Here is a 57,671-nt window from a genome sequence, read left to right as displayed (position 1 = left end):
AGAAATGTACGAAGACATCTTTGCTGCCATCAGCTGGAGTAATAAAACCAAAACCTTTACCCTCATCGAACCATTTTACTGTACCAGTCATTGTATTAGACATAGAATTTCCTTTAATTTATTTAATTTGCCATAAGGCATATGCGGTTTGTTTTGTATTTTTACTTATGGGTATTAATTAGAAGGAATTCACAATGAAGAGGTATCGAGGATAACGCTAAACGGGAACAACTTTAAACTTACTAACATAAATAGGTCTGTACTTCCAAACCAGTGACGCTATTAAGCCATAGAAAAATTCAGATAGCAAACTTTATTTTTTAGCGGTAAATCAGCTTAAGTAGACCTATAAAAAATACAACCCCGTTATACTCACGAGGTTTTCAATAGATAAGAGCTATAACATCAAAACCATTATTAACACAATATATTGTGTTTTGTAATTACACAAGACTGTAAATATGGTGTTTTCTAATTATTTTATCCATGTCTAATTTTATGTTATCAACCGATAGACATCCCTCAATAAATCCTTCCGCTGTCTGCAATCGCTTAGCCACTTCATTATGAGAAATACCGAGTTTTGAAGCCATTGAACGCAAAGGATAATTCTTCACATAGTACATAATAACCAACTGAAACAAGTAACTATTATTTACCTTTAAATGTAATACCGCTTTATTGATTTTTAAGCCATCATCATCTGAACATTGCTCTCGGCCTCGTCTTGAACTTGGAATTAATCCTTTAAAACCTGCGGCGATTGATGAGTAATCGATACTATTCCCCTCATTAGCTGACCACGCTCCCCAACGTGATAAAACTTCCTGCATATCTCTCATACACGCATTCTCCAAACCATTTTTGCCTTATTTATTACTATTGATTAATCATTTACACGTTCATCTCTCTTTCTCGTTTTAATTGCCTCACCTTCTCTCTGTATTTATCGCGTATCTGGATATAATCTTCGCGTCGCCAATGCGGAAGCTCATGAGGTCCTCGTAACCAATCAACTAATTCTTGACCAAATTTTTCGATAAGTTTTTCCTCATATTTTTGACTTACACTGGCATTTTTATGAGTAAATCGCCCAGCTCCACCATTACATGATTTACATTGCTTATATGCATTACGTTCATCAAATCTCAGCTCAGGGTGTGAACCCACAGATAAAAAATGACCACAATCCCACTGTCCTCCATGTAAATCAGGGGGATTAATTTCACCACAACTAATACAGGGCTCATCATGATCTCTGAGTCTGATATATTGATTAAACGCAGTTTGAGCTTGTTTGATAAAATATGAGGTAGGTTTTACTGCTAATTTGCGGGCTTTGAGTTTGTTTCTTGCTTTGATTTCCTTTTCTCTTTGTGCCTTTTTGAGTTTTACTAACGCTTTTTCTTTTTCCTTATTCCTTCGTTTTATTGCCAGTTCTGCGCCGTGTTCTGGGCAACACCACCAAATATTACTGTATTTGGGGTGAAACCATTCTCTACATATTTTACAGCGCCGTCGCCTTAGCGACTTCATTATGTTTTCCTTTGATTTATCCATCAGCAATTATTCCTCTTGATTTCTTTTCAAACTCATATATTCAGAATTGCTAGGAATGATGATCGGAATTCCCTTCTCAATGCACCATTGTTCATGTTTCTCCATCATGTAAAGCATCCTTGCTTTATCCATCTTGCTGGTTTTTTCACGCTCACCGTTTTCATTGCGCCCTAACCAATGTCCAACAAAATATTCATGAGTTTCCTCATTAGTGATGGGCTTTGATAAAACGATTTCACCGACACCATTTTTAATATCGATAACAACGCCACGCGCACGTAACCACTCGCCTGTGGTTTTCATCCACATACGCCATGTTTTATTCATTGGTATGGTTCTTAAATCACGCCACTCGGTGATTTTGATGCGATAGCGTTTACCTGTTGTCACGATTTCGGAGAGCACTTTGAAAATACTGTTGAGATTGGACTTATGGAGACAGATATCATCTGTCACTTGACCTCCTTTTTACTTTTATGAGTTAAAACGATTTTTCACAATATCTTTTGGGTTCCTTTTTCGGTTGAGCGCGATATGCAGCCATATATTGATCAACTGGCGTAATACTCAATCCTTGTTGATCAACATACACGGTGCCTGTTTTACCGTGTCGATTGAGCCTTAAAATCATTTCGGTCAGCGTTTCATCCGCATTATCGTGGTACACCGCATCACGATAAATGCCTAACCAATAATCACAATCTTGCTCGATTTGTCCTGTGTCTCTTGAATCACTTGGCACGGGACGTTTATCAGCCCTGTTTTCCAATCCTCGATTCAGTTGTACAAGCAACACAACCACCGTATTGAGCTCTTTTGCCAATATTTTTAGCCCCTTAGTGATTTCACCATAGGCAATATCATTGCGGTCAGCTTTTCCCGCCTGCATCAGAGTGAGGTAATCGACACCAATAAACCCAATATCACCGACTTTGCGTTTGATTTTCCGACTTTCAGAGCGAATATGCTGTAAGGACATGCCTGGTGTATCATCCACCCAAATATAGGGCTCATCTTTAAGGCGACCGATGGCACTGCAAAGCCTATCCCATTCATGCTCTTCTAACTTTTGGTAAAATTTATCTGAATTAATCTGGGTTTGTTGGGCTAGTGTCCGTTCAACAAGCTGTTTGTCTGTCATTTCCATGCTGAACAGCAATACAGGCTTACCTTGTTGTGAGACATTCTTTGCCATTTCAGTGAGAACGGTTGTTTTCCCCATCTTAGGGCGAGCACCAATCACGAACAGTGAGCCTATGACAATCTGTTTTGGGCTTAATAGACGGTCAAAATCTTTAAATCCCGTTTTTAATCCTCGATGTTTCTCTGGGTTATCTTGTCGGTCACAAATGTCGGTAAAAACATCATCCAACACATCATCAATTCGGCGTAGCCCTGTTTTTTTTCCCATTTTTCCAAACGACGTAGCTTCATCAAGCAAGCGTTGTGCTTGTTCAATTTTATCTGTAAAACCTAACTCACTTGGCGCCATCATGAGTTTTTGAATTTCAACCGTCTTTTCGATAACAAAACGCTGTGCGGAACACTCTCGGATTTTTTTCGCATAAGCCATAATGTTAGCAATACTCGGTGTTTCTCTTGCCATCTCAGCAAGATAGGCAAAACCACCTGATTGATTAATTCGGCCTTTTGACTCCAGACAATCCGTCACCGTCATGATGTCTATTGGCATACGTTGGGTATACATTTCTCGCAGGGTGAGATAAATAATTTGATGGTGTCGGGCATAAAAATCTTCAGGTTTTAGCAGTGAAAAAATTGATTGCGCATTATCACTTTGCGGGTCAAGCAGGAGTCCTCCAATAACATTTTGTTCCGCCATTAAATTATTCGGAACTTGGTTCATCACAGTGCTCCTTCCCTTGTTTTGAGTACCGTTTCAGGTCTGAGTAAATAATCAAAATTCGCTCGCCAACCCCGATTATTTTCGCCGAAATACCAAGCACTCGCCGTTTCCATAAAATAATCAAAATAATTTTTAGCTGATTCAACTGTGGGTTCTTTGAGCTCTTTCAGGAATTTGGATATTGCTCGTTTGCGTTTGTCATTCAGTGATTCGGCATTGGGTAATCTATCCCCTGCCGATTCGTTGAAGGCTTGCATAATTTCCTGATAAGGAATTTTAGTTTGTCGATTAACCGAAATCTGCTTTGCAGGTTTCGAGTCGTCAGACGATAGTTTTTTAAGGTTAATTGACTGGTTAAAAGACTGACTGGTTCTGGGTAAAAATTTTTGACTACCCCCTAGTCCAACTGTTTGACTACCGTGGTCAAATTCTTTGACTACCTCTGGTACAGAATTTTGACTAGGTGGTACTGTATTTTGACTACCGTCATCAAGAGATTTAGCCTCCAAATCCAGAATATATAAATTGGAAGTATGCCCCTTATCAGTTTTTCGCGTAACTTTACGAACAAGCCCTTTTTTACATAAACTTTTAATGTGGTTTATCGCACTTTGACGGCTAATTTCGCAATGACGTGCAATAGTTTCATAAGAAGGAAAGCACTCACCTTTATCATTGGCATTATCGGCAAGTTTAAGTAGCACCATTTTTTGTGCTGTACTCCCCACCTGTAACTGCATGGCTTTTGCCATTAGAAGCATACTCATTTTCGCTCTCCTAATAACTTATCCCGATGTGCTTTCCTTAATTTTGCGTCTTTCAGTGCTTCCTTTAAACGCTGACAACCCAGTGGGGTTATTTCTTGTAATAGCCTATTTCTCATGATGTTTTTATGCTCATCACAGCCATTAAATTCATGATTTATTCTTTGTCTCATGGTATAATTTCTCCATTCCAAAGCTGTATCAAAAAAGGGAAACCGAAATTTCCCCTTGTGATAAAAACTGGATATTGATACAGTATATTTGTACGTTAAATGGTGAATTCCATTGAACAACACGCCTCGTTTGTTGCCGCAACCGAGGCGTTTTCTTTTATTTTCATTTGAGAAAGTTCACCCATTTGTTTCCACAAAAATCGGTACTCTTCTTCTGAGATTTTTCGTTCTCCTTCCATCACAAAATCAATAATTCCCGATGCGACAAGCGTTTCGCATATTTCAGGATATTTTTCAGTTCGACGTAGGATTGTTGAATCATGGACACCTAACGTTCTAGCCACGGCAGACTGAGTTTTATTTCTCAATGCTTGTAATGCTGAAGCTATTAGGTGATTAGAGATAAATTGATTGAATTGTTTGCGTGTATTTGCGCATTCCATTGTTTAAAGTCCTTATGAGTTAACTAAGGGACAATAATGATCCGTGGCTCATTCCGTATGAGTTGATATTGGGGGAAGAGTTGTCGCTTTATCAGCGACTCCGTAGCAGTCAAAAACTGCGATTGTTAAAGAGCGGGTAGTGTTTACTTTTTAGTTCTTGGGAATGGTTTTATTTCAATTGCTTTAATACCATTCTCTGTGTGCGATAAAATAATGTTTCTTCCATCTCTTAACGCTTTACTTATAGCGCCTTGAGTAACCCCTATCGCTTTGGCCGTCTTATCTTGACCATACTCTTTTACATAATCTCTTAGAGCTAATTCGTTCATATTCTTCTCCTTTGAATGCATTAACCAATTATTATGTTCGGTAATAAAAAAGTCAATACTTGCGGTATTTTCAAAATATAACTATTGGTAATAAAATATCGACATGAGCAAAAAAAAACCATTATCAGAAGAGCAGTTAGCTGACGCTAGCAGGCTAAAATCAATTTATTCCGCTAAGCGTAAAGAGCTAGGAATAAACCAAGAGGACATAGCTGAAAAGCTAGGTGTCAATCAAAGTGCTGTAAGCCATTATCTAAATGGGATAAATCCACTAAATCCTAAAGCAGTGGCTACATTTGCAAAAATACTACAAGTGTCAGTAAATGAAATAAGCCCATCCATATCAAAACAAATAATGTCATTAGCCAAATCAATGGATGATGATATTGAATATATTGGTGAAATGCCTTCAGGATTGGTACAAGTACGTGGTGAAGCATTTCTAGGTGTCGATGGTGCTGTTGATATGATCGAAGCCCATAGCGGATGGTTAAAAATATACAGTGATGATGTGGATGCATACGGGCTTAAAGTTAAAGGCGATAGTATGTGGCCCCGCATTCAGTCAGGTGAATATGTTGTTGTTGAACCTAACACCACCGTAAAAACAGGTGATGAAGTGTTTGTGCGCACTATTGATGGCCATAACATGATCAAAATATTTAATAAAACTAGAGATGGTGACTATCAATTCACCAGCATCAACAACTCACATAAACCAATAACGCTATCACCAACTCAAGTGGATACGATACATTATGTTGCTGCAATCGTTAAACCAATAAAATATATCGATATTTATGAAAAGGTGGGTAAAAAACTTTTCTAGCGATTTGATAATTTGTTTTAGGGCATGAATATTGTAGATTAGTAAATTAATCTAATGATATATCGTGACTGTGGTAATTCCTTAATCATTAATAATCTAACTTTTTATTATACAGGTAGGATGAAAAATGGCAGAAGAAAACCCGAAAAAACAAAATAAAAAAGCAAAATCAAGAAAGGTACGACTGAGAGCATTTAAAATAGAGAACAAAGAATTATCTTCAAACAAAAGTCCAGCAAAAGGTTTAATTTTAGAAAAACTAGAAAATACTATTAAAGTAAAAGATAGATGTATGCTGTTAAACTCAGAAGATCCAAGTCAAGAACAGGATCTAATTTCTTGTTACGAGATATCAACAAAAAGCAATTCAGTTTTTTGCACTATGCTTAGAATAACGCCAAGTAACGAATTAGAGCAAATTCCAGACAAACTTTTTGAGAAAAAAGATTTCACACTAGATGAATTAGAAAGTTCAAAAATTGACTCTCTAGTTGTATGTAAAAACCATTTTTATTTTTGTATAAATGATAAATATTTAATAACAAATTTACCACTAAGAACAACTATTGCATCTCTTCAAACTTACATATGTTGGCTGACAAAAAATGAGTTATTAGAATTTACACCTATGATAGATATTCAAAATCAAACGCAATTAAAGGATTTAAGTGCAATATCAGTAAAAGACTCTGAGCCAATTAAATTAGGAGATCCTCTCAGCTCAAATGATACAACTGAAGAAAAAAAACATACGGTTACAGTTGTCGAAGAAAAAAGTAAAAAAATAAGGCTTGACCATATAGTCATGCATGCAATAAAAGCGTCATTATCAAAATCATCTAGTCTTAAAGAACTCATGGACAACAAAATTGTATCTGCCGAACTATTAATAAAATTTTCTAAACCCAGAAAAATGACAGATGAAGATTATGCCAATATATTAGGTGCAACATTAAAACCTGTAAGTGACTTAGATAATGTTACTTTCAAAAGAAAAGACGGAAAAACCGAGATCAAAGGAAAAGACCTACTAAAAACAAAATTTGTTGACATTGAGCTTACTGATACTGGTAAACTAAATGAACAAATGCTTTTTCAGGAGATGAGTCGCTACCTCATAGATATAGAACGTGAAAATCCAAATATTTAGCTGTATTACAATGTTGATATTAACCATAACCTGTTCAACTTTCATTGAATGGCAACCGGATAGTTTTTTAATATCAACACTGTATTCAGTTTGCGGGATTATGTTCTCTATTGGTCTCGGTCTTATTGTCACTTTTAATATGTCAGGGGTAAGGAACACTTCATATATATCTGCAATAAGAACCGAGCTCAGAGAAGTAAGAAATTCTTTCTTAAGATATTTTACTCTATCTACACTATGCTTAATATTAAGCCAATACACAAAAGATGAAGTATACATTTTTGATACTAAATGGTTTTCAATTACCATTTTTCCATCGTTAATACTGTTTTTCTTAATACTCTATTCAATATTCTTCTTCATTGTTAATTTTTTAAATGTTCAAAAATTGAACAATGATATATTTGATACTATAAATAACGAGAATAAATAATTCTATCCCTCTATTTAAAGATTGTTATGTCCTTTCATTTCTAAAAAGTGATCAGTATTCTAATTTCAGATTTTTTTGAAAATAATCTCACTTAAAAATCAACAATATTACCGCAAATGCAATTAATTATTACCGCAGGTATTGACAACATAAATTACCGTTTGTAATATAAACTATATCAACGGAACACAGCACGTTGATGTTCTTTAACAACGATGGTGGCGAGCTGTGTATTAGCTACCAGAACGGCGACGCTGATAAAGCGTCAACCTTCTCAGAAGGTTTTCGGATTGGTGTTTCATTATTTTATCACCAATCACTAAAGCCAACTGTTTGGAGGATATATGGCAACTATAAAAGTGAAGAAATCACGCAAACCAGACTTTTTACGTGGTAACTCTGCAAATAGACGTCATGCCAGACGGAAAGTCGAAGCCATTGCAATTAGAGATATTGAGATGCAACTAGACTCAATATTTCAACTAGAAACTAAAAAATTAAACCGCGTTGAAAAGACACTATCGCTAAGCCACATTCCTGTGACTAGAAATATTGAACCTAATTATCAACCATCACCTAACAACTGCTGTTTACCAGATGTATTAATATTTTCAGGAGTTAAAACAAAACAACCGAGCAGTGAGTTCGGTGTTACGGCTAGATAGGGGAAAATAACGAAAAAGAAATTGAACCCTACTCCAATAATGATAACTTCGACTCAAATACAGTAGCAAGAGCCATACTAAATACAACTCTCGCAGCATTAGATACTTAACGTTTTTTTGTAAAAAAACTAACCGGAGGCGGAATTTCTTTTTCGTACTGCTTTTTAGCAACGTCTAAACACTCAGGATAAAGCGCTTCAATTTCAGACATCAATTGTTCTGGTGTTTTAATGGACTCTTGTTTTACTGCCAACGCCAGCGCCATATCAAAAGCAACTCGTTTAACAGGGTTGTCATCAGAGATAACTCTATTGCTCATTAATTCAATCCTTTTAATTATGTTGGGGTGATTGAATTATACACAGATTTCTTATGTTGGGGAATGTAAGAACCACCTCGCCTGACGGGTTAAAAGCAGGCACAGTTAAATAATTACCGTTTATAAGATGGGTTGCAATAACTTTACCAATAGGAAATAAATCATGACTCAACAAGATACTTCTATCGTTATTAACGTCAAATTAACTTTAAATCACATTGAAAATAAAACATCGAGTAGAAGTAAACACTCAAATAAATGCTTCAGATGACATTCCTGAATTAGCTATATTGTTAAGTGACTTCTCAGATAATTTGATTGGAGAAAATGCGATAAAAACGGCATTAAAAAAAGCCGTTTTAAATACCTTAGTAAACAAAGTTAAACATTAATAAAAATATTTCCCTCTCGTCTAAATCTTTTTTCGCCAACACCAGAATATCAATCATTACCACTATCACTTAATTAGTGAGGATTTTGCACATCCAGAGGTAAACATGAACATTGATAAATACACACTTTGTTTAGCCCAAAGCCAAGCAGGGATCGCCCATTTTCTCAAAGATGAACATGGATGGAATAAGGCCAATCAGACATTAAAACAGGCTTATGGCATAAAACAGCAATACAACGCAAAGGTATGCAAAGAAATTAATATCCCAATGAATAGGCTCTATGGATAGAGGTAATTTTTTGTGAATAATTTTAATAATCAAATATACCCAAATGATAAATACCCTCGACTAAGTTCACCTACTCCGAAAAGGAATTTAAAAGAAGCTCTCGCTCATGCAATAGCGATTATTGAAGGAGAAATACCTAACAATTCGCATAGCATAGCTGAACAGCGACTCGCTATGACGCTTTGGTATATGAATTTAGATGCATCCAAGAATCACCCTCCTCTTCCTGAGCATATTCAAGCCCAACGAGATTCAAAAAGGACATATACGCCTAGTAATAAATTTGAAGTCGATTACTACGGAAGTGATCGCCGTCAAGGTCAATATTTAGGGGATTAATATGACTGCTGTATACAAAGCTATTAGTAATGTTGCTAGAGAAATGGCTGAAACGGGCATTAAAAAAGGAAGTGTAAATCAACAACAAGGATTTATGTTCAGAGGAATTGACGCTGTATATAATGCCCTCGCTCCTGCTCTAGTTAAGCATGGATTGCTTATTCTTCCACGGATCATCGAACGTACCGTCACGGAAAGACAAACACAAAGAGGTGGCTTGTTATTCTATGTCGTAGTGAAAGCTGAGTTTGAATTTGTTTCTGTTGAAGACGGAAGTAAACACACGGTTGTGACTTATGGTGAAGCGATGGATAGCGGAGACAAAGCCACAAACAAAGCCATGTCTATTGCATATAAATACGCAGCTTTCCAAACATTTTGTATACCAACCGAAGAAACAGCAATCGATGCTGATGCAGAAGTCCACAATGTAGCACCGAGAACACCAGATCAAATATTGAAAGATTTTACTAATTCAGCAATGGCTATTACAGATCTCAATATTTTGAAAAAAGAATTTGGTGAAACATGGAAGTTACTCAGGAAAACGCCTGAACAATCAAAAGCAAAGGAAGTATATAACATCAGAAAATCAGAATTGGAGGCGATGTAATGGCAAGTAAAGGTGTAAACAAAGTCTTATTGATAGGACATCTAGGTCAAGATCCTGAAATGCGTTACCTCCCAAATGGCGATGCAGTTACTAATATTACATTAGCCACCAGCGATTCATGGAAAGATAAACAATCAGGTGAAACCAAGGAACATGTCGAATGGCATAGAGTTGTGATATTTGGAAAGCTCGCCGAAATTGCTGGCGAATATCTGCGTAAAGGTTCACAAGTCTATATCGAAGGTCAATTACAAACACGTAAATGGCAAGATCAAAATGGACAAGACAGATACAGCACGGAAGTTGTAGTGAATATTAATGGCTCAATGCAAATGTTAGGTAACAACAATCAGGCAGGTAACCAAAAGTCACAACCATCACCTCATCAACACGGATGGAGCCCTCAACAATCTCCTAAACATAATGACCCCCCAATGGACTTTGATGATGATATTCCTTTTGCGCCGATTGGATTACCTTATCCTCGTATCGCTATTCATATTATTTAAAATACTGCTTAACGAATTACGCTAATTAATATTTATTTAAACTGAGTATAAATAACGTGGAGAGAAAATATGTCAAGAATGGTGACTCTTGAAGCGTGGGCAAGGTTGGAATTTGGAGATGCCTCTCCTTGCATGACGGTATTACAAAAATACGCAAAGAATAACCTTATTGCACCACCTGCAATGAAAGTTGGCCGCAAGTGGATGGTTGATAGAGAAGCTCGTTATGTGGGCTATCTGTCTCTCCCTCAAATTCCTACTAAATCAACGGAACGACTTAAGAGGATAATTACAGATGGCTGCCCGACCACGAACCCATAAAATTATCATCCCTAATCTATATCGAAAGCTAGATAAACGTAACGGCAAAATTTATTGGCAATATAAACATCCCTTCACAGGTAAATTTCATAGCTTAGGTACCGACGAGCAAGAAGCGAGAGAAACCGCCATTCAGGCCAATACAATTATTGCTGAACAACATACTCGACAGTTATTAAGTATTAATGAACGGTTATCAAAAATTAAGACAAACAAGTCTGAAATATCTGTCGATATATGGATAGATAAATATTTAGATATTCAAAAAGAAAGATTAGATATCGGTGAATTAAAAATTAATTCTTATCGACAAAAAATGAAGCCTATTAATTTATTCCGTCAGTATTGTGGTACGAAAATATTAAAAGAGATAACCGCATTAGATATTGCTGAAATAATAGATTCCGTCAAAGTATTAGGACATTCAAGAATGGCGCAGGTCGTTCGCATGGTGCTTATTGATGTATTTAAAGAAGCTCAACATGCTGGCTATGTTCCGCCTGGTTACAATCCCGCGAAAGCAACTAAACAACCACGGAACAGAGTGAAAAGAGAACGCATGACATTGGAAGAATGGCGCGCTATTTATCAGCAAGCTAAGAACCACCCTCCTTACCTGCAATGTGGCATGTTATTAGCCTTAACCACAGGTCAGCGGATCGGTGATATCTGTAAAATGAAATTCTCTGATATTTGGGATGACATGTTACATGTACAGCAAGAAAAAACGGGCAGTAAGTTAGCCATCCCTCTCTCGCTTAAATGTGAGGCTATCAACCTCTCATTAAGGGAGGTTGTTGCTCAATGTCGTGATGCTGTTGTAAGTAAATATCTCGTGCATTATCGGCATACCACCGCACAAGCGAAACGAGGTGAACAAGTCACGCCAAATACGTTAACCACAACATTTAAAAAAGCACGAGATAAATGTGGGTTAACTTGGGAAAAAGGCACAGCACCTACTTTCCATGAACAACGTTCTTTATCAGAACGACTTTATCGTGAGCAAGGAATTAATACACAAAAATTATTGGGGCATAAAACACAAAATATGACTGATAAATACCACGACGATAGAGGCAAAGAATGGCAAGTTATTGCTGTTTAATTGAACAGTTTTGGGGAAGAGTTTTGGGGATATTTTGGGGAAGAATTTTATAGTACAAAAAATAAACGGGAACTAATAAGCTCCCGTTAACTATTTATCAAATCAACAATTACATATGTTTGATAATCGCGTCACCAAACTCGCTACATTTCAGCAATTTAGCGCCTTCTAACTGACGTTCGAAATCATAAGTGACGGTCTTAGCGGCAATCGCGCCTTCCATACCTTTAATGATTAAGTCAGCGGCTTCTGTCCAACCCATGTGGCGTAACATCATTTCTGCGGAAAGAATGATCGAACCTGGGTTAACTTTGTCTTGGCCTGCATATTTTGGTGCTGTGCCGTGTGTTGCTTCAAACAATGCACACTCATCACCAATATTTGCACCTGGTGCGATACCAATACCACCTACTTGAGCTGCTAATGCATCAGAAATATAGTCGCCATTTAGGTTCATACATGCGATAACATCATACTCTGCTGGGCGTAACAGAATTTGTTGTAAAAATGCGTCAGCGATAACGTCTTTAACGATAATCTCTTTACCTGATTTTGGATTCTTGATTTTGACCCAAGGACCGCCATCTAATAATTCACCACCGAACTCCTCGCGAGCTAACTCATAACCCCAGTCTTTAAAGGCACCTTCGGTAAATTTCATAATATTACCTTTGTGTACCAATGTGACTGAATCGCGATCATTATCAATAGCATATTCAATTGCTGCACGAACTAAACGCTTAGTACCTTCTTCTGAACAAGGCTTAATACCAATACCGCAATCTTGTGGGAAGCGGATTTTAGTAACACCCATTTCAGTTTGCAGGAATTTAATCACTTTATCTGCTTCTGCTGAGCCCGCTTTCCACTCAATACCAGCATAAATATCTTCTGAGTTTTCACGGAAGATAACCATATCGGTTAGTTCTGGCTGTTTAACAGGGCTTGGAGTGCCTTTGTAATAACGTACTGGGCGTAGGCAAATATAGAGGTCAAGTTGTTGGCGTAATGCAACATTTAATGAACGGATACCACCGCCAACTGGCGTAGTAAGAGGACCTTTAATAGAAACTCGATATTCACGGATAAGATCTAAGGTTTCTTCTGGTAACCAAACATCTTTACCATATACCTGCGTTGATTTTTCACCGGTGTAGACTTCCATCCACTCAATCTTACGTTCTTTGCCGTAAGCTTTCTCAACTGCTGCATCAACAACTTTTAACATTGCTGGCGTAACATCGATACCGATACCATCCCCTTCGATATAAGGGATAATCGGATTATTTGGAACAACAAGCTTACCTTTAGCATCTAGTGTAATTTTAGCGCCATTAGCCGGAACAACTACTTTGCTTTCCATTTACCTCTCCTTTCATGTAAGCGCACGCTTTGTTAATTTTTTGTAAGAGACCTGTCAATACTACTTGATTATTCAGCTAACGCCAATCGCTTCTCTTTTAAGGTATAATCAATCTCCCATTTTTTACAAAAATTAACTATGGCAAATCAACTTAAAAATAGCGCTAAATCGAGAAAACATCACACGCCACTCGCACAAAGAAAGCCAGTGCGCCCAAGAGGTGAGCGTAAAGTCGTTATCTTCAACAAGCCCTTCGATGTTCTTGTGCAATTTACAGACGAAAATGGCAGAAAAACACTAAAAGATTTTATTCCTATTCGTGATATTTATGCGGCAGGACGTTTAGATAGAGATAGTGAAGGACTTTTAGTCTTAACAAATGATGGGAAGCTACAAGCACAATTAACACAACCGGGTAAAAAAACAGGAAAAATCTACTATGCTCAGGTTGAAGGCATTCCAAGTGCTGCCTCATTACAACAATTTAGAAATGGATTAGAGCTTAAAGATGGCAAAACATTACCTGCACAAGTCGAAATAGTTGAACAACCCGAATGGCTATGGGAGAGAAATCCGCCTATTAGAGAACGTCAAACTATCCCGACAACTTGGTTAAAAATAACGTTATTTGAAGGTAAAAACCGTCAAGTGAGACGAATGACGGCGCATATCGGTTATCCAACATTGCGTTTGATCCGCTTTAGTATGGGAAATATTACATTGGATAATTTATTACCCGGTGAATGGAAGGAGATTGATTTTGTTTAAACCTAATGTGACTGTCGCATGTATCGTTCATGCAAAAAATAAGTTTCTCGTTGTTGAAGAAACGGTCAATGGAAAAGCGACGTGGAATCAACCCGCTGGACACCTTGAAGCCAATGAAACACTTATTCAGGCGGTTCAACGTGAATTATGGGAAGAAACAGGGTTAACACTTCCTGTTCAACATTTTCTAAAATTACACCAATGGATTGCGCCTGATAAAACACCTTTTCTACGTTTTCTTTTTCTTATTGAAGCGCAAGAGCAATATGAAACTCATCCTCATGATAGTGATATTGATTGTTGTCACTGGGTCAGTGCCGATGAAATTATTCATAGCCAACAATTACGTTCACCTTTAGTCAGAGAAAGCCTGCTATGTTATCAACAAGGTGAACGTTATCCCCTATCTCTATTAAGCAGTTTTGGTGTTCCTTTTAATTAAATAATATTAAAGAAAAAACAAAGCATCAAAAACAGAGTAAGACATGATGCACCTGTGTCAGTGATATGGTAAAGTATGGCGCTTATTTTTCCGCAGTGAGATCCAATCATGTCAGATAACAGCCAAAAAAAAGTCATCGTAGGAATGTCCGGTGGCGTAGATTCATCCGTCTCAGCCTATCTTCTTAAGGAACAGGGATATCAGGTCGTTGGTCTGTTTATGAAGAACTGGGAAGAAGACGACGATACAGAATATTGCTCAGCATCTACCGATCTTGCCGATGCGCAAGCTGTGTGCGATAAACTTGGCATTGAGCTTTATACCATCAATTTTGCCGCTGAATATTGGGATAATGTTTTCGAACATTTTTTATCTGAATATAAAGCAGGTCGTACCCCTAACCCCGATATTCTTTGCAATAAAGAAATAAAATTTAAAGCATTTTTAGAATATGCAGCGGAAGATTTGGGTGCTGACTATATCGCAACAGGTCACTATGTTCGTCGTCGTGATGTTGATGGCAAAAGCCAATTGCTTCGCGGTGTTGATAACAACAAAGACCAAAGCTACTTTTTATATACGTTAAGTCACGAGCAAATTGCACAAAGCCTTTTCCCTGTGGGTGAAATGGAAAAACCTGAAGTGAGAAAAATTGCTGAAAAACTTGATTTAGCGACAGCAAAGAAAAAAGACTCAACAGGTATTTGTTTTATTGGTGAACGTAAATTTACCGATTTCTTATCGCGTTATTTGCCTGCTAAACCTGGTCCTATCATCACGGTTGATGGAGAAACCATTGGTGAACACCAAGGGTTGATGTATCACACATTAGGTCAACGTAAAGGGTTAGGTATTGGTGGAACGAAAGACGGTGGCGATGACCCTTGGTATGTTGTTGATAAAGATGTTGAAAACAATATTCTTATCGTTGCTCAAGGTCATGAACACCCAAGATTGATGTCTGTAGGTTTGATTGCTCAACAATTACATTGGGTATCAAGGGAACCTATTACTGAGGCTTTCCGCTGTACTGTTAAAACACGATATCGCCAACCTGATATTGCGTGTACAGTAACACCATTAGGTGAAGACAAAATTGAAGTCCGCTTTGATTATCCTGTTGCAGCAGTTACCCCGGGACAATCAGCCGTCTTTTATCAAGACGAAGTCTGTTTAGGTGGCGGTATTATTGAAACCCGTATTCAGGAGTAGACGTGGCTAAAGATTTTCGTGATATAACACTTGCATTGGCAGGCATCTGCCAAGCAAGTCGTCTTGTTCAACAAGTTGCTTACCAAGGTAATGCGAACGAGAATGATGTTGAAGTGATGGTTAACAGTGTTTTTAACCTCAATCCGACTTCAACACTTGATGTTTATGGTAATCAAATCAGTCACCTAAAATTAGGCTTTCAAACATTGAAAGCCATTCATCAAGCGGTAAGAAGAGAAAAGTTAACGCTTGAGTTAATGACTTACCAGCAAGGTTTAATCAACCTAGAGCGTATTATCAGCAGAAATGATAATTACAGCTCACATTTATCGCAAAAAATTTCTCAATTAGAGCGTCAAAAAAGTTATTTTGAACCCATGTCCGAAGGTGTATTTAATGCCCTTGCTGGCGTTTATGTTGATGCAGTTAGCCCTGTTGGCCCTCGCATTCAGGTTCATGGCTCGATTGATCTATTAAATACCCCTATTATTCAAGCTAAAGTTAGAGCGTTATTACTGACTGGCATTCGAAGTGCTGTGCTCTGGCGTCAAGTCGGTGGTCGTCGTTTTGATTTTTTACTGCATCAAAAGGCTATCCTACGACAAGCTGATGATTTTCTCGCTCAATGTTAATACTTTAAATTCAACCTGGGAGTTGCCAACAATGGAATTATCTTCGCTGACAGCGATTTCACCGATTGACGGTCGTTACGGAAGTAAAACCTCGTCGTTACGTTCTATTTTTAGTGAATTCGGTCTTCTGAAATTCCGTGTACAGGTAGAAGTTCGCTGGCTACAAAAGCTGGCATCTTGCGCCGACATTAAAGAAGTTCCAGCCTTTGAAAAAAACGCAAACGATTACCTTGATGCGATTGTTGCTAACTTCAATGAAGAAGATGCAGCACGTATTAAAACTATCGAACGTACCACTAACCATGATGTAAAAGCCGTAGAATATTTCTTAAAAGAAAAAGTGGCGACTATCCCTGCTTTACATCAGGTTTCTGAATTTATTCACTTCGCTTGTACTTCTGAAGACATTAATAACCTGTCTCATGCCATTATGCTGGAAACAGCACGCCAAGAGATCTTACTGCCTGCATGGCGTGAAATTATTGATACCATTAGCAAAATGGCTCAAGAATACCGTGATTTGCCATTACTTTCTCGCACACATGGTCAACCAGCAACACCATCTACAATTGGCAAAGAGTTTGCTAACGTTGCCTACCGTATGGAGCGCCAATATCGTCAACTAACACAAGTTGAGATCTTAGGTAAAATCAATGGTGCAGTAGGTAACTACAATGCACACTTAGCTGCATATCCTGAAGTAAACTGGCATCAATTTAGTGAAGAATTTGTAACTTCATTGGGTATTACATGGAACCCATACACAACTCAAATTGAACCACACGATTATATTGCGGAGCTTTTTGATTGCATTAGTCGCTTCAACACTATCTTGATCGATTTCGACCGCGATATTTGGGGTTACGTAGCACTGAACCACTTCAAGCAAAAAACAATTGCAGGTGAAATTGGTTCATCAACCATGCCTCATAAAGTGAATCCAATTGACTTTGAAAACTCTGAAGGCAACTTAGGGTTAGCAAATGCAGTAATGGGACACCTTTCTAGCAAGCTACCCGTTTCACGTTGGCAACGTGACTTAACAGACTCAACGGTACTGCGTAATTTAGGTGTTGGGATGGGTTATGCGCTGATTGCTTATCAATCAACCATGAAAGGTCTTAATAAACTTGAAGTGAATGAAAACCACCTTCGTGAAGAATTAGACTGTAACTGGGAAGTATTAGCCGAACCCATTCAGACTGTAATGCGTCGTTATGGCATTGAAAAACCTTACGAAAAGCTAAAAGAGCTTACTCGCGGCAAACGAATCACTGAACAAGATATGGCAGTTTTCATTGATGGTTTAGAACTACCAGAAGATGAAAAAACGCGCTTAAAAGCAATGAAACCTGAAAGCTATATTGGTTTTGCCACTCAACTTGTTGATAAATTAAACTAATTTATCTTTCTAAAAAGGCAGATAATCTCTGCCTTTTTTTATATCAAAAAATTAGAAAACTCTCTGTAACTTAAACACTTTACCCGCTACGGTATTTTTTAAGTGATAGATTGACTATGATAACAATATATTTTTTATCTTATAGGATGACATTCATTTCCTATATTTATTTTACAACAGTGAATTTTTGCTGATTGTACTCAAGGTGGAATATGCGGATCTTAATTATTGAAGATAATATTTTACTTCGCCATCACTTATCTGTGCAATTTCGTGACGCAGGACATCAGGTTGATGCAGCAGAAGATGCCAAAGAAGCAGATAATTTTATTGCAGAAGGTACACCTGATGTTGCCATTGTGGACTTAGGATTGCCAGATGAAGATGGCATTAGCCTTATTCGCAGATGGCGGGAGAATAATATTACCCTGCCAATAATGGTATTAACTGCGCGCGAAAGTTGGCAAGAAAAAGTTTCAGCGTTAAATGCGGGCGCTGATGATTATGTGACAAAACCCTTTCATTTTGAGGAAATTGTCGCACGTATTCAGGCATTAATGCGAAGAAACATGGGAATTGCGTCACAAACACTCGTCATTGAACCTTTTGAGTTGGATTTGTCACGTAAAGAGTTCATGATTTCAGGAGAACAAATTAAGTTAACTGCATTTGAATATACGATTTTAGAAACATTAATGCGCAATCAAAACAAAGTCGTTAGCAAAGATGCATTAATGCGCCAGCTATATCCTGATGCTGAACTCAAAGAAAGCCATACTATTGATGTACTTATGGGACGACTACGTAAAAAAATCTTAGAAAAATATCCTGATGATGTGGTGGTTACCGTACGTGGACAAGGCTATCGTTTCGATATGAAACCTTAATATGCAAAAAAAACAGCGCTCCCCATTCTCATTACGAACACGCTTTTTACTTGCTACCAGTGCCATTATTTTGGCACTCACACTCTCATATGGGTTAGTGGCAATTGTTGGTTCGATTGTGAGTATAGATAAAACCACATTTATGCTAATGCGTAGCCAAAGCAATCTTTATTACAGCTTAGCGCAGTGGAATAAGGGAAAGCTGAACATTGAATTTCCAACTAATCTCAATAACAACAATACCTCGCTGGTGATCATTTTTGATGATAAAGGCGGTGTATTGTGGATGCCTCCCGATCTCCCCAAAGCCATTCCCGATAGCATTAAACATAAATGGCGTCATGAAGAAGGCTTATTTGAGATCTCAGTTGATATCAAAACAACACGGTTAATGTTAAAGCAGTTACCGCAATATCGTGTTTATCTCAAACGTCTTGAGGAATACTCTAGTAATGAGTTTTTGACTCACTCAGTTGTGATTAATCATTATCCTGCGGCTGACAATATGCCTTATATGGCGATCGCGGTTATCGATCCTATTCCTCAGCGTATGCAAAAAGTCAGTCAAGTTTGGGATTGGTTCTTATATATCATTCTTGCAAATCTATTTTTGGTTATACCCTTAATTTGGTTAGCTGCACATTGGAGTTTAAGACCGATAAAACAAGTTATTGAACAAATTAGTGCATTAGAAAAAGGGACTCGCAATGATTTGGATGAAAACCCGCCAACCGAGCTAAAAGGCTTAGTCCGAAATTTAAATGTGTTATTGCGTAATGAACGCAGTCGTTATAGTAAATATCGCACAAGTTTATCTGATCTTACCCACAGCCTAAAAACACCACTTGCCGTGTTGCAATCAACATTACGCTCTTTACGTTCGGGCAAACAGATGACGATAGAGCAAGCTGAACCTATCATGCTCGATCAAATAGAACGAATTTCGCAACAAGTCGGCTATTATCTGCACCGAGCATCCATCCATGGTGATCACGATATTACCACGCGAAAACTTCATTCACTGTCAGGACTGCTAGATAATCTTTGTAGTGCATTGAGTAAAGTTTATCAGTCAAAAGGGGTTGATTTAACACTCAATGTTTCACCTGAAATCATGTGGTTAGGTGAGAAAAATGATTTTATGGAAGTGATGGGTAATATTCTTGATAACGCCTGTAAATACTGCTTAGAATTTGTTGAAATCAATGTTAGCAATAATGAAAGTAGTGTAATGATTATTGTTGATGATGACGGCCCAGGCGTCAGCCCTGAAAAAAGAGAGGCCATTTTCCAACGAGGAACAAGAGCAGATACTCTGCGTCCTGGGCAAGGCTTAGGATTATCTATCGCGGTAGATATTATTGAACAATACAGTGGTGAAATTACTATTACTGATAGCCCGTTAGGAGGCGCTCGTATCACTGTGACATTTGCTGAGCAACAACTCACTACAGAACGCGAATAACCCTTATTTATAAAAAAACCTCTCTTTTTAAAGTTATCGCCAAATATACGGCGTTATGTATGATATCCGTTCAGTTGTTATCGAGTTACTCGCTATTACTCACATTGCTCAAAGGAATGTTTAGCAGGAAATTAGAATTCATTATACTATGGCTTCAGGCTTCCCGAATTCAGGATATACACAATGGACTATAAACTTAATTTAGATTGGCAATCATTCCTCGAAAGCCATTGGCAAAAACGCCCTTTATTAATTAAAAACGGCTTCTCTCGTTTTGTTGATCCTTTATCTCCTGACGAACTTGCTGGTCTTGCAATGGAAGATGAAGTAGATAGCCGTCTTGTTAGCTGTCAAGACGGACAATGGGGAGTCAAACACGGGCCTTTCGAGCACTTTGAAGGACTTGGTGATAAAGATTGGTCTTTACTTGTACAAGCCGTCGATCACTGGCATTTTCCTAGTGCGGCATTAATGAAGCCATTTCGTGTGTTACCCGATTGGCGCATTGATGATTTAATGATCTCTTATTCTGTTCCCGGTGGTGGTGTAGGCCCACATCTTGATCAATATGATGTCTTTATTATTCAGGGACAAGGTCGTCGTCGTTGGCGTGTGGGTGAAAAAATCCCAATGAAACAACACTGCCCTCACCCTGATCTGCTTCAAGTTGATCCTTTTGAAGCAATTATTGATGAAGAATTAGAACCGGGTGATATTCTTTATATCCCACCTGGATTCCCACATGAAGGATATGCGATTGAAGAATCGCTAAACTACTCTGTTGGTTTCAGATCACCTAATGCTCGTGAACTTTTCAGTGGTTTCGCTGACTATGTGTTAGCAAATGATTTAGGCAGCTATCGTTATAGCGATCCTGATCTAACTCCGCGTGAAAACCCAGCATTAGTGCAACATCAAGAGTTAAATAAACTTCATGACATGATGGAAGATCTACTTGCTCAACCAGAAGTATTCCGTCATTGGTTTGGTGAGTTTATTTCTCAATCTCGTCATGAGCTTGATCTTGCAGTGCCAGAACCTTTATACGAAAACGCAGAAATTCATGATTTGCTGCAACAAGGTGAACAACTTCACCGCTTAAATGGTCTTCGTGCGCTACGTGTTGGTGATAGCTGTTTTGTTAATGGCGAGTTGATAGATACTGATTATATCGAAGCTGCTGATGCGCTTTGTCAATATGATTATATTGATAAACAACACTTAGGTGATGCATTAACCGATCCCAAATTTGTACGTTTATTAACACACTTGGTAAACCAAGGTTATTGGTATTTTGAAGATTAATTATCAATGATAATTTATAAAGCCCTGACATATTATTGCAGGGCTTTTTTATTACTAGAAATATTAAAATAAGTCTTATTTTAAAATCTAACGAATTAAATAAATTATCGACTCTTTTAAAAGTACTCTTGTATTACGAAAGAAAAAAGGAATCACAACAAAAAATGTACTTTGTAAGAAAAAAAGTAATAATGTATGTTTGCTATTTGTCACATAAAGAGAAAATGAGATTAAATAAGTGATTAGAAAATAACTAAAAATAATAATAAATGATTGTTGCTCAGATTTTTTAATCACTTTCTTTTTATGAGAGCTTAGTTGCTCTTCTATTACAGGTTTTAATAATTTTCCTGTTATGGTTTCCATTCAATATCCTTATATTATATTTATTTCTCTTTAATTATAAGGGAAATTCAGGAAACTCAATTTATCAAAGAGTTATTAATATTAAGCCTATATTAAAAGCTTAATAATAAACAATATGTTAGCCCATTATTATAAAATCACTCTATTTCTAATTAAGTAAATTTTTTCATTAATATCTCGTTTATTTTTCAGCCGTTTCTCCTATTTTATTTGATCAATTGCCCCTAAGATAAAATTAGATTTTTACTTCTTTTTTCGACAATGGAGTCGTCTATGAAAAAATTTATTGTTTTAATCGCTGCTTTTATTTTACCGACCGTGGTATTTGCAAAAACAGTAGAAACAGCAAATATGAAGGCACCACCAGCACAAACGGATATCATTTTTGTGTTAGATAAAAGTGGCTCAATGCAAGGGTATGAAAAAGATACTATTGGTGGATTTAATACTATTTTAGCAGAAAATAAAAATCGCCCTGAAAAAGTCTATATCACCACTATTTTATTTGATAGTCAGGCTAAAAAGTTACATAACCGTATTGATATTAATAAGATAGAGAATTTAACGACTAACGATTATTTTGCATCGGGTAATACCGCACTGTTAGATGCTGTGGGAAATGCGATCACTGAAGGAAATAAACCAAATTCACCCTATAAGAATGTCATGATGGTGATCATCACCGATGGCGAAGAAAATAGTAGCCGTGAATATTCGCTAGAAAAAGTAAAATCATTAATTAATTCAGCAGAAAAAGAGAAAGGTTGGGAATTTATCTTTTTAGGTGCCAACATTGATGCAATAAGTGCGGCTGAAAGTATTGGCATTAAATCATCCAACTCAACTCAATATATCCAAGATGCTAAAGGCTATGAAAATGCCTATGAGTCTGTTAATAAAGCCGTTCAATCTAAAATTGAAGGAAAAGAGTTAAATCAAGATTGGAAATCTTCTGTTGAACAAGATTACGAAAAACGTAAATAAACAAACTTAATATATTCTTTTTACTAAAAAAATAATAGCCGATATTTCGGCTATTATTTTTCATTTCGAAGCTCAATAAGCGATTAGCTAACTACTTTAGCCTTTTCTCTTTCAGCCGTTATTTCAGCAATGCGCATAATGACACTCACCGCCGCTTCCATGCCTTCTAAAGAGATAAATTCATGCTTACCATGGAAATTATAACCGCCTGTGAAAATATTAGGGCAAGGTAATCCACGGTAAGAAAGTTGAGCACCGTCTGTACCACCACGAATAGGCTTGATATTTGGCTCAATATCACAATCAATCATGGCTTGTTTGGCTATTTCAATGATGTGAGGGAATTGAACAACTTTATCATGCATATTGTAATAGCTATCATCAATCGTTAGCTCAATATAACAATCAGGATGCAGGCCTTTACCCACTCTCTCTGCAATCGCAATCATATTCTGTTTGCGTTTTTCAAATAAGTTACGATTAAAATCACGGATAATATAATGCATTTCCGCTCTTTCTACCGAGCCTTTGATACTTTGCAGATGGTAAAAACCTTCATAACCATCGGTATTTTCTGGTGTTTCGTCAACAGGTAATTCTTGATGAATACGTGTTGCTAATCCTAATGCATTAACCATCACCCCTTTTGCACTGCCTGGGTGAACATTGTTACCTACAATTTTGATATTCACGGATGCGGCATTGAAGTTTTCATATTCCAGTTCGCCAACACCACCACCATCAACGGTATAAGCCCAGCTTGCACCGAATGCTTTTAAGTCTACATAATGCGCGCCACGCCCGATTTCTTCATCAGGAGTGAAAGCAATGCGAATATCCCCATGAGGTCGATTCGTTTCTTTTAAGCGCACCATCGCAGTAATAATTTCAGCAATACCTGCTTTGTCGTCCGCACCCAGTAATGTTTTGCCATCAGTAGTAATTAATGTCTTACCAATCATTGAATGTAAGATTGGGAACATAACTGGCGATAACACTTCATCACCAATACCTAAAGCAATATCACCACCACGATAATCTTCAAGCACTTGTGGTTTTACATGTTTTCCTGAAAAGTCAGGAGATGTATCAAGATGCGAAATAAAGCCAATAACTGGCACTGGCCAAGATACATTGGATGGTAAACTTGCCATTACACATCCCTTGTCACTGAGCATTACATCGGAAAAGCCCAGTTTTTTTAATTCTTGAGCCAATGCCTTGGCAAGTTTTAATTGTCCATCACTGCTTGGTGACATTTTTGAAGATGGTTTTGATTGTGTATCAAAATTAATATATTCAAAAAAACGTTCTAATAATTTATCCATTTTGCCCCCTAAGATCTCTCTAAGAACAATAATAGGGAACTCTATAAAATAATTATTGCGTCAAATCAGCTTTAGGATCATTAATTAATTCAAACAATTTATGAACATATTCATCAACTACCTGACTTGCAGGGCCATAATGTTTCTCTTCAAACTGGCTTTCAACCAAACTGGGTTCAAGATTTAACTCAACAGTATGAGCGCCTGTTAATCGAGCTTCATGGACAAAACCAGCTGCTGGGTAAACATTTCCAGATGTACCGATAGAGATAAAAATATCAGCCTCAGCCAAAGCGCGATAAATCTCTTCCATACCAATTGGCATTTCACCAAACCAGACAATATGTGGGCGTAGTGGCGATGGGAATTGGCAGCAATGACAACGATCGGTTGTTTCTAAGTCCCCTTTCCACTCAAATACTTGACGAGATTGAGGGCAACGCACTTTTAGCAATTCACCATGCATATGCAAAATATGTTTACTACCTGCTTTTTCATGCAGATTATCAATATTTTGCGTAACGAGTAAAAAATTGTCTTTACCTAAACGTTGCTCTAGTTTCGCTAATGCATAATGCGCTTCATTAGGTTGAATAGAAGGTTGTTGCAATTGGCGACGACGTTCATTGTAAAACTGCTGAACCAATTGGGGATTGCGTTGATAACCTTCAGGTGTTGCAACATCTTCAACGCGATGTTCTTCCCACAATCCATCTTCTGATCGGAATGTTTTAATTCCTGATTCAGCAGAAATGCCAGCCCCTGTTAATACGACAACTTTGGGTAAATTCATTTCATGTTCCGTTTTATGGGTGAGATGAAAATAACGACAACGTGAATGCTGCCTACGTAAATTTTTGATCTTACGAAACTTCCTAAGCCGACGATGACGAAGTTTAAGTTTCATCATTACAATCCTTGGTTTTCAAATTTAAATATCGCGTTTCTTATCTTCACTAGTTTAAGCGTTTTTTCTTCTTTGTATGTCAATAAACTTATTGTCCACTTAAAATTCTTGCAGGATCTAGTTTAGTGGCTCGACGTGCAGGATACCAACTTGCAATCAGGCTTAAGATCACAGTGGTAATAAATACAGAGAAAACGTCAATTAAATGAACTTCTGAAGGTAGAAAGTCGACGAAATAAACATCGCCTGACAACACACTGTGTCCCGTTAATGATTCAATAACAGACACTAATGGCGTTAAATTATAAGCAACCAATACACCAAATATCACACCAGCGACACAACCAATCATGCCTGATAATAAACCGTACCATAAAAAGATATTACGAATATGGCTATCTCGTGCACCTAACGTTCGTAAAATAGCAATATCACTACTTTTATCTCTTACCGCCATAATCAGCGTTGAGACAATATTAAAACAAGCAACACCAATCACTAAGATCATCGATAAATACATAATGCTACGGATCATCTGAATATCGCTATACATATAGCCATAGTCACTTATCCAGCTTTTCGCATAAACATATTCTTTACTGTTTAAACCCGCATTATGAATAATTTCATTCGCGAAAAAAGGATCTACTGTTTTCACTTCAATCCCTGTAATGCCTTGCCCATAATCCATATATTGTTGCGCATCGGCTAAAGGAATTAACGCTAATTGGTGATCAAGCATTCCACTGAGTTTAAAGATACCACTCACTTGTAAGCGAATACGTTTAGGCTGTAAAAGCTTAGTAGGATCGTCATTATTAGGAATTAATACCGTCAGCCAATCACCTTGTTTTATTTTCAACGCATTGGCAACACCTTGTCCTATAATAATTTGTTGTTTACCTGCCTTAAAATTTTGCCATGCATTGTTTTGTACATATCGAGGCAACAGGCTGATATCACCTTGTTTTTCAGGTGAGACCCCCATCACTTGCACTGCCTTTAACTCTGTTCCTTTTTCTAACAATCCAGTGAGTAAAATATAAGGAGCAGCAGCGACAACACCTTGGGTATTTTCAATACGAGGTAATGCTGATTGCCATTGTACAAATGGCTGTTCTACTGAATAAATTTGTCCGTGAGGCACAACTGATAAAATACGGTTTTTTAATTCACGCTCAAAGCCATTCATGGCACTTAAGCCAATAATTAAGACAGCAACACCCAGCATAATGCCCAGTGTTGAAATAACTGAAATTAAAGAAACCATTCCCGCACGTTTTCGCCCTCTTGAAAAACGTAATGCGGTCACTAATGCAAGTGGCAATTGCGCCATTATTTCACTCCTGAAATTGCGTTTTGTGACTGTAGTTGACCATCTTTCATTTCAAGTTGGCGCTGAAAACGAGCCGCCAGTGACAAATCATGCGTTACGACCAGAAAAGCGGTTTGTTTTTCTTTGTTTAACTTAATCAACAATTCAAAAATCCCTTCTGCATTTTTCTGGTCAAGATTACCCGTTGGTTCATCAGCAAGGACTAATGCAGGATCGTTCACTAATGCTCTCGCAATCGCAACGCGTTGTCTCTCACCACCAGAAAGCTCTGAAGGACGGTGATGAGCGCGATCTTTTAACCCAACAGCTTCAAGTAAAGACATCGCTTTTTCTTTTGCAACAGAAGCGCTCGTGCCGCCAATCATCAGTGGCATAGCAACATTTTCAAGTGCGGTGAAATCAGGTAATAGATGATGAAATTGATAAATAAAACCCAATTGGCTATTACGTAGATCAGCCTTTTCAGAAGAAGATAATTTATTAAGTGATTGCCCTTTAAAAAAGACTTCACCTGATGTGGGAGAATCTAATCCACCCAGTAAATGTAATAAGGTACTTTTTCCTGAGCCAGAACTCCCCACGATGGCAAGAAAATCGCCCTTATCCATTTTAAAAGAGACTGATTTCAGCACTTGTGTGGAAATAGAACCATCTTGGTATTGTTTACATAGGGCGTGGCAATCCAATAAACCATCTTTATTAATGTGCATTTGTTTTTCTGATGCCATTGGTTGTTTATTCAAAGAAGAATTACTCATAACGTAGCGCCTCTGCTGGCTGAATAGCCGCGGCCCGCCAAGACGGGTATAAAGTGGATAAAAGGGAAATGATAATAGCGGAGAAACCAATCATAAAGACGCGTCCCCAATCAAGTGTTGCGGGCAATTCCACACCTTGAGGGATAAGTCCTACCGCTGGCATAATAACGTTTAATTGGCTTGAGAGTAATGCGCCTAACAGACCACCAGCTACCGCCCCTAAAATACCCGCACCTGCACCTTGTAGCATAAAAATGGACATAATCTGAGAGCGTTTTAAACCCATAGTTTGCAAAATAGCAACTTCACCTTGTTTTTCCATGACCAACAAAGAAAGTGAGGTAATAATATTAAAAGCTGCCACTGCTATAATTAAGCTTAATAATAATCCCATCATATTTTTTTCCATTTTTACAGCTTGGAAAAATTCACCTTTACGTTCGCGCCAATCTCTCCAACTTAGATTTTTATCTAAAGATTGTGCACTGTATTTTTCAATATTGAGAGGATCAGTAAAGAAAAGACGCCATCCTGTAATATTACCCGGCTGATAACGCATTAAACGTGCCGCATCTTGCTGATTAACTAAGATTTGTGAGGCATCTGCATCGCCACCACTTTGGAAAATACCTTTAACGGTAAATAACCGTTGGCTAGGTAATCTTCCCATTGGTGTTAATTGGCTTACGCTTGGCACAATAAGGCGGATGTTATCGCCTTCTTTTGCTTTTAACTGTTTAGCAAGGCCACTTCCTAAAATCACACCATAATCACCCGCTTTCAGCATAGAAAAATCGCCATAACGAATATGTTTCGTTAAAGGTTCATCTTGCTCTTTTTCTATACCCAACATAACACCAACGCTGATATTGTCTTTACTTTGCAAAACAACATCGCCTTCTACTAAAGGGGTAACGTTTATGATACCTTCACGCGTCAGTAATCTTTCAGCTATATTTGAATCTCGGGGTAATTGCCCGTTAGGTGATGTCACGATGGCTTGTGGAATATAAGCAAGAATGCTTTCTTGCAATGAACGTTCAAATCCATTCATGACAGAAGTCACTGTAATCAGTGCCGCGACACCTAACATAATCCCTAAAGCGGATAGCCATGAGACGAAGCGACCGAATTTATCGACCGCACGACCCCGCATATAACGGAGCCCTATATAAAATGAGACAGAATTGTACATGAAATCTGTGCTGTTCCTGTTGCTAATGCGAAGTGTTCAGGGATAATAAAGGGTAGTCTTACTGAATGGAACCACTCTATTCCCAAACTGTGGTTTTTTCTTTTATCTTAACCTGCCCGCCAGTTTAAGCTTTAGCCATTAAGCTAAAGATGTGTTGGGAGTTAACTACAACAAAGAGTTCACATTACACGCTTATGTCCTCAGAATATCGTTATCAACTTCCTATAAAACAAGGGGATACTCGTCAGCTAGGTCAACTGACTGGTGCCGCTTGTGCTCTAGAATGTGCCGAGATCATCAAACGTCACTCTGGATTAGTCGTTCTTGTTACTCGTGATATGCAAAATGCATTGCGTTTACAAGATGAAATCCGTCAGTTTTGTGATTATCCAGTAGAGACATTATCGGATTGGGAAACGCTGCCATACGACAGTTTTTCACCTCACCAAGAAATCATCTCAAACCGCCTTTCTACGCTATACCGTATTCCATCACTTCTCAAGGGAATTTTAATCTTACCTGTCAATACGTTAATGCAGAAAGTCTGCCCAACGGATTATCTCGCAAGTCATGCGTTGGTAATGCAAAAAGGAGAGATACTTTCTCGTGATAATTTACGTAAAACATTAGATGAAGCGGGATATCGCCATGTCGAACAAGTATTAGAACATGGGGAATACGCAACGCGTGGTGCATTATTAGATTTATTTCCTATGGGAAGTGAATTTCCTTATCGTATTGATTTTTTCGATGACGAAATAGATAGCCTGCGTACTTTTGATGTCGATACACAACGGACATTAGCTGAAGTTGATCAAATTAATTTACTGCCTGCACATGAATTCCCAACAGATGCAAATGCGATAGAAACTTTCCGTAGCCAATGGCGTGAACGGTTTGATGTAAGACGTGATCCTGAACATATTTATCAGCAAGTAAGTAAACACATATTGCCAACGGGAATTGAATATTGGCAATCCCTGTTTTTTGAACAGCCTTTATCTAACTTATTTGCTTATTTCCCTAAAAACACATTGATAGTGACGCAAGATCTACAAGATTTTGCAGAAAAATTTTGGCAAGACATTAATCAACGTTTTGAAAGCCGTCGCGTTGATCCTATGCGACCACTGTTACCACCAGATGATATTTGGCTGAATGTTGATAAATTTAATAAAGAGTTAAAACAGTGGCCTCGTATTCAACTTAAAACAGAAACGTTGCCAGAAAAAGCGGGACAGACCAATTTAGGCTATCAACCTCTTCCTGATTTATCGATTAACGCTCAAAGCAAATCACCTTTAGATAACTTACGCCGATTCCAAGAACAATTTTCAGGTAGTGTTATTTTCTCTGTTGAAAGTGAAGGACGACGCGAAACCGTACAAGAACTTTTATCGCGGATAAAAATAGCACCTAAGCAAATCATTGAATTATCTGATGCTCAAGAGAAAGGTTTTTACTTTATCATTGGTGCTGCTGAACATGGATTTATTGATAACCATCGTCAATTAGCCATGATCTGTGAAAGTGATATGTTAGGTGAACGCGTTAATCGTCGTCGCCAAGACAATCGTCGTGCTATTAATACAGATACCTTAATTCGCAATCTTGCTGAATTAAGCATAGGACAGCCCGTTGTTCATCTTCAACATGGTGTTGGTCGCTATCAAGGAATGACAACACTAGAAGCTGGTGGCGTTAAAGCTGAATATTTGATGTTAAGCTACGCGGGTAATGACAAGCTTTATGTTCCTGTTTCATCACTGCATTTAATCAGTCGTTATTCTGGTGGCGCAGATGAAAATGCCCCACTACATAAATTGGGTGGCGATGCATGGGTAAGAGCTCGCCAAAAAGCTGCTGAAAAAGTGCGAGATGTCGCAGCAGAGTTATTAGATGTTTATGCTCAACGCGAAGTAAAAACAGGCTTCGCCTTTAAAATGGATAAAGAGCAATACCAATCATTCCGCCAAAGCTTTCCTTTTGAAACAACACCTGATCAAGAAATGGCTATCAATGCTGTGCTTAGCGATATGTGCCAAGCCATTTCAATGGATAGACTCGTCTGTGGCGATGTCGGATTTGGTAAAACAGAAGTGGCGATGCGCGCTGCATTTCTTGCCGTTAACAACAATAAACAAGTCGCTATTTTAGTACCAACCACCCTATTGGCTCAGCAACATTTTGATAATTTCCGTGATCGTTTTGCTAATTGGCCCGTTAACATTGAGATGATCTCACGTTTTCGTAGCGCAAAAGAGCAACAGCAAATCACAGAAAAACTGGCCGAAGGTACAGTTGATATTGTCATTGGCACACATAAATTGCTTCAACCAAATATTCAGTGGAAAGATTTGGGGCTATTAATTGTCGATGAAGAGCACCGCTTTGGTGTTCGCCATAAAGAGCGAATAAAAGCCATGCGTGCTAATGTCGATATATTAACGCTAACAGCAACGCCTATTCCTCGTACGTTGAATATGGCAATGAGCGGTATGCGTGATCTTTCTATTATTGCAACACCACCAGCACGTCGCTTATCGGTGAAAACCTTTGTGCGAGAATATGATGACTTAGTGGTGCGCGAAGCTATCTTGCGTGAAACATTGCGTGGCGGACAAGTTTATTACTTGTATAACGATGTTGAGAATATCGAAAAAGCCCGTGAGAGACTGGCTGCACTCGTTCCTGAAGCACGTATTGGTATTGGTCACGGACAAATGCGTGAGCGTGAACTTGAACGTGTGATGAATGATTTCCATCACCAACGTTTTAATGTGTTACTTTGCACCACAATTATTGAAACAGGTATCGATATACCAACCGCGAACACCATTATTATTGAACGTGCAGATCACTTTGGTTTAGCGCAATTGCATCAGTTACGTGGTCGCGTAGGTCGTTCTCATCATCAAGCTTATGCTTATTTGTTGACACCTCATCCTAAAGCAATGACAAAGGATGCTCATAAACGTTTAGAAGCGATTGCTTCACTGGAAGATCTGGGTGCTGGTTTTGCATTAGCCACTCATGATTTAGAAATTCGGGGCGCGGGAGAGCTATTAGGTGAAGAACAGAGCGGTCAAATGAATACCGTTGGCTTCTCTCTTTATATGGAATTGCTAGAAAGTGCAGTAGAAGCACTTAAAGAGGGTAGAGAGCCATCACTTGAAGATCTCACCAATCAACAAACTGAAATTGAATTAAGAATGCCAGTCTTGTTGCCTGATGATTACATTCCTGATGTAAATGTCAGACTTTCATTCTATAAACGAATTGCCAGTGCGATCGACTTAACAGAGCTTAATGATCTAAGAGCAGAGTTAATTGATAGATTTGGTAAGCTGCCTGATGCAGGGCGTTATCTACTGCGTAATGCTGCTATTCGCTTAAGTGCAATGAGCTTGGGTATCACTCGAATTGAAGCTCATGATAAAGGGGGATTTATTGAGTTTGGTGAAAAGAATAAGGTTGAACCAGGATATTTAATCAGCCTACTTCAAGAACAACCTGCTATTTTCCGTTTAGATGGTCCATCAAAACTGAAATTTATTACAGATCTCACTGAGCGTGAGAAACGACTCACCTTTATTGATGATATGTTAAGTGCGTTCGATGATCATAAGATCAAATAACCACATATTTATGATTTTTTGAATCAGTAAAAAGGCGTAATTGAAGTGGTTTCACTCCTTCATTACGCCTTTTTTATTCTTTAGATTTAATCTTTACGGCAAGGTACTTTTTCATTCATAGAACAATAAGGTTCTTGTTCTAAAATCAGCCTACCATCAGAATCTAATGCGATAATTTCACCAGGTTTAAACGTGGTACGTACTTTGCCCGGTGTTCCATCGATAGTATAAAGCACATCATAACCAACAATTCTACGCTCTTGACGATAAATCGGGATGCACTCTTTAAATTGAGGATAAGGGAAATTAGCAATATTGCTGTTATTGAGTGCTTCAATCATATAAAACACTCGACACTCTTGCTCTGCGGGATGAAATCGTGACAATTTTTCTGGTGTAAAAGGTGTAGGTAAGCCAATTCGATGACAATACTCTTCTGTTACAAAAACAGTCGATTTAATAGGTGTAGCCGAAACGACATGAGCGTATTGAGGCTGGGGAAATACCCACCTCCATGCAATAAATGAAAGAATAGCTAATACAATGATTAGTCCTATTAGTGTGTACTTTCTGACATTAACACCCACTTTTACCCCTTTTTATTTGTTTTATCCTTAATTGCCACAGATACGTAATAAAAGCCACGGTTTCACTCTAACTGGCTAATATATTTACTATTCAATAAATGAATTCTCTAATCTGATAGCTTAATTCAACATCCATGCTGATTAACATAATAAGTAAACCACGTATTTATGACATGTTAAATACACCACTTATTTCTGTTTTAATTACTTAATTAAATACTAACTACATTCTTAGGACTTACACATTATATTAAGATAGATCTTAATTTATTAAGCTGAAAAAATAAAAATCGTCATGCTACTTATGATACATCATTATGATAACACTAAGTTAACAAATGTCGCCTAAAAATAGGCGATATTCCATATTTAACGCATATTATAAAATTTACTTTTAAGATTTGTAAAATTATTTTACCCATTTAAATACGAGTAAAAATAACAAGTTAAGCTTATTTCTAATAATTTTCACTTATTATCTTTCTAATACAAATCTACGAAACACCATAACATTTTATTTGATGAATTAATGAATTAAACATCATTTTTTATTTAAGAAAAGTCTTAAATAATTTAGCGTAATAAATAAAATAAATGTTATCTTTAATATTACAAGTTTAACCTTAATAATAAAATTATATTTATCATTACTCTATTGAGCTTTAGCGTTACCGGTTATTTCTGATATAGGCAGACAAATCATCTAGTGCTTTATGCTATGTTTATTTATTTTATTTGGATATTCTCATTTAATTATTTAATTTAAAATAAAAAATAGATAAAAAACCCTCATAAAATATGAGGGTTTAAAAAAGTAACTTTTGTCTTATCTGTAAAGCAAAAGATAAATTAATGAAGTTTTAGTTTAGGTCTAATTACTCGGTTGATTGATCCGACTAACATCATAAGTCCAGTTTTGATATAACCATGCAACGCTATTTGATGCATTCGATATAAAGAGATATAAACAATCCGCGCTATGCGCCCTTCGATCATCATGTCCCCCTTCATCAAATTCCCCATCAAACTCCCCACGGTACTAAATTTAGAGAGTGAAACTAATGAGCCGTGATCGGTAAACACATAATCTTTTAGCGGTTTATCTTTTAACATTGCTAAAATATTGCTGTAACAACGACTTGCCATTTGATGTGCGGATTGTGCTCTTGGTGGAACAAAACCGCCTTCTTTTCTTGGACAAGAAGAACAGTCACCAATTGCAAAGATAGACTCATCTAAGGTTGTTTGTAAGGTAGGTTTAACGACCAACTGATTAATACGGTTAGTTTCTAGGCCAGCAATCTCTTTCATAAAATCAGGCGCTTTAATACCTGCTGCCCACACCATTAAGTCAGCATCAATATGCTCACCATCTTTGGTGTTTAATCCACCTTCATCTGCGCTTGTGACCATGGTTTTGGTCATCACTCGCACACCTAATTTGGTTAATTCCTGATGTGCAGCACTAGAAATACGCACTGGTAATGCAGGTAAGATACGCTCTCCAGCTTCAACCAAAGTAATATTTAATGCTGAAGGTGCTAATTTTTTTAATCCATAACTATTAAGCTGACGTACTGCATTATGCAATTCAGCTGAAAGTTCAACACCCGTTGCACCACCACCTACAATCGCAATATTTACCTTACGATTTTCTTCTTGTGCATTGGTATCTGCTGAGTATTTTAAAAATAAATTTAACATTTCGTTATGGAAACGATGTGCTTGTTGAGGACTGTCCAAGAAAATACAGTTCTCTTTAATACCTAGTGTGCCAAAATCGTTTGATTTACTGCCTAACGCCATCACTAAAATATCGTAGTCTAATGTACGTTCAGGTACGAGCAATTCTTGCTCTTCATTATAAATAGCAGCCAATGTGATATTTTTTTGCTCACGATCAAGCCCTGTTAATGAGCCTAATTGGAAATTAAAATGATGGTTATAGCCGTGTGCTAGATAACTTAAAGCATCAACACCATCATCTAAAGAGCCCGTTGCTACTTCATGTAAAAGGGGTTTCCATAGATGACTGTTGTTGCGATCCACTAAGGTGATCTCTGCTTTTTTGCTGCGTCCTAATTTATTGCCTAATTTGGTCGCCAGTTCTAAACCACCAGCGCCGCCACCGACAATAACAATTTTTTTTAATGACATTTAACGTCACTCCATAAAGATATTTACTGTTGTTATTTAAATAGCCTTAGTGAAATCTACTTAAATAATGACAGTTAAATCGTTTCTGCTGTTATTTTTGTTCTTAAGCAAGTTAATTGGAAAGATGGTCATACCAAAGTTGATTTATATCAAAAATATTTGAATATTCATATCTATTTTTTGAAGAAAATAGTTGTTTTTGCCTTTTAGTGACAAATAAATCACCATTTAAAACATAGGGATATTGGTTTTATCAATTAATACAATGAACTAGAAAAATAAGCATAAAAGGATTGTTAAAATCAGTCGTGATCATTGAGGTGATAAAAATAAGGGGTCGGAAAAATGTTGAAAAGAGATAGATAGAGAGGACGGTATGAACGTTTTAGCTACGTTAGATAAAAAAATGGATGGAACAAACACCATCCATTTTAAACATATGACTTTAGTCTTACTCTTTACGATTAAATGCTTTAATTTTAAATAGATGCTCAGAGAGGCTCTTAAATTTATGCGTTTGCACTTCATCCCAAATTACGGAGTAATAAGGTGATAATTCATCAGCAGAACGCTGATTATCTAAAACCTCATCATTACGAGATAAAATCACTAAAGCGTTATCTTTGTTTTTAGAACGAAAATCTTTAATGCATTTCGTTGAGATATCTAAATATTCTTCAGGTCTGTCGATTTTGTCTGTCATGTTTTCGTAAGGAAAAAGATTAGGATTAATCATTACCTGACGAATATTACATAAGAAACCAATACGCTCTGCCCAATATCCACCTAATCCTACGCCGCAAATTAATACTGGCTCTTTCGTGGATTTAATCACTTTATCCGTTTCTTTCAGTAAGTGTTGCATGTCATGACGAGGATGCAACGTACTGTAACTTAAAAAGCGGACATCAGGATCAATAAACTGTAGCTGTAAAACTTTCTCATGATTTCCAGGACTTGTGGAATCAAAACCATGTAAATATATAATCATGCTCGCTCCTGCCATTGCTCCTGTAATTGGGTCAGCAACTGATTCGCTTTTTTCCAACGATCGGAGGTTTGTAGCTCACTCAATGTGTAACGACCTCGGTGATGGTACAATGTGGAAATGCGTTCTGCTTTGACAGAGGACAGGTTATCTAACACACTCACCGCCCCTTTTCGGTTATTACACACTAAAAGCATATCACAGCCAGCATCTAGCGAACGTTGTGCTCTTTCTGCGTAACTTCCCATAATAGCTGCCCCCTCCATCGATAAATCATCAGAGAAAATAACGCCTTGGAAGCCTAATTGTTCACGTAAGATGGATTTCAGCCAGTACGATGAGCCACTTGCCGGACGCTCATCAATCTGAGAATAAATGACATGAGCTGGCATAATGGCATCTAATAACTGGCGTTGAATAAAATCTTTAAAAATGGACATATCATGTTGGCGAATATCATCTAAAGAGCGATCATCACGAGGCGTTTCTTTATGAGAATCAGCCCTTACAGCACCATGTCCAGGGAAGTGTTTTCCTGTTGATTTCATGCCCGCAGAGCGCATACCTTTGATAAAGCTCTCAGCCATTGTCATGGCAATTTCAGGGGAATCATGGAAAGAACGCTCGCCAATGGCGATACAGTTATGACCTAGGTCGAGCACAGGTGCAAAACTGATATCAATATCCATGGCAATCATTTCTGATGCCATTAACCATCCCGCTTCTTGTGCTAAATGACTCGCTTGATAACCTTCATTTAGTGCCGCATAAGATTGAGCCGCAGGCAATCGTGTAAAACCATCACGGAAGCGCTGTACACGTCCCCCTTCTTGGTCTACTGCAATCACAAGGCGCTCATGAGATGCATCACGAATTTGGCGAACTAATTCATTTAATTGTTCAGCATCGTGGAAGTTGCGGGTAAAAAGGATTAATCCACCGACAAGAGGATGCTTTAAAATTTCACGCTCTTCACTATCGAGTTCATATCCTTCAACATCAAGCATTACCGGACCCATAACATTCCTCTCTTTGTAATTGTGACAAGATAACGTCTTTAATTCGTCAGACTGAAATAGCGACGTAAAGGTTCAGACATTATTAAAAATGATCCATCTTTTGTTTGTTGCCAACGGACTTCATACCACATTAGCATCATATAAAAAATGAATGGCTCTCTTGAAAGGATACGCTTTCTCAATTCCTTCACAGAATAAACATCCGTCTCTTTGGATTGAGCATAATGACAATGATACGAATAATAATAATCCAAAAACGTATTTTGTTGCGCTTCATTGAGTTGGTTTGTTGCAAAGAACGTCATCAATGAATCCGCTGTATCAATATCGGCCGCATATTCCCAATCAATAAATTTTATACCCGAATCACTAAGAAGAATATTCTCAACATGTAAATCCATGTGAGCAGGCGCGTATTTTATGAGATTGCATCGCGGTTGGCGTAAAAAATGTTGTTGTAAGCGTAACCATTTAGCAGATAAACGTTTTCTATCAATACTCTGCCAATAAATTAATAATTCATGATTTAGGTTAAGAGGAAAACCTAACGGTGTGTGTTGATGAAGTATGGCTATTTTTTCAGCCAACGGTTTTAAATAAGTACTAAAAAGTGATTGGTGAGTAAGATGTTCGCCCTGTAACCAATAAAGAAAAAACCACTCTTTATAACGTGTGGCAACTTTAGGTGATAAATTAGATCCTGATAGCTGTTTTAAAATGGCGTATTCTTTTCTTCCATGTACATAAAGCGCTTTTTTTTCATCGCCATAATAGCGAGCAACCCAGTCAATATCTGCACATTGCACGCGAAAAGCACCACCGCCAGCGCCTTCTAATGCTGTGATTTTCCATTTGCTTAATGCCGTTGCAGGGAAAAGCGCTTGCAAGGCATTAAGCAAACTTGAGTAATGCAGATCACTCAACCTTATGGCGCCCGTTCCAAAGAATTTCACCAGAAGAAACCGACATTAACTGCATACTGATCACACGGTTATCTTTTTTACCATCAACGGTTGAGAATAAAATATAATCAGCTTTCAAATAGCGGGCCAAGCCAATCGCTGCACTACGAAGACCTAGGCTATCTTCACCAGATAAACCAAGGGCTTTTCGTGCTGACATCATTTGCGTGTAAGGCACGGTTTGTAACGCACTAATACTATTAACTGATTCGATAATCGTATTGGTTGCATTTACCGCTTGGATGTTTCCACCCGAATTATTTTTAACATTATCAACAACGATAAGCTTACCTGCCTCTAAATCACCAGTAACCGCCATTTCTCTAATTAAAGGAGTGACAGCAGCATTCCAATTAATACTCGTGATTTTAGGTGGCGTTGGCACAACTTCAATTGGTGGCTCTATCGGTTTAGGTGGCTCTACTGGCTCTGTAGGTGTCACAGGCTCCACAGGTACAGGCGGTTGTTGTGGCAACATAGATGGACAACCCGCTAATAAAAATACAGACATCGCCACAAATAGAACTCTTTTCATGCTCGTGTTACCTTATCCTAAGTAAAGAGATAAACTCTGACATAACTAATGGTTTTATCTGGTATATCACCACTAATTTCGGCATCACCATCACCAAGAATAGTCACATCATTTACATTCCCAGCAGGAGAAACTTCAAGTCCTTGTTCGTTATACCAATAAAAACGATAGCGAATAGAAACAGGGTAAGATTGTGTATTTGATAACATGACTGTCGCTTTTGTGCCATTAGCATGGTGTTCAATGGTTGGCTGACCAGCAACAACGCCTACAACTAATACCGAAGGCTCCATAATAATAGCCTGCTGACGATTGAAATAGAGTTTATTATCTGAATGAGATGATAAACATCCTGAAAGCAATGTCGTCATAAATACAGCGATAAGTAATGAACAAATGGCCTTACTTTGTCTTATCATGTATTACTTCCTGTTATCCTGCTGTTAGCATCACATCCATTACTGGCTTAATAATGGCCCTAATGGTTTTCCGCCAAGCAAATGCATATGAATATGGAAAACTTCTTGTCCACCATGTTTATTACAGTTCATCACTAAGCGGTAACCGTCTTCAGCAATGCCTTCTTGTTGTGCAATTTTTGCCGCAACTACAAAAAGGTGTCCTAATACCTGCTCATCTTCCGCAGTAACATCATTTACAGTAGGAATAAGTTTATTAGGAATAATTAAAATATGAGTGGGTGCTTGAGGTGAAATATCACGAAATGCAGTCACTGTATCATCTTGAAAAACGATATTGGCTGGGATTTCACCACGAATAATTTTACTGAAAATTGTTTCTTCTGCCATTTCCATCACCTTATTATTTATTTTAATTCCTGATTAATTCTATTAAGCAGGTAAGTTTTGAATATGAAAGAGCTTAGCAAAATTGCGTGTTGTTTGTTGCGCTAACTCTTCAACACTGACGCCTTTTAAGACAGCCATATATTCTGCAACATCACGGACATAAGCTGGTTGGTTTTCTTTTCCGCGATGAGGAACTGGCGCTAAATAAGGGGAGTCTGTTTCAACTAAAATTCTATCAAGAGGAACAATGCGAGCAGCTTCTCTAATTTGTTCAGCATTTCTAAATGTTACGATGCCAGAAAAAGAAATATACATTCCAAGATCAAGTAATGCTGTTGCAGTTTCTTTATCTTCAGTAAAGCAATGCAGAACACCGCCACAATCTTGAACTTTCTCTTCTTTTAAAATGGATAAAGTATCTTCTCGAGCACTGCGTGTATGCACAATAACGGGTTTATTAACTTGGCGTCCAATACGAATATGCTCACGGAAAATTTCACGCTGTAAAGCCGCATTTTCTTGTTGGTAATAGTAATCTAGCCCTGTTTCACCTAAAGCCACAACATCAGGGGCAGCGGCTAAACGTGCTAATTCTTCAATATCATGACCTTCATCTAAATTTAAAGGATGGATCCCACAAGAAAAGGCGATATTGTCACGTTTACCGATTAGCTCACGCATACTCTTAAAGCCCGGTAATGTGGTTGCCACTGCTAACATATATTGAACATCACGCTGCTGTGCTTTTTCGACAACATCATCAATATTTTCATGTAATTTTTCATAATCTAAGCAGTCGAGATGGCAGTGTGAATCAACTAAAAACATAACTTACTCTCATTTATCTGGTACGACTTATATACTCGTCATCCTTCAAGTTGCAGGGGTGTTGGCTACGCTCAGCTACCCGAATCACACACATGAGTATGCTCATCGGGATATCTTTGCTTGCCCCCTACCTACAACTCGAATGATTTAGAATATAGGTGTTTTTTATTACAGCTAAATCATAATTAATATATAGCTAATTAATTTTTTGTGGCTAGCTGATTTTCCCAATCTAGCAGTTGCTCTGCCAGTAATAATTCTTTATTTAAGGCTGGAATAGTCATTAACTGATAGCGACACTGTTTCCATCCATCAATAGTGGATAATAAAATATCCGAAGGCCATTGTGATAACGCCATAATCAATGCTTGCTGGTCTTGATTCACACAATACACTTGTGCATTGGTTTGGTATTTTAATGCATCAAGCAGTAGTGATAATAACCAATACAAGCGGCGTTCTGCATTATCTTGATTTAATTGTGGTAAAAATGCATATAAATCACGTTGTTGGATGCTTGCATATAAAGCTTGGCAAAAAACCTCTCTTTCTTTCCACTCATCTTTCAATAATGAAAGCGCTAAAACGGGGGCATTCTGAGATAAATTTAATGCTGTCACACTATTTGCATAAGGTATGTTTGGTAATTGTTGCTGTAACCAGTGCGTTGCGTGTTGGAGATCTGGCGTTGCCAAATGGTAATAAAAACAACGGCTACGCAATGTCGCTAATAAAACCTCTGGTTGCTGACAATTCAGTAAAAAATAGGTGTTTTTAGGCGGCTCTTCTAACGTTTTAAGCAATGCATTGGCTGCCGCTTCAGTTAATGCTTCAACGTCTTTTATCCAAACAACTCTAAAACCACTTTGCTGAGCATGATGCTCCAGCTTTTCAGTCACTTTTCTTACTGCTTCAATACCAATCGAGGACTTACCCTTTTCACTCTGCAAAACATGCCAATCAGGATGTGTTTCAGCAAGCATCAATCGACAGCTATGGCATTCATTACAACTTTTTAATCCCTGTTTATTCTGGCACATTAACCAACGACTTAACCCATAAGAGAGTGCTTCTCCTCCCATGCCTTCTATCGCATGTAAAAGCAAAGCATGATGACCTCGCCCTTCTTGATACATGCTAATAAGTTGTCGATATGCCTGATTTAGCCAAGGATACCAATTCATAGTGATTTATTTTCCTGCTGAACTAGCCACGTTGTTAATGTTTGACGGATATCTGCTTGTACTTTTTCAATAGCTTGAGATGCATTTATTGTGATAATAGAGTCATCACCTTTGGCTAAGGCCTGATAACGTTCACGAGTACGATAAAAGAAATCCATTGATTCTTTTTCAATTCGGTCTAATTCGCCTCTAGCTCGCGCTCTGGCAAGACCAATAGCCGGATCTAAATCAAGATATAAGGTTAAATCAGGGCGAAAATCACCAAGAACCGTATTACGAAGTGACAACATAAGATCTTTATCTAAGCCGCGTCCACCACCTTGATAAGCTTGTGAAGAGAGATCGTGTCTATCTCCAATCACCCATTTACCTTCTGCAAGCGCAGGTTTTATCACGTTCTCAACAAGCTGAACACGCGCTGCATATAGCATTAAAAGCTCTGCTTTATCTGTCACTTTTTCGCCATCAATACCTTGCTTGATGAGTTCACGTAGTTTTTCAGCAAGCGGTGTGCCACCCGGTTCACGGGTAAAAGCCAGATTGGTGATACCTTGTTCTTTTAATGTATCAATAACCGTTTGAATTGCGCTGGTTTTTCCAGCGCCTTCTAATCCTTCAATTACAATAAATTTGCTGTTGTTCATAATTATCTTTGTTGTAAGCGTCGGTATTGCGCGACGGCCTTATTGTGTTCATTGAGTGTGGTTGAAAATTTATGACCACCCGTTCCATCCGCAACAAAATAGAGATAACGTGTATCCGCTGGATGTGCAGCAGCTCTAATTGAAGCAACACCAGGCATTGCTATTGGTGTTGGTGGTAAGCCATCAATTTGATACGTGTTATAAGGTGTATAGCCATTTAAATCACTACGGTAAATCGTGCCTCTATATTTATCACCTAAACCATAGATGACTGTTGGATCAGTCTGTAATCGCATATTAGTTTTTAATCGATTGACAAAAACAGACGCAACCTTTGTTCTTTCAGCATCAATACCCGTCTCTTTTTCAATAATTGATGCCATGATAAGCATTTCATAAGCCGATTTATACGGTAAGTCACTATCGCGTTTAATCCACTCTTCTTCTAATGTTTTTTCCATTTGTTGGTAGGCACGCTTTAAAATTGCGACATCGGTCGTACCCGCAGTGTAATGGTATGTATCTGGCGCGAACCAACCTTCTAGATTAGTAATTTCAGGTTTTATTCCTATTTCTTGGCGTAATTTATCGGCGTCCAGAGTATGTGCAACGGTTGTTAGTTGAGGCGCTTGCTCAAAAATAGATTGCCAATCTTTTAAACGGCTTCCTTCAATAAAACGGATTGTAAACTGCGCCTCTTTACCACTTTTGATAAGCAGTAAAACATCACGTAACGTCATACCCTTTGTTAAGCGATAAGTCCCCGCTTTAAATTGGCTTAGCTCTGGCTTTGCTTTTAGCAAAATTTGGAAATAATCTCCTTCATTAAGCAGATTATTTTTTATTAGCAGTTGCTCCATAGCAACACGCCCCGTTCCTGCTGGAACAGTAAGTAACATTTCATCTTGTTTTACAATAACATTTTCTTCTAAGCCTCGAATATGCTGCATCACATACAACGCCATTGCACCAAGGCTAATTAATAAGGCAAAAAAAACTATCCATACTATTTTTTTTATCTTCATTTATAACTCATTAAATTCTATTTAAGTGACAAACTGTGTTGTAAAACAACATGATAATAATCCCTACTAGGATATTGATAGCACTTATCATCTGAAAAAGTGATTTGTGAAACGGGGATCACTGGCATCAACGCATTTGTTAACCATATTTCATCAGCTTGATAAAGTGTTTCAGGTTTTTCTCTCACAATATCAATTTCCCAATAATTTTTTTGAGCTAATTGAAAAATGGATTGACGCATAATGCCATTTACCCCTGAATTAGTCAGATTTGGTGTAAAAAGCCTATTTCCTTTGCGCCAAAAAAGATTTGCTGCATTAGCTTCAACTAAATATCCTTCATTATCACACACTAAAACATCATCAAATTCTGTTTTTTCTAAATGATATTTGATAAGGACTTGTTCTAAGCGATTGAGATGTTTTATCCCTGCCAACAAAGGATTTTGCCCTAAGGTAACAGGACTTATACCAAGCGATACACCTTCACTTTGCTGGTGGAGATAATGGGTAGGATAAGATGATAGTGATATTATTACTGTCGGCGTTATAAATCCATTGGAGGAATATCCTCGTCCACCATAGCCACGACTAATGATAACCTTAATAACACCTTTCGTTTGAGTGTCTGAGGCAATATCTATAATGTGCCTTTCTAAGTCAGACCAATTTGGATGTGGTAGAAAAAGCGCATCACAACCTTGTTTTAAGCGATTGATGTGGGCAGGTAACAAAATAGGGTTGCCATACTCAACGGCAAGCGTAGTAAAACAACCATCACCAAACTGTATTGCGCGGTCGCTTGCATCGACATTTTGTTGCTGTTGTCCATTTACCCAATACATCTAACACACCCTACATCTATGTTATTGATATCAATCTGTACATGATAAAACAACTGGCAGTAAAAGGACAAAATAAAAGACCCAGAATAATCCTGGGCCTTTAGGTATTTTTCAGTTTTCTACAAAAAACGGGTTATACGCGCTTAAAGAGAATTGAACCGTTAGTACCACCAAAGCCGAATGAGTTACACAGAGCATATTCCATGTTCTCAACTTTACGTGCTTTATGTGGAACGAAATCAAGATGGCAGTTTTCGTCTTGATTATCTAGGTTTATTGTTGGAGGTACAATTTGGTCACGTAACGAAAGGATTGTAAAGATAGACTCAATTGCACCCGCAGCACCTAATAAGTGACCTGTCATAGATTTTGTTGAGCTAACTAATACATCAGTGCCTTTGCCAAATACGTTTTCCACTGCTTGTGCTTCAGCAACATCGCCTGCATTTGTTGATGTACCGTGTGCGTTGATATAACCCACTTCTGATGAGGCAATACCCGCATCTTTCAGTGCATTTGTCATAGCCAGCGCACCGCCTTCGCCATTTTCTGCCGGTGAAGTCATGTGATAAGCATCACTGCTCATACCAAAACCAACCACTTCAGCATAAATTTTAGCGCCACGGTTTTTAGCGTGTTCGTACTCTTCAAGAACAAGAACACCCGCACCATCACCTAATACAAAACCATCACGATCTTTATCCCATGGGCGACTAGCCGCTTGAGGATTATCGTTACGTGTTGATAATGCACGAACAGCACCAAAGCCACCCAAACCTAATGGTGTGGTTGCTTTTTCGGCACCACCTGCCAGCATTGCATCTGCATCACCATAAGCAATAATACGAGCAGCATGTCCAATATTATGAACACCTGAAGTACACGCTGTTGCAATAGAGATTGTAGGGCCACGAAGACCATACATAATGCTTAAATGCCCTGCAACCATGTTAATGATGGTTGAAGGTACAAAGAATGGGCTAATTTTACGAGGACCACCATTCATCATAGATGTATGGTTTTCTTCGATAAGGCCTAAGCCACCAATACCAGAACCAATAGCAGCTCCGATACGACTTGCATTGGCTTCTGTTACTTCAAGACCTGAATCCGCAATGGCCTGCACACCTGCTGCAATACCATATTGAATGAAAAGATCCATCTTACGCGCGTCTTTACGCGAAAGATTATAATCTTCGTGATTGAAATCTTTTACCAATCCAGCGAATTTAGTCGCATGATGACTGGTGTCAAAATCTTCGATAAGGCCGATACCACTCTGTCCGGCACACACTGCTTCCCAAGAAGCTTCTGCGTTATTACCGACAGGAGATAACATGCCTAGTCCGGTCACAACTACACGACGCTTAGACACGCTTATCCTCCAAGGAGGGAAAAAGTTTAGGATTAAAAATATAGGCGGTCGAGTGACCGCCTAGATTAGCAAGCTTATTTACCTGCGTTTTCAACGTAATCAATAGCAGCTTGAACTGTAGTAATTTTTTCTGCTTCTTCGTCTGGGATTTCGATATCGAATTCTTCTTCCAGAGCCATTACCAGCTCAACTGTGTCAAGAGAATCAGCGCCTAAGTCATCAACAAATGAAGCTGAATTTACAACTTCTTCCTCTTTAACACCCAGTTGTTCAACAATGATTTTCTTAACGCGTTCGTCGATAGTGCTCATACTATTAAATTTCCTATCAAAACTCGCTTGCGCGATGATTTTCTTAGTTTATAAATACAGGAAAAGATCTAACCAATCCCGACTGTGTGGACTACTTTATTTGCTATATTTTGCATTATATTGTACGCAAAAAGCAAATATAAAGACGTCCCCATAATTAGATCATGTACATGCCACCATTGACATGCAATGTTTCACCCGTGATATAGCTTGCTTCATCAGAAGCTAAGAAAGCTACAGCACTGGCAATCTCTTTGGCATCACCTAAACGGTTAGCAGGGACTTGAGATAAAATACCTGCTCTTTGGTCGTCTGTTAATGCTCTAGTCATATCAGTTTCGATAAAACCTGGAGCAACAACATTCACCGTAATGCCACGGGAAGCAACTTCGCGTGCTAATGATTTACTAAAACCAATCACACCCGCTTTCGCCGCCGCGTAGTTTGCCTGTCCTGCGTTACCCATGGTTCCAACAACAGAACCAATCGTAATTATACGACCATAACGTTTTTTCATCATAGCACGCATAACTGCTTTAGACAGACGGAAGACTGATGAAAGATTAGTGTCAATGATATCTTGCCACTCATCATCTTTCATGCGCATCAACAGGTTATCACGAGTAATACCTGCATTATTGACCAAAATATCAATTTCGCCAAATTCAGCGCGCACATCGGCTAAAAATTTTTCGATAGAGTCGTTTTCTGTGACATTTAACACAAAACCCTTACCCTTACCGTTTAAATATTCGCTGATAGCTTTCGCACCGTTTTCACTCGTTGCTGTACCAATTACTGTCGCACCGCGTGCAACTAAATCTTCTGCAATCGCACGGCCAATACCACGGCTTGCACCAGTAACTAGCGCTATTTTTCCGTCAAATCCCATGAGATCCCTCAGTCATTTCCTAATGCAACATCTAATGATGCAATATCATTAACTGCTGCAGCGTTCATTTCTTTAGAAATACGTTTTGTTAAGCCAGTTAATACTTTTCCTGGCCCGATTTCTAATAATTGTGTGATACCTTTTTCAGCAATAAGTTCAACCGTTTCAGTCCAGCGAACTGGATTATAAAGCTGGCGAACTAATGCATCACGGATTGCATTTGCATCAGTTTGTGCTATCACATCAACGTTATTAACGACCTGAATTTCAGGTTGTTTAAATTCGATTTCTTGTAATGCAACCGCTAGCTTATCAGCAGCCGGTTTCATTAAAGCACAGTGAGAAGGCACGCTTACTGCTAGTGGTAAAGCACGTTTAGCACCCGCTTCTTTACATAACACACCAGCACGTTCTACGGCTTCTTTGTTACCCGCAATAACAACTTGACCCGGTGAGTTAAAGTTTACAGGTGAGACAACTTGTCCTTGCGCTGCTTCTTCACAGGCTTTTGCAATAGCGTCATTATCTAAGCCGATAATCGCATACATTGCCCCCGTACCCGCAGGTACGGCTTCTTGCATCAGTTGACCACGTAATTCTACTAATTTAATTGCCGCAGCGAAATCAATAACTCCCGCACACACTAAAGCAGAATACTCGCCAAGACTGTGACCTGCCATCATTTGTGGCATTTTGCCTTGTTTTTCTTGCCATACACGCCAGATAGCAACAGAAGCTGCTAATAATGCTGGCTGTGTTTTCCATGTTTTGTTTAGCTCTTCTTCTGGTCCATTCTGAACTAAGTCCCAAAGAGAGTAACCCAATACATCAGATGCTTGAGCAAATGTTTCAGTCACTATTGGATATTGCTCTGCAAGTTCTGCAAGCATTCCAACAGATTGTGATCCCTGTCCGGGAAAAACCATTGCAAAATCAGTCATGTTTATTTTCCTGATAATATTAAAAACGGATAAGTGCAGAACCCCAAGTAAAACCGCCACCAAACGCTTCCAGTAAGATTAACTGACCACGTTGAATGCGATTATCTCTTACAGCTTCATCTAATGCTGTTGGGACTGATGCTGCTGACGTATTGCCGTGGCGATCTAATGTCACCACTACTTTATCCATTGTCATATCCAGCTTTTTCGCTGTCGCTGAAATAATTCTTAAATTTGCCTGATGAGGCACAAGCCAGTCCAGTTCAGATTTATCAATTTTGTTAGCTTCAAGTGTCTCATCCACAATGTGGGCAAGCTCACGAACTGCGACTTTAAAAACTTCATTTCCTGCCATAGTCACGTAAGCAGGTAAATCGTCATTTTCTCTACTCTGATAAGGTAGTGCTAATAGATCACCAAAACGGCCATCAGAATGTAAATGGGTAGAGATAATGCCTTCTTCTTCTGATGCGCCAACAACCACAGCACCTGCCGCATCACCAAATAGGATAATCGTGCCACGATCTTCTGGATCTAAAGCGTGAGATAATCTGTCAGCACCAATAACCAGTGCTTTTTTAACAGTGCCCGCTTTAATAAATTGATCCGCAATACTTAATGCATAAACAAAACCTGAACATGCAGCCGCAACATCAAAAGCAATACAATCACTAATACCTAATGCATTTTGAATTTGGCAAGCCGCACTTGGAAATGCATGAGAGCCAGATGTAGTTGCAACAATAATCAATCCAATGTCTTGCTTATCAATACCTGACATTTCTAATGCTTTTTCGCCAGCACCCGCACCCATCACGGCAACAGTTTCTTCTTCTGCTGCAATTCGACGTTCATGGATACCCGTTCTGGTAACAATCCACTCGTCAGATGTTTCAACCATTTTTTCTAAATCGGCATTAGTTCGCACTTGTACAGGCAAGTAACTACCAGTACCTAAGATTTTTGTATACATTCTATCAATCGCTCTTGGGTAATACTGTTGTCAGTCGTGAAGCAATTCGCTCTGGAATTTTTCGCTCAACGGCATGAACAGCCTGTTCTATTGCTGCTGTAAACGCGCTTTCATTTGCGCCACCATGGCTTTTAATGACGATACCGCGTAATCCTAACAGAGAAGCACCGTTATACTGGTCGGGGTTCATATGTCCAAAACGCTTAATTAGCCGCTTTTGTAACCACTTCTTCAATATTTTCATCCACCACGACGTTTTTTTATTTTCGGTAGTAGAAGATTTAATCAATGAAAGGAAAACTCTAATAACCCCTTCCATCGTTTTAAGGGAGACATTACCTGCGAAGCCGTCACACACCAATACATCAGTTTTGCCTGTCAGTAATTCATTACCTTCAACATAACCAATATAATTAATATTCGGTGTCGATTTTAATACCGTAGCAGCTTCGCGGATATTATCTAATCCTTTGCTCTCTTCTTCACCAATATTTAAAAGCGCCACTTTCGGTGAATCAATCTCTGCTATCTCTTCGGCCATAACTGCGCCCATTACCGCAAACTGCACCAGCATTTTGCTATCACAGTTAACGTTAGCGCCTAAATCAAGAACAACCGTCTTGCCTTTTTTCTGATTAGGTAATACCGAAACCAGTGCAGGACGTTCAATTCCATCAATCGCATTAAGTCGAAGTTTTGCTAATCCCATTAATACGCCAGTATTCCCTGCACTTACACAAGCCTGTGCTTCCCCTGTTTTCACGAGATCAAGTGCCACTCGCATTGATGTACCTTTACTTGCTCTAATAGCTTGTGAAGGTTTGGCATCATTGGCGACAATATGTTCTGCGGGTATAACTTGTAAACGGGAGATTAGCTCAGCATTTTGATTTGCAAGCAGAGGAGATATAGAGTCTGGTTGACCTACCAGCAATATTTTTAAATGAGGATTAGATGCCAGCGCCCGCAAACAAGCAGGCACTGTGATGCGAGGACCGAAGTCCCCGCCCATCGCATCTAACGCTATGGTTAGATTTGTCAAGGTATCAACGAGCTATAAAGCTAATTACTTGTTGATAACCTTGCGACCACGGTAGTAACCGTCAGCAGTTACATGGTGACGCAGGTGAGTTTCACCAGAAGTTTTGTCAACAGAAACTTGAGTTACTGTCAGCGCGTCATGAGAGCGACGCATACCGCGTTTAGAACGAGTTGGTTTGTTTTGTTGTACGGCCATTGACCTTACTCCTTAGTACTTTTCTTTAAACTGGCTAATACGGCAAATGGATTTGGCTTCTCTGATAATTCTTCAGGGAGTTCACCAAACACCATATCCGCGTCGGACACTTCACAGTGTTCAAAATCATGTACCGGAACCACCGGCAAGTTGAGGATTATTTCATCTTCAATCATTGCCAGCAAATCTATTTCACCAAATTCGTTTACATAAACTGGTTCATATTCTTCCGGTAATGTCTCGGCCCGTTCATCACTGACAACAGGGCTAAAACAATATGTTGCGTGAACATGATACGGAAAATGGCCACCACAACGTTGACATTCTAAAGTCACATCCACATCGGAATGTCCTTTAATCACGGCAAGACGTTGATGGTCAATATCAAATGATAAAGCCACGTCAATATTACTGTCCACACTGACCACCGATTCAGCTAAGCGGCTTACTTGCTCTGGAGAATAATGACCGTCATAGTCTAAATTCTTTTGAGCTGCTCGCAGCGCATCAATGGTCAGGGGTAATTTTACCTTTTGCATAAGGCGCGCATATTATCTTTGTAATGGAATATAGTCAAAGAAAAAGGCGGGTTATCTACACCTTTCCACCAAAATTCGCTTTATCAGCGGCGCATAGTTTAGAATGTCAGGCATCATTTTGCTACGGATTTTAAAAAAAATATGTTGCCACTCGTCCTTGCGTCTACTTCACCCTTTCGAGCTCAGTTGCTGAAAAAGCTTGGAATGCCCTTTATACAGGCATCTCCAGAGATTGACGAAACCCCGATGCCCACAGAGTACGCTCAAGATCTTGTCAGTCGCTTATCCTATGAAAAAGCCAGCGCTTTACAAGCAAAATTTCCACATCACCTTATAATTGGCTCTGATCAAGTTTGTGTACTGAATAAAAAGATCACGGGAAAACCCCATAATTTTGATAATGCCTTTGCACAATTAAAACAAGCTTCAGGACAATGTGTCTCGTTTTACACCGGATTAACTGTATATAATAGTCTAACGTTAGAACATCAAACTCATTGTGAATTATTTCAAGTTTACTTTCGTCATTTAACTGATGAAGAAATTATCAGTTATTTAAATAAAGAAATGCCTTTCAATTGTGCTGGAAGTTTTAAATCTGAGGGACTAGGCATCACTCTATTTGATAAACTTGTCGGCGATGATCCAAATTCTTTAATTGGTTTACCACTTATCCGATTGAATAAAATGTTACTCTCGCAAAGAATAAACCCATTATTTTTCTCTGATGATCACAAATGAATCTGGTCATCTTATTTTTTAATCTTATGTAGCGATAAAGCGTATTATGAATAAATTAGCATCAGTCTTAACAGCTTTAGTGATGGCAACAGCATTAGTGGGTTGTTCTGATGAAAAAGACACTGAAATTTCAACAACAAAAGCAACTAACACGACAAATACTATCCAAGACGGTGTGATTTCAGACAAAAAAGATGACAGCAAATCCTTATTTAAAAAGAATTTCGTCAGTAGCTGCATATTAGGTTCGGGCATTACTGATGATGCGCTAATTCCTCAAATTGCCGAAGTGTGTGAATGTACTTACGACGGCATTATTAAAAATTACGGAATTAACGAATTTATCCGTGTAGATATGGAAATGCGCAAAAACGGTTCAATATCGCTGCCTAAAGAGTGGGATATTGATAAAATTGTTGAGCAATGCATGACAAAAGTGGAAGGTTAATTCTATTTTCCACTCACTTTCTTAGTGGTTTAAGAAAAGCAATACGCCCAACAAACTGGGCGTATTGAGTATTCGGATTTTCTGTTGAAATAAAAATTTTCGACTTAAGATTTTTGACTACGTAATACTTGCAAACAATGGCGTAACTGATTATCCATTGGCGCTTCAATTCGCATTTGTTCACCCGTTGAAGGATGAGTAAATGTCAAAGAACTAGCATGTAAAAATAGGCGATTAAGTTTAGTTCCTACCAATTGTGAATCAAAATCACGATCACCATAACGATCATCAAATGCAATAGGATGACCTGCATGTAATGTATGCACACGAATTTGGTGTGTTCTTCCTGTCACAGGGCTTGCTTTCACTAATGTGGCAAATTCAAAACGCTCTTCCACTTTAAAACGCGTTTCAGAAGGTTTTCCTTCATTGCTTACTTTAACCACTCGCTCACCACTTTGAAGAATATTTTTCAACAACGGTGCCTGAACAACTTTAGTGTGAGATTGCCATTGACCACGCACTAAGGCTAAATAATCTTTTTGCATCTGTTTTAAGCGTAATTGCTCATGCAAAGCACGTAATGCTGAACGTTTTTTTGCAATTAGTAAAACACCCGATGTATCTCTATCAAGACGATGTACAAGCTCTAAAAAACGCGCATCTGGGCGCAATGCACGTAAACCTTCAATCACACCAAAACTTAACCCACTTCCCCCATGTACAGCCGTACCAGAAGGTTTATTGATGAGCATTAAATGGTCGTCTTCATATAAAATACAATTTGACAATGCAGCGACTTTATCAAGCTTTGGTGATACCGCGACTTCTTCTTTTTCCGATACTCGCACAGGAGGTATACGGATACTGTCACCCGCATTGAGTTTGTATTCAGGTTTAATTCGCCCTTTGTTAACTCGAACTTCCCCTTTACGGATAATTCGGTAAATCATACTTTTTGGTACACCTTTTAAGCGTGCCAGTAAAAAATTATCGATACGCTGGCCTGCTTCATCGCCATCAATGGTGACGAACTGAACTTGATTAAATGATTTCATAGTGGCGATTCTTTGGCTCTCTTAAAATAAAAATAACAAACAACTTTGTGGTGTACAAAATAACATCAAATCTGTCGTCTATTTTAACCTGAATAATGGGAAAAAGACGAAACATTAGCTAATCTCTCATATTTATACAGAAAAAGTCACCAAAGCAGAAAAGTCATCTTGCTATAACCCTAACACCAATGGAATAATGCAGACTCTCCTGATTATGTTTATCAGGTATATTTATGAAAATTTTGTTTGTTTGATTTTCAAAATGCAGCAATGGCGTAAGACATAGTCGAAAATCAAACAATTTAGTATGCCATAAATACATCGCTTATTGAGTTGAAACATCGTGTTCAATTAAAGAGTGCTGAATTTTTGAACTAAAAATCAGACTCACCGACATATTGCACCTCTATACAATCGACAACCGTGAGGTTGACGCATTTGTAAAAGACACGAGGTCATCGGTTATCAATAGTGTAATTACGTATGTTAGTGGCACATTATAAAACGTGAAAATAACGAGTAAGTCACAATATGAAAAGAATGTTAATTAACGCAACTCAGCAGGAAGAGTTGCGTGTTGCCCTTGTCGATGGGCAACGCTTGTACGATCTGGATATCGAAAGCCCCGGTCATGAACAGAAAAAAGCGAATATCTATAAAGGTAAAATCACTAGAATTGAACCCAGCTTAGAAGCCGCTTTTGTTGATTATGGTGCGGAACGCCACGGTTTCCTTCCTATCAAAGAAATAGCCCGCGAATACTTTCCTAGTAATTATCACTCCCATGGTCGTCCTAACATCAAAGATGTCTTAAAAGAAGGCCAGGAAGTTATTGTTCAAGTTGATAAAGAAGAGCGTGGTAATAAAGGTGCAGCATTAACCACTTTTATCAGCCTTGCAGGAAGTTATTTGGTATTAATGCCAAATAATCCTCGTGCGGGTGGTATTTCTCGCCGTATTGAAGGTGAAGACCGTACTGAACTCAAAGAAGCTTTATCAAGCCTTGAAATCCCAGATGGTATGGGTCTGATTGTACGTACAGCAGGTGTTGGTAAATCTGCCGAAGCACTACAACAAGACTTAAGCTATCGTTTAAGACACTGGGATGCTATTAAGAAAGCGGCTGAGAATCGCCCTGCGCCATTCTTAATTCATCAGGAAAGTAACGTAATTGTTCGCGCATTCCGCGACTACTTACGTCCTGATATTGGCGAAATTTTAATTGATAACGCAAAAGTCGTTGAAATGGCGCGTAGCCATATTGAAGCGATTGGTCGTGGTGATTTTGCTAGCAAAATTCGCCATTATACAGGTGCAGTACCTCTATTTAGCCATTACCAGATTGAATCACAGATTGAATCTGCTTTTCAGCGTGAAGTTCGCCTTCCTTCTGGTGGCGCTTTAGTTATTGATACAACTGAAGCATTAACAGCGATTGATATCAACTCTTCACGCTCAACCCGTGGCGGTGATATCGAAGAAACTGCGTTCAATACTAACTTAGAAGCGGCTGACGAAATCGCACGCCAATTACGTTTACGCGACTTAGGTGGCTTAATTGTTATCGACTTTATCGATATGACGCCTGTGCGCCATCAGCGTGAAGTTGAAAACAGAATGCGCGAAGCTGTTCGCCAAGATCGTGCTCGCATTCAAATTGGACGCATCTCTCGCTTTGGTTTATTAGAGATGTCTCGTCAACGTTTAAGCCCTTCATTAGGTGAATCTAGCCATCACGTTTGTCCGCGTTGCTTAGGTACAGGTACTATTCGTGATAACGAATCACTGTCACTTTCTGTGTTACGTCTTATCGAAGAAGAAGCACTTAAAGAAAACACACATGAAGTACATGCGATTGTACCTGTTCAAATCGCCTCTTATTTGCTTAATGAAAAACGTAAAGCAGTGACTGACATTGAATTACGTCAATCTAATGTCAAAGTGGTTATTGTTCCTAATGACCAAATGCAAACGCCTCATTTCTCTGTTATTCGTGTGCGTAAAGGCGAAGAAATTACCTCTCTGAGCTACAACTTAGCGCAATTCCATGAGAGCCAGCTAAATGAAGCTGAGGACGATGTTGTTACAGAGCGTAAAGCGCCTGAACAACCCGCTATTTCAGCCTTTGGATTGCAAGAAGAAGAGTCGATTGAAGCGACGAAAAGCAAAAAAGCACCTCAGCCTCAAGCTAAACCTGTTAAATCAGAACAAGCTCAAGGTACAGGTTTCTTTGCCTCTATCGCAAAATTCTTCTCTAACTTATTTAGTAGTGAACCAGAGCCTGTGGTAACACCAGAAAAACCACAGGAAAATAAGAAAGAGAATAACGATAATCGTCGTGATCGTCGTAATAACAATAATCGACGTAACAACAATAATCGCCGTGACCGTGATAACGATCGTAATCGTGATAACGCAAATAGCGAAGACAATCGCAAAAATCGCAATCAAAAACCACAAACAACGCCAACAACTGAAGTTAGTAGTGAGCAAGAGATTGCAGAACGCGAAGCTCGTCGCCAACAGCGTCGTGAACAACGTGCGGAACAGCGTCGTCGTCAAGAAGAAAAACGTCAACAGCAACAAGAAGCGGCTAAAGCACAAGCGGCTCTTGCTGAAAATGATACCGTTGCAAAAGATAGTGCTGATGAGAAGAAAGAAGAACCTCGTCGCCCTGCTATGCAACGCCGCAATCGTCGTCAATTAGCACAATCTGTACGCGTAACTGACAATGATAATGCATTGGCTGTTGTACCCGTTGTGACTGAAAAAGCCGTTTCTGAGCCTCCTGTTGCAACAACACAAACTAAAGTTGCGCCAACAGAAAAATCAGCACCTAAAGCAGTCGCTGTTGCGAAAGTTGAAGCGAATGAAGCACAAGCTGTAAAAGCATTACCTGATGCAACTAAATCACAAGATGACAATAAAAACGAAGATAATAACGGGCAAGATAATGTTATGCCACGTCGTTCTCGCCGTTCACCTCGTCATTTACGTGTAAGTGGTCAACGTCGTCGTCGCTATCGTGATGAGCGTACCTTAACAGTATCACCAATGCCTCTGGCAATGGCGGTGGCTTCTCCTGAACTTGCTTCAGGTAAAGTTTTCATTCGCTATCCAATCACACCAATAAGTGATGCACCATTTATTGAGAATAATGCTGAAAACAACAATGACGTTTCTGTTGAAAACCGCATTATTACTCATCAAGATCCACAAATGGTCGCTATCGCACCAGAGGTTTCAGAAACCATTGTTGCTGATATTGCACAGGTAAGATCGACTGAATCAACTTATTCTGTCACGGTTAGTACTGAATCAACCACAGAGGCTGTTGCTGAAATTATTGCAGTAGAGCCACAAGCTGTGCCTGTTGAAACTAACGACATTATTGAAAACAACGTTATCAGTGATGTCATTAATGAAGTGAATACAGAAGAGCATATTACTCGTAAAGAGAACATTTCAGCGGTATTAAATACCACTGAAGCTTATATGCATGAAACTTCACAACAGGCTGAAACAAACATCACGCCAGAAAAAGTTGAACAAGATACAGTTGCACCAGTAGAGAGTGAAATATCAACGCCTGAGCCCCAGCCTGTTGAAGCAGTAATAGTAGCTACTGAAGAAACTGTTGAACAACACAAAGAAATTACTGCTGAAACCGTTGTTGAAGCTGTTATTGAAACAGTTATTGAAGACCAGCCAAAAGAAAGCGCAATCTCTGCGGTAGAAATTGAAACGGTAACAGAAAGCAAACCAACTGAAGTTGTTATTCGTCAAGAGCCTGTTGCAGTTGCACGCCAACTACATGCAAGCTCACCAATGACAAAAGCGCCAGCCGCTGATGAAACACCTGTGGCAATTGAAATCAAAGCATGGGAAACACGTCCAGCTTTTGATAAGAAAGGCCGCACAGGTGCGGGTGGACATTGTTCTACTAATCACGCTTCTTCAGAAATGACTAAAGCTGAAAGTCAAAACTGATAATAAGGTGTTATTAAGAATATCTTGATAATACTTCTAAATTGAGAGCCCACTTTTTAGTGGGTTCTTTTTTTGGGTAACTATTAGCAAATTAACTGAGTATTTATTAAGCCAACATAAAAAAGCCCCTGAATATTCAATTCAGAGGCCTTCGATTTCTTATTCTTAGTAAAACAATCAGTCTTTTAGATCAGGAAGATTTTTAATTTCCCCCATCGCTTTTAACTGCTTAGATAATTCACGGCGCTCTTTAGACAGATCGGCATTTTTAATAATGTAATCGTCAACACGATCGTCATAGTCACTACGCATATTAGCAATAATACCCAATACATCTTCAATCGACATACCCGGTTTAATGTATTCACTTAAGTTGTCTAACAAAAGAACACGTTTTTGGTTATCACGGATCTTTTTCTCATTGTCAGTGATCTCACGACGGATTTTGTTTTTACGACGATACATACGCACAAACTCCAGTACGTTTTGGAAAGACGGCTTGTTTGCGTTATCCATTTCCTACACCTTTACAATTGATATTTAAGATAAATAGTTCTGTTTAAGATTATCGCTTAATCGTGTCAATAAACAAGCAAAGTTTACAAATTTAATTGATTTTGCTTAATTAACAATTAATTAGGATGATATACATTAATAAATATAGTCAACATTCTTTAACCCGTAAATGTTCACTTAATTAATGATAAAAAAATGGCTACACATTTTTACTGGTAGCCCAAATCGATACTACAAAGGATAAATTAATCAGCGATTAAATAGGCTGTGCTTTATTTTGATCTTCATGTTGTAAGCCATCAAGTGGCAGTAATGCTTTCGCGTCTGAACGTAAAAACACTGCTGAGAAAAGTGTTGTCCCTATCACAATACATCCCATCACCATATAGGTTGGTGCAAAACCATAATGATCATAACCATAACCCGCTAATGGAGATAATAATGTAGCAACAATAGAGCTAACACATTGAAAACCGACTAAATAGAGTGTTGAAGATAAACGTTTGTCAAAGTGTTGACTGTTATATTTAAAAATTGAAATTAATAAAATAGGTAACTCAACAGCATGTAATAATTTCATACAAGAGATCAAGACTGGACCTTCGACTAGTCCTGAGCCAATAATACGTGCCGCCATAACACTGCTTGCCAGTAATAAGCCGTTTTTAGCACCTATTCTATTGACCAGAAAAGGTGCGACAAACATACCACCAGCTTCTAAGAATACCTGCAATGAATTCAGATATCCGTACATCTCATTACCCTGCTGTAAGGTTGCAAATTGCGATGAGAAAAAGACGGGAAACTGTTGGTCATAAACTCCATAAACACAGGTACCAATAACAAATAAAATAAGCGCCCAAAAACGAGGCAATGAAAGTAAATTCAGTGCGTCTTTTATGGTAATAGCCGATGTTTTCCCATGCTCTAATTGATTAAATGCGTCTGATTTATCTGTTTTTAAAAGTGTTAAA

At 38.4% G+C, this 57,671-nt stretch carries 63 protein-coding genes (2 of these 63 running past the window's edge); 22 read left to right on the top strand and 41 right to left on the bottom strand.

The window, feature by feature from the left end:
- The 9 genes from cspE to JEP36_RS01250 all read right to left on the bottom strand — a co-directional run.
- On the bottom strand, positions 1–103 hold the 5' end (the start) of the coding sequence (gene cspE, locus JEP36_RS01290; protein ID WP_004244726.1) for a transcription antiterminator/RNA stability regulator CspE. The gene continues 110 nt to the left of window position 1, outside the view; the window shows 103 of its 213 coding nt (coding positions 1–103); it begins with the start codon at positions 101–103; its stop codon lies beyond the left edge, outside the window.
- A 340-nt stretch (positions 104–443) separates the two neighbouring features.
- The gene (locus tag JEP36_RS01285) at positions 444–842 is read right to left on the bottom strand and encodes an antiterminator Q family protein (RefSeq protein WP_198629781.1); all 399 of its coding nucleotides are present in this window, start codon (positions 840–842) and stop codon (positions 444–446) included.
- Between the two features lie 52 nt (positions 843–894).
- Positions 895–1,536: a recombination protein NinG gene (locus JEP36_RS01280; protein ID WP_166540062.1), complete on the bottom strand. Its 642-nt coding sequence runs from the start codon at positions 1,534–1,536 to the stop codon at positions 895–897.
- Positions 1,537–1,566: 30 nt separating this feature from the next.
- Positions 1,567–2,016, bottom strand: coding sequence for a hypothetical protein (locus JEP36_RS01275; RefSeq protein WP_166540051.1), 450 nt, complete (start codon positions 2,014–2,016; stop codon positions 1,567–1,569).
- A gap of 25 nt (positions 2,017–2,041) precedes the next feature.
- Complete coding sequence (locus JEP36_RS01270) at positions 2,042–3,427, bottom strand: replicative DNA helicase (protein ID WP_166540052.1); 1,386 nt, start codon at positions 3,425–3,427, stop codon at positions 2,042–2,044.
- A complete protein-coding gene (locus JEP36_RS01265) occupies positions 3,427–4,194 on the bottom strand; it encodes a helix-turn-helix domain-containing protein (protein WP_166540053.1) in 768 nt (255 codons plus the stop codon). The genes JEP36_RS01270 and JEP36_RS01265 overlap by 1 nt, the downstream gene beginning before the upstream one ends.
- Positions 4,191–4,364: a hypothetical protein gene (locus JEP36_RS01260; RefSeq protein WP_004251793.1), complete on the bottom strand. Its 174-nt coding sequence runs from the start codon at positions 4,362–4,364 to the stop codon at positions 4,191–4,193. Before JEP36_RS01260 ends, JEP36_RS01265 begins: the two co-directional genes overlap by 4 nt.
- Positions 4,365–4,459: 95 nt before the next feature.
- A complete protein-coding gene (locus JEP36_RS01255; protein WP_166540054.1) occupies positions 4,460–4,807 on the bottom strand; it encodes a transposase family protein in 348 nt (115 codons plus the stop codon).
- 143 nt (positions 4,808–4,950) lie between these two features.
- Entirely contained in the window at positions 4,951–5,136 is a 186-nt protein-coding gene (locus tag JEP36_RS01250; RefSeq protein ID WP_161769463.1) for a Cro/CI family transcriptional regulator, read from the bottom strand.
- Positions 5,137–5,239: 103 nt separating this feature from the next.
- Between JEP36_RS01250 and JEP36_RS01245 the strand changes: the two genes are divergently transcribed.
- From JEP36_RS01245 to JEP36_RS01235, 3 genes are all read left to right on the top strand, one after another.
- On the top strand, positions 5,240–5,965 hold the full coding sequence (locus tag JEP36_RS01245; RefSeq protein ID WP_161769462.1) for a LexA family transcriptional regulator: 726 nt from the start codon (positions 5,240–5,242) through the stop codon (positions 5,963–5,965).
- A gap of 127 nt (positions 5,966–6,092) precedes the next feature.
- Entirely contained in the window at positions 6,093–7,115 is a 1,023-nt protein-coding gene (locus JEP36_RS01240) for a hypothetical protein (RefSeq protein ID WP_161769461.1), read from the top strand.
- 777 nt (positions 7,116–7,892) lie between these two features.
- A complete protein-coding gene (locus tag JEP36_RS01235; protein ID WP_166540056.1) occupies positions 7,893–8,213 on the top strand; it encodes a transcriptional antitermination N peptide in 321 nt (106 codons plus the stop codon).
- A 106-nt stretch (positions 8,214–8,319) separates the two neighbouring features.
- On the opposite strand, the gene JEP36_RS01230 is transcribed toward JEP36_RS01235, so the two are convergent.
- Entirely contained in the window at positions 8,320–8,532 is a 213-nt protein-coding gene (locus JEP36_RS01230) for a hypothetical protein (RefSeq protein ID WP_198629780.1), read from the bottom strand.
- A 497-nt stretch (positions 8,533–9,029) separates the two neighbouring features.
- Between JEP36_RS01230 and JEP36_RS01225 the strand changes: the two genes are divergently transcribed.
- The 6 genes from JEP36_RS01225 (at position 9,030) to JEP36_RS01200 (ending at position 12,105) form a co-directional block, all read left to right on the top strand.
- Positions 9,030–9,215 (top strand): host cell division inhibitory peptide Kil, encoded by a 186-nt coding sequence (locus JEP36_RS01225; protein ID WP_166540058.1) that lies wholly within the window; start codon positions 9,030–9,032, stop codon positions 9,213–9,215.
- Between the two features lie 12 nt (positions 9,216–9,227).
- Positions 9,228–9,554 (top strand): hypothetical protein, encoded by a 327-nt coding sequence (locus JEP36_RS01220; RefSeq protein WP_198629779.1) that lies wholly within the window; start codon positions 9,228–9,230, stop codon positions 9,552–9,554.
- Position 9,555: 1 nt separating this feature from the next.
- Entirely contained in the window at positions 9,556–10,167 is a 612-nt protein-coding gene (locus JEP36_RS01215; protein ID WP_088495883.1) for an ERF family protein, read from the top strand.
- Positions 10,167–10,676, top strand: a complete 510-nt coding sequence (locus JEP36_RS01210) for a single-stranded DNA-binding protein (protein WP_166540060.1) — start codon at positions 10,167–10,169, stop codon at positions 10,674–10,676. Before JEP36_RS01215 ends, JEP36_RS01210 begins: the two co-directional genes overlap by 1 nt.
- A 69-nt stretch (positions 10,677–10,745) precedes the next feature.
- Complete coding sequence (locus JEP36_RS01205) at positions 10,746–10,997, top strand: excisionase (RefSeq protein ID WP_017628380.1); 252 nt, start codon at positions 10,746–10,748, stop codon at positions 10,995–10,997.
- Positions 10,972–12,105, top strand: coding sequence for a site-specific integrase (locus JEP36_RS01200; RefSeq protein WP_135052055.1), 1,134 nt, complete (start codon positions 10,972–10,974; stop codon positions 12,103–12,105). The genes JEP36_RS01205 and JEP36_RS01200 overlap by 26 nt, the downstream gene beginning before the upstream one ends.
- Positions 12,106–12,214: 109 nt before the next feature.
- Here JEP36_RS01200 and icd read toward each other — a convergent pair whose 3' ends face one another.
- Positions 12,215–13,468: an NADP-dependent isocitrate dehydrogenase gene (icd, locus tag JEP36_RS01195; RefSeq protein WP_198629778.1), complete on the bottom strand. Its 1,254-nt coding sequence runs from the start codon at positions 13,466–13,468 to the stop codon at positions 12,215–12,217.
- A gap of 138 nt (positions 13,469–13,606) precedes the next feature.
- On the opposite strand from icd, the gene rluE reads away from it, so the two are divergent.
- From rluE to JEP36_RS01155, 8 genes are all read left to right on the top strand, one after another.
- A complete protein-coding gene (gene rluE, locus JEP36_RS01190) occupies positions 13,607–14,236 on the top strand; it encodes a 23S rRNA pseudouridine(2457) synthase RluE (protein ID WP_196533145.1) in 630 nt (209 codons plus the stop codon).
- The gene (locus tag JEP36_RS01185; protein ID WP_198626539.1) at positions 14,229–14,678 is read left to right on the top strand and encodes an NUDIX hydrolase; all 450 of its coding nucleotides are present in this window, start codon (positions 14,229–14,231) and stop codon (positions 14,676–14,678) included. Before rluE ends, JEP36_RS01185 begins: the two co-directional genes overlap by 8 nt.
- A 108-nt stretch (positions 14,679–14,786) precedes the next feature.
- Positions 14,787–15,890, top strand: a complete 1,104-nt coding sequence (gene mnmA, locus JEP36_RS01180) for a tRNA 2-thiouridine(34) synthase MnmA (protein WP_196533143.1) — start codon at positions 14,787–14,789, stop codon at positions 15,888–15,890.
- A gap of 2 nt (positions 15,891–15,892) precedes the next feature.
- Complete coding sequence (gene hflD, locus JEP36_RS01175; protein ID WP_198620636.1) at positions 15,893–16,522, top strand: high frequency lysogenization protein HflD; 630 nt, start codon at positions 15,893–15,895, stop codon at positions 16,520–16,522.
- Between the two features lie 31 nt (positions 16,523–16,553).
- Complete coding sequence (purB, locus tag JEP36_RS01170; RefSeq protein ID WP_109372904.1) at positions 16,554–17,924, top strand: adenylosuccinate lyase; 1,371 nt, start codon at positions 16,554–16,556, stop codon at positions 17,922–17,924.
- Between the two features lie 212 nt (positions 17,925–18,136).
- Entirely contained in the window at positions 18,137–18,811 is a 675-nt protein-coding gene (gene phoP, locus JEP36_RS01165) for a two-component system response regulator PhoP (RefSeq protein WP_198620637.1), read from the top strand.
- A gap of 1 nt (position 18,812) precedes the next feature.
- On the top strand, positions 18,813–20,276 hold the full coding sequence (phoQ, locus tag JEP36_RS01160) for a two-component system sensor histidine kinase PhoQ (RefSeq protein WP_198620638.1): 1,464 nt from the start codon (positions 18,813–18,815) through the stop codon (positions 20,274–20,276).
- 183 nt (positions 20,277–20,459) lie between these two features.
- The gene (locus JEP36_RS01155) at positions 20,460–21,581 is read left to right on the top strand and encodes a ribosomal protein uL16 3-hydroxylase (protein WP_109372901.1); all 1,122 of its coding nucleotides are present in this window, start codon (positions 20,460–20,462) and stop codon (positions 21,579–21,581) included.
- 87 nt (positions 21,582–21,668) lie between these two features.
- On the opposite strand, the gene JEP36_RS01150 is transcribed toward JEP36_RS01155, so the two are convergent.
- A complete protein-coding gene (locus tag JEP36_RS01150) occupies positions 21,669–21,947 on the bottom strand; it encodes a hypothetical protein (RefSeq protein WP_198620640.1) in 279 nt (92 codons plus the stop codon).
- 261 nt (positions 21,948–22,208) lie between these two features.
- Here JEP36_RS01150 and JEP36_RS01145 point away from each other — a divergent pair, with 261 nt between their 5' ends.
- On the top strand, positions 22,209–22,931 hold the full coding sequence (locus tag JEP36_RS01145) for a vWA domain-containing protein (protein WP_269812697.1): 723 nt from the start codon (positions 22,209–22,211) through the stop codon (positions 22,929–22,931).
- A gap of 83 nt (positions 22,932–23,014) precedes the next feature.
- Here JEP36_RS01145 and pepT read toward each other — a convergent pair whose 3' ends face one another.
- From pepT to lolC, 5 genes are all read right to left on the bottom strand, one after another.
- Entirely contained in the window at positions 23,015–24,259 is a 1,245-nt protein-coding gene (gene pepT / locus JEP36_RS01140) for a peptidase T (RefSeq protein ID WP_109372899.1), read from the bottom strand.
- A gap of 52 nt (positions 24,260–24,311) precedes the next feature.
- The gene (cobB, locus tag JEP36_RS01135) at positions 24,312–25,169 is read right to left on the bottom strand and encodes a Sir2 family NAD+-dependent deacetylase (protein ID WP_196567875.1); all 858 of its coding nucleotides are present in this window, start codon (positions 25,167–25,169) and stop codon (positions 24,312–24,314) included.
- An 85-nt stretch (positions 25,170–25,254) separates the two neighbouring features.
- On the bottom strand, positions 25,255–26,502 hold the full coding sequence (gene lolE / locus JEP36_RS01130) for a lipoprotein-releasing ABC transporter permease subunit LolE (RefSeq protein WP_198629777.1): 1,248 nt from the start codon (positions 26,500–26,502) through the stop codon (positions 25,255–25,257).
- Positions 26,502–27,212: a lipoprotein-releasing ABC transporter ATP-binding protein LolD gene (lolD, locus tag JEP36_RS01125; RefSeq protein WP_232799426.1), complete on the bottom strand. Its 711-nt coding sequence runs from the start codon at positions 27,210–27,212 to the stop codon at positions 26,502–26,504. The genes lolE and lolD overlap by 1 nt, the downstream gene beginning before the upstream one ends.
- A 40-nt stretch (positions 27,213–27,252) precedes the next feature.
- On the bottom strand, positions 27,253–28,455 hold the full coding sequence (gene lolC / locus JEP36_RS01120) for a lipoprotein-releasing ABC transporter permease subunit LolC (RefSeq protein ID WP_198626534.1): 1,203 nt from the start codon (positions 28,453–28,455) through the stop codon (positions 27,253–27,255).
- Positions 28,456–28,649: 194 nt separating this feature from the next.
- On the opposite strand from lolC, the gene mfd reads away from it, so the two are divergent.
- Entirely contained in the window at positions 28,650–32,093 is a 3,444-nt protein-coding gene (gene mfd / locus JEP36_RS01115; RefSeq protein WP_198620643.1) for a transcription-repair coupling factor, read from the top strand.
- Between the two features lie 86 nt (positions 32,094–32,179).
- On the opposite strand, the gene umoD is transcribed toward mfd, so the two are convergent.
- The 21 genes from umoD to yceD all read right to left on the bottom strand — a co-directional run bounded on the left by umoD (position 32,180) and on the right by yceD (position 49,944).
- Positions 32,180–32,680: a flagellar biogenesis regulator UmoD gene (umoD, locus tag JEP36_RS01110; RefSeq protein ID WP_109372894.1), complete on the bottom strand. Its 501-nt coding sequence runs from the start codon at positions 32,678–32,680 to the stop codon at positions 32,180–32,182.
- Positions 32,681–33,529: 849 nt separating this feature from the next.
- Entirely contained in the window at positions 33,530–34,837 is a 1,308-nt protein-coding gene (locus JEP36_RS01105) for an NAD(P)/FAD-dependent oxidoreductase (RefSeq protein WP_198629776.1), read from the bottom strand.
- Positions 34,838–35,288: 451 nt separating this feature from the next.
- On the bottom strand, positions 35,289–35,828 hold the full coding sequence (gene ycfP / locus JEP36_RS01100; RefSeq protein ID WP_109372892.1) for an alpha/beta hydrolase YcfP: 540 nt from the start codon (positions 35,826–35,828) through the stop codon (positions 35,289–35,291).
- Complete coding sequence (nagZ, locus tag JEP36_RS01095) at positions 35,825–36,844, bottom strand: beta-N-acetylhexosaminidase (RefSeq protein WP_109372891.1); 1,020 nt, start codon at positions 36,842–36,844, stop codon at positions 35,825–35,827. The genes ycfP and nagZ overlap by 4 nt, the downstream gene beginning before the upstream one ends.
- 38 nt (positions 36,845–36,882) lie before the next feature.
- On the bottom strand, positions 36,883–37,767 hold the full coding sequence (locus JEP36_RS01090) for a phosphotransferase (protein ID WP_198629775.1): 885 nt from the start codon (positions 37,765–37,767) through the stop codon (positions 36,883–36,885).
- On the bottom strand, positions 37,760–38,341 hold the full coding sequence (locus JEP36_RS01085; RefSeq protein ID WP_109372889.1) for a penicillin-binding protein activator LpoB: 582 nt from the start codon (positions 38,339–38,341) through the stop codon (positions 37,760–37,762). The genes JEP36_RS01090 and JEP36_RS01085 overlap by 8 nt, the downstream gene beginning before the upstream one ends.
- Before the next feature lie 17 nt (positions 38,342–38,358).
- Positions 38,359–38,760 (bottom strand): YcfL family protein, encoded by a 402-nt coding sequence (locus JEP36_RS01080; RefSeq protein WP_198629774.1) that lies wholly within the window; start codon positions 38,758–38,760, stop codon positions 38,359–38,361.
- Between the two features lie 39 nt (positions 38,761–38,799).
- The gene (gene hinT / locus JEP36_RS01075; RefSeq protein WP_036913377.1) at positions 38,800–39,150 is read right to left on the bottom strand and encodes a purine nucleoside phosphoramidase; all 351 of its coding nucleotides are present in this window, start codon (positions 39,148–39,150) and stop codon (positions 38,800–38,802) included.
- Between the two features lie 42 nt (positions 39,151–39,192).
- Positions 39,193–39,978 (bottom strand): metal-dependent hydrolase, encoded by a 786-nt coding sequence (locus tag JEP36_RS01070; RefSeq protein ID WP_196533132.1) that lies wholly within the window; start codon positions 39,976–39,978, stop codon positions 39,193–39,195.
- A 200-nt stretch (positions 39,979–40,178) separates the two neighbouring features.
- Complete coding sequence (holB, locus tag JEP36_RS01065; RefSeq protein ID WP_198629773.1) at positions 40,179–41,162, bottom strand: DNA polymerase III subunit delta'; 984 nt, start codon at positions 41,160–41,162, stop codon at positions 40,179–40,181.
- On the bottom strand, positions 41,159–41,806 hold the full coding sequence (tmk, locus tag JEP36_RS01060) for a dTMP kinase (RefSeq protein ID WP_198629772.1): 648 nt from the start codon (positions 41,804–41,806) through the stop codon (positions 41,159–41,161). The genes holB and tmk overlap by 4 nt, the downstream gene beginning before the upstream one ends.
- Before the next feature lie 2 nt (positions 41,807–41,808).
- Positions 41,809–42,831 carry an endolytic transglycosylase MltG gene (gene mltG / locus JEP36_RS01055; RefSeq protein WP_198620646.1) on the bottom strand — a complete coding sequence of 341 codons (1,023 nt, stop codon included), beginning with the start codon at positions 42,829–42,831 and terminating at the stop codon, positions 41,809–41,811.
- Between the two features lie 17 nt (positions 42,832–42,848).
- Positions 42,849–43,676: an aminodeoxychorismate lyase gene (pabC, locus tag JEP36_RS01050; protein WP_198620647.1), complete on the bottom strand. Its 828-nt coding sequence runs from the start codon at positions 43,674–43,676 to the stop codon at positions 42,849–42,851.
- Positions 43,677–43,809: 133 nt separating this feature from the next.
- Entirely contained in the window at positions 43,810–45,051 is a 1,242-nt protein-coding gene (gene fabF / locus JEP36_RS01045) for a beta-ketoacyl-ACP synthase II (RefSeq protein ID WP_099076186.1), read from the bottom strand.
- A gap of 74 nt (positions 45,052–45,125) precedes the next feature.
- Positions 45,126–45,362, bottom strand: a complete 237-nt coding sequence (gene acpP / locus JEP36_RS01040; RefSeq protein ID WP_004247087.1) for an acyl carrier protein — start codon at positions 45,360–45,362, stop codon at positions 45,126–45,128.
- A gap of 157 nt (positions 45,363–45,519) precedes the next feature.
- Complete coding sequence (fabG, locus tag JEP36_RS01035) at positions 45,520–46,254, bottom strand: 3-oxoacyl-ACP reductase FabG (protein ID WP_196533127.1); 735 nt, start codon at positions 46,252–46,254, stop codon at positions 45,520–45,522.
- A gap of 8 nt (positions 46,255–46,262) precedes the next feature.
- A complete protein-coding gene (gene fabD / locus JEP36_RS01030; protein ID WP_151434798.1) occupies positions 46,263–47,195 on the bottom strand; it encodes an ACP S-malonyltransferase in 933 nt (310 codons plus the stop codon).
- 19 nt (positions 47,196–47,214) lie between these two features.
- On the bottom strand, positions 47,215–48,168 hold the full coding sequence (locus JEP36_RS01025) for a beta-ketoacyl-ACP synthase III (protein WP_198620648.1): 954 nt from the start codon (positions 48,166–48,168) through the stop codon (positions 47,215–47,217).
- A 4-nt stretch (positions 48,169–48,172) separates the two neighbouring features.
- Positions 48,173–49,210, bottom strand: a complete 1,038-nt coding sequence (gene plsX, locus JEP36_RS01020) for a phosphate acyltransferase PlsX (protein ID WP_088493193.1) — start codon at positions 49,208–49,210, stop codon at positions 48,173–48,175.
- 24 nt (positions 49,211–49,234) lie between these two features.
- Positions 49,235–49,405, bottom strand: coding sequence for a 50S ribosomal protein L32 (gene rpmF / locus JEP36_RS01015; protein ID WP_006537252.1), 171 nt, complete (start codon positions 49,403–49,405; stop codon positions 49,235–49,237).
- A 5-nt stretch (positions 49,406–49,410) separates the two neighbouring features.
- Positions 49,411–49,944: a 23S rRNA accumulation protein YceD gene (gene yceD / locus JEP36_RS01010; RefSeq protein ID WP_023582576.1), complete on the bottom strand. Its 534-nt coding sequence runs from the start codon at positions 49,942–49,944 to the stop codon at positions 49,411–49,413.
- Positions 49,945–50,085: 141 nt separating this feature from the next.
- Here yceD and JEP36_RS01005 point away from each other — a divergent pair, with 141 nt between their 5' ends.
- Both JEP36_RS01005 and JEP36_RS01000 read left to right on the top strand, forming a co-directional pair.
- On the top strand, positions 50,086–50,685 hold the full coding sequence (locus JEP36_RS01005) for a Maf family protein (protein ID WP_196533125.1): 600 nt from the start codon (positions 50,086–50,088) through the stop codon (positions 50,683–50,685).
- A 46-nt stretch (positions 50,686–50,731) separates the two neighbouring features.
- Positions 50,732–51,133, top strand: a complete 402-nt coding sequence (locus JEP36_RS01000) for a hypothetical protein (protein ID WP_198620649.1) — start codon at positions 50,732–50,734, stop codon at positions 51,131–51,133.
- Between the two features lie 104 nt (positions 51,134–51,237).
- On the opposite strand, the gene rluC is transcribed toward JEP36_RS01000, so the two are convergent.
- On the bottom strand, positions 51,238–52,191 hold the full coding sequence (gene rluC, locus JEP36_RS00995) for a 23S rRNA pseudouridine(955/2504/2580) synthase RluC (RefSeq protein ID WP_198629771.1): 954 nt from the start codon (positions 52,189–52,191) through the stop codon (positions 51,238–51,240).
- 531 nt (positions 52,192–52,722) lie between these two features.
- Between rluC and rne the strand changes: the two genes are divergently transcribed.
- Complete coding sequence (gene rne / locus JEP36_RS00990) at positions 52,723–56,181, top strand: ribonuclease E (protein WP_198629770.1); 3,459 nt, start codon at positions 52,723–52,725, stop codon at positions 56,179–56,181.
- A gap of 177 nt (positions 56,182–56,358) precedes the next feature.
- Here the strand turns inward: rne and tmaR are convergent, their stop codons facing one another.
- Together tmaR and JEP36_RS00980 are read right to left on the bottom strand one after the other, a co-directional pair.
- Entirely contained in the window at positions 56,359–56,697 is a 339-nt protein-coding gene (tmaR, locus tag JEP36_RS00985; RefSeq protein ID WP_036937771.1) for a PTS system regulator TmaR, read from the bottom strand.
- A 256-nt stretch (positions 56,698–56,953) separates the two neighbouring features.
- Positions 56,954–57,671: the 3' portion of an MFS transporter gene (locus JEP36_RS00980; protein WP_196533121.1), read on the bottom strand. 545 nt of this gene lie beyond the right edge of the window; only the last 718 of its 1,263 coding nucleotides appear in the window; the start codon falls outside the window, past its right edge — the gene reads right to left on this strand; the stop codon is at positions 56,954–56,956.

It is taken from the genome of Proteus sp. PR00208 (assembly GCF_016238545.1).
Lineage (GTDB): Bacteria > Pseudomonadota > Gammaproteobacteria > Enterobacterales > Enterobacteriaceae > Proteus.
Note: the sequence above shows the minus strand (reverse complement) of the source record. Positions and strands in the feature narration are given on the sequence as shown.

Coding starts and splice junctions, on each gene's coding strand:
- JEP36_RS01285 (WP_198629781.1), bottom strand. CDS start 842: ATGAGAGATATGCAGGAAGTTTTATCACGTTGGGGAGCGTGGTCAGCT.
- JEP36_RS01280 (WP_166540062.1), bottom strand. CDS start 1,536: ATGAAGTCGCTAAGGCGACGGCGCTGTAAAATATGTAGAGAATGGTTT.
- JEP36_RS01270 (WP_166540052.1), bottom strand. CDS start 3,427: ATGAACCAAGTTCCGAATAATTTAATGGCGGAACAAAATGTTATTGGA.
- JEP36_RS01265 (WP_166540053.1), bottom strand. CDS start 4,194: ATGAGTATGCTTCTAATGGCAAAAGCCATGCAGTTACAGGTGGGGAGT.
- JEP36_RS01260 (WP_004251793.1), bottom strand. CDS start 4,364: ATGAGACAAAGAATAAATCATGAATTTAATGGCTGTGATGAGCATAAA.
- JEP36_RS01255 (WP_166540054.1), bottom strand. CDS start 4,807: ATGGAATGCGCAAATACACGCAAACAATTCAATCAATTTATCTCTAAT.
- JEP36_RS01250 (WP_161769463.1), bottom strand. CDS start 5,136: ATGAACGAATTAGCTCTAAGAGATTATGTAAAAGAGTATGGTCAAGAT.
- JEP36_RS01245 (WP_161769462.1), top strand. CDS start 5,240: ATGAGCAAAAAAAAACCATTATCAGAAGAGCAGTTAGCTGACGCTAGC.
- JEP36_RS01240 (WP_161769461.1), top strand. CDS start 6,093: ATGGCAGAAGAAAACCCGAAAAAACAAAATAAAAAAGCAAAATCAAGA.
- JEP36_RS01235 (WP_166540056.1), top strand. CDS start 7,893: ATGGCAACTATAAAAGTGAAGAAATCACGCAAACCAGACTTTTTACGT.
- JEP36_RS01230 (WP_198629780.1), bottom strand. CDS start 8,532: ATGAGCAATAGAGTTATCTCTGATGACAACCCTGTTAAACGAGTTGCT.
- JEP36_RS01225 (WP_166540058.1), top strand. CDS start 9,030: ATGAACATTGATAAATACACACTTTGTTTAGCCCAAAGCCAAGCAGGG.
- JEP36_RS01215 (WP_088495883.1), top strand. CDS start 9,556: ATGACTGCTGTATACAAAGCTATTAGTAATGTTGCTAGAGAAATGGCT.
- JEP36_RS01210 (WP_166540060.1), top strand. CDS start 10,167: ATGGCAAGTAAAGGTGTAAACAAAGTCTTATTGATAGGACATCTAGGT.
- JEP36_RS01205 (WP_017628380.1), top strand. CDS start 10,746: ATGTCAAGAATGGTGACTCTTGAAGCGTGGGCAAGGTTGGAATTTGGA.
- JEP36_RS01200 (WP_135052055.1), top strand. CDS start 10,972: ATGGCTGCCCGACCACGAACCCATAAAATTATCATCCCTAATCTATAT.
- icd (WP_198629778.1), bottom strand. CDS start 13,468: ATGGAAAGCAAAGTAGTTGTTCCGGCTAATGGCGCTAAAATTACACTA.
- rluE (WP_196533145.1), top strand. CDS start 13,607: ATGGCAAATCAACTTAAAAATAGCGCTAAATCGAGAAAACATCACACG.
- mnmA (WP_196533143.1), top strand. CDS start 14,787: ATGTCAGATAACAGCCAAAAAAAAGTCATCGTAGGAATGTCCGGTGGC.
- purB (WP_109372904.1), top strand. CDS start 16,554: ATGGAATTATCTTCGCTGACAGCGATTTCACCGATTGACGGTCGTTAC.
- phoP (WP_198620637.1), top strand. CDS start 18,137: ATGCGGATCTTAATTATTGAAGATAATATTTTACTTCGCCATCACTTA.
- phoQ (WP_198620638.1), top strand. CDS start 18,813: ATGCAAAAAAAACAGCGCTCCCCATTCTCATTACGAACACGCTTTTTA.
- JEP36_RS01155 (WP_109372901.1), top strand. CDS start 20,460: ATGGACTATAAACTTAATTTAGATTGGCAATCATTCCTCGAAAGCCAT.
- JEP36_RS01150 (WP_198620640.1), bottom strand. CDS start 21,947: ATGGAAACCATAACAGGAAAATTATTAAAACCTGTAATAGAAGAGCAA.
- JEP36_RS01145 (WP_269812697.1), top strand. CDS start 22,209: ATGGAGTCGTCTATGAAAAAATTTATTGTTTTAATCGCTGCTTTTATT.
- pepT (WP_109372899.1), bottom strand. CDS start 24,259: ATGGATAAATTATTAGAACGTTTTTTTGAATATATTAATTTTGATACA.
- cobB (WP_196567875.1), bottom strand. CDS start 25,169: ATGATGAAACTTAAACTTCGTCATCGTCGGCTTAGGAAGTTTCGTAAG.
- lolE (WP_198629777.1), bottom strand. CDS start 26,502: ATGGCGCAATTGCCACTTGCATTAGTGACCGCATTACGTTTTTCAAGA.
- lolD (WP_232799426.1), bottom strand. CDS start 27,212: ATGCACATTAATAAAGATGGTTTATTGGATTGCCACGCCCTATGTAAA.
- lolC (WP_198626534.1), bottom strand. CDS start 28,455: ATGTACAATTCTGTCTCATTTTATATAGGGCTCCGTTATATGCGGGGT.
- mfd (WP_198620643.1), top strand. CDS start 28,650: ATGTCCTCAGAATATCGTTATCAACTTCCTATAAAACAAGGGGATACT.
- JEP36_RS01105 (WP_198629776.1), bottom strand. CDS start 34,837: ATGTCATTAAAAAAAATTGTTATTGTCGGTGGCGGCGCTGGTGGTTTA.
- ycfP (WP_109372892.1), bottom strand. CDS start 35,828: ATGATTATATATTTACATGGTTTTGATTCCACAAGTCCTGGAAATCAT.
- nagZ (WP_109372891.1), bottom strand. CDS start 36,844: ATGGGTCCGGTAATGCTTGATGTTGAAGGATATGAACTCGATAGTGAA.
- JEP36_RS01085 (WP_109372889.1), bottom strand. CDS start 38,341: ATGAAAAGAGTTCTATTTGTGGCGATGTCTGTATTTTTATTAGCGGGT.
- JEP36_RS01080 (WP_198629774.1), bottom strand. CDS start 38,760: ATGATAAGACAAAGTAAGGCCATTTGTTCATTACTTATCGCTGTATTT.
- hinT (WP_036913377.1), bottom strand. CDS start 39,150: ATGGCAGAAGAAACAATTTTCAGTAAAATTATTCGTGGTGAAATCCCA.
- JEP36_RS01070 (WP_196533132.1), bottom strand. CDS start 39,978: ATGTTTTTAGTTGATTCACACTGCCATCTCGACTGCTTAGATTATGAA.
- holB (WP_198629773.1), bottom strand. CDS start 41,162: ATGAATTGGTATCCTTGGCTAAATCAGGCATATCGACAACTTATTAGC.
- tmk (WP_198629772.1), bottom strand. CDS start 41,806: ATGAACAACAGCAAATTTATTGTAATTGAAGGATTAGAAGGCGCTGGA.
- mltG (WP_198620646.1), bottom strand. CDS start 42,831: ATGAAGATAAAAAAAATAGTATGGATAGTTTTTTTTGCCTTATTAATT.
- pabC (WP_198620647.1), bottom strand. CDS start 43,676: ATGTATTGGGTAAATGGACAACAGCAACAAAATGTCGATGCAAGCGAC.
- acpP (WP_004247087.1), bottom strand. CDS start 45,362: ATGAGCACTATCGACGAACGCGTTAAGAAAATCATTGTTGAACAACTG.
- fabG (WP_196533127.1), bottom strand. CDS start 46,254: ATGGGATTTGACGGAAAAATAGCGCTAGTTACTGGTGCAAGCCGTGGT.
- fabD (WP_151434798.1), bottom strand. CDS start 47,195: ATGACTGATTTTGCAATGGTTTTTCCCGGACAGGGATCACAATCTGTT.
- JEP36_RS01025 (WP_198620648.1), bottom strand. CDS start 48,168: ATGTATACAAAAATCTTAGGTACTGGTAGTTACTTGCCTGTACAAGTG.
- rpmF (WP_006537252.1), bottom strand. CDS start 49,405: ATGGCCGTACAACAAAACAAACCAACTCGTTCTAAACGCGGTATGCGT.
- yceD (WP_023582576.1), bottom strand. CDS start 49,944: ATGCAAAAGGTAAAATTACCCCTGACCATTGATGCGCTGCGAGCAGCT.
- JEP36_RS01005 (WP_196533125.1), top strand. CDS start 50,086: ATGTTGCCACTCGTCCTTGCGTCTACTTCACCCTTTCGAGCTCAGTTG.
- JEP36_RS01000 (WP_198620649.1), top strand. CDS start 50,732: ATGAATAAATTAGCATCAGTCTTAACAGCTTTAGTGATGGCAACAGCA.
- rluC (WP_198629771.1), bottom strand. CDS start 52,191: ATGAAATCATTTAATCAAGTTCAGTTCGTCACCATTGATGGCGATGAA.
- rne (WP_198629770.1), top strand. CDS start 52,723: ATGAAAAGAATGTTAATTAACGCAACTCAGCAGGAAGAGTTGCGTGTT.
- tmaR (WP_036937771.1), bottom strand. CDS start 56,697: ATGGATAACGCAAACAAGCCGTCTTTCCAAAACGTACTGGAGTTTGTG.